The sequence below is a fragment of the Nocardia lasii genome, from assembly GCF_042658545.1.
Taxonomy (GTDB): Bacteria; Actinomycetota; Actinomycetes; order Mycobacteriales; family Mycobacteriaceae; genus Nocardia; species Nocardia lasii.
Genome location: NZ_JBHSQN010000017.1, coordinates 68138 through 125375, shown reverse-complemented (window position 1 = coordinate 125375; position 57238 = coordinate 68138). Strand labels below are relative to the sequence as shown.

53 protein-coding genes, 1 tRNA gene and 1 pseudogene (2 of these 55 cut by a window edge) are annotated in these 57238 nt (G+C 67.9%); 35 read left to right on the top strand and 20 right to left on the bottom strand.

Annotated elements, in window-relative coordinates:
- From ACFP3H_RS25805 to ACFP3H_RS25770, 8 genes are all read left to right on the top strand, one after another.
- Window positions 1–829, top strand: partial view of a PPE domain-containing protein gene (locus ACFP3H_RS25805; RefSeq protein WP_378609824.1) — the 3' portion only. Its footprint begins 545 nt before the window's first position; the window shows 829 of its 1374 coding nt (coding positions 546–1374); the start codon falls outside the window, past its left edge; it ends in the stop codon at window positions 827–829.
- A complete protein-coding gene (locus ACFP3H_RS25800) occupies window positions 826–1602 on the top strand; it encodes an ESX secretion-associated protein EspG (protein ID WP_378609823.1) in 777 nt (258 codons plus the stop codon). The genes ACFP3H_RS25805 and ACFP3H_RS25800 overlap by 4 nt, the downstream gene beginning before the upstream one ends.
- Window positions 1603–1797: 195 nt before the next feature.
- A complete protein-coding gene (gene lgt / locus ACFP3H_RS25795; RefSeq protein WP_378609822.1) occupies window positions 1798–2928 on the top strand; it encodes a prolipoprotein diacylglyceryl transferase in 1131 nt (376 codons plus the stop codon).
- Window positions 2929–3119: 191 nt separating this feature from the next.
- Entirely contained in the window at window positions 3120–3641 is a 522-nt protein-coding gene (locus tag ACFP3H_RS25790) for a TM2 domain-containing protein (RefSeq protein ID WP_378609821.1), read from the top strand.
- A gap of 162 nt (window positions 3642–3803) precedes the next feature.
- Window positions 3804–4562, top strand: a complete 759-nt coding sequence (locus ACFP3H_RS25785; RefSeq protein WP_378609820.1) for an amino acid ABC transporter substrate-binding protein — start codon at window positions 3804–3806, stop codon at window positions 4560–4562.
- Between the two features lie 3 nt (window positions 4563–4565).
- Window positions 4566–5237: an amino acid ABC transporter permease gene (locus ACFP3H_RS25780; protein WP_378609819.1), complete on the top strand. Its 672-nt coding sequence runs from the start codon at window positions 4566–4568 to the stop codon at window positions 5235–5237.
- Window positions 5238–5382: 145 nt separating this feature from the next.
- The gene (gene pyk / locus ACFP3H_RS25775) at window positions 5383–6801 is read left to right on the top strand and encodes a pyruvate kinase (RefSeq protein ID WP_378609818.1); all 1419 of its coding nucleotides are present in this window, start codon (window positions 5383–5385) and stop codon (window positions 6799–6801) included.
- A 2-nt stretch (window positions 6802–6803) separates the two neighbouring features.
- Entirely contained in the window at window positions 6804–7694 is an 891-nt protein-coding gene (locus ACFP3H_RS25770; protein WP_378609817.1) for an acyl-CoA thioesterase, read from the top strand.
- Between the two features lie 7 nt (window positions 7695–7701).
- Here the strand turns inward: ACFP3H_RS25770 and ACFP3H_RS25765 are convergent, their stop codons facing one another.
- The gene (locus ACFP3H_RS25765; RefSeq protein WP_378609816.1) at window positions 7702–8088 is read right to left on the bottom strand and encodes a hypothetical protein; all 387 of its coding nucleotides are present in this window, start codon (window positions 8086–8088) and stop codon (window positions 7702–7704) included.
- Between the two features lie 115 nt (window positions 8089–8203).
- Complete coding sequence (locus ACFP3H_RS25760) at window positions 8204–8815, bottom strand: arsenate reductase/protein-tyrosine-phosphatase family protein (protein ID WP_378609815.1); 612 nt, start codon at window positions 8813–8815, stop codon at window positions 8204–8206.
- 310 nt (window positions 8816–9125) lie between these two features.
- On the opposite strand from ACFP3H_RS25760, the gene ACFP3H_RS25755 reads away from it, so the two are divergent.
- The 7 genes and pseudogenes from ACFP3H_RS25755 to ACFP3H_RS25725 all read left to right on the top strand — a co-directional run bounded on the left by ACFP3H_RS25755 (window position 9126) and on the right by ACFP3H_RS25725 (window position 15756).
- A tRNA-Leu gene (locus ACFP3H_RS25755) sits at window positions 9126–9212 on the top strand.
- Window positions 9213–9375: 163 nt separating this feature from the next.
- Window positions 9376–9987, top strand: a complete 612-nt coding sequence (locus ACFP3H_RS25750) for an ANTAR domain-containing response regulator (RefSeq protein WP_378609814.1) — start codon at window positions 9376–9378, stop codon at window positions 9985–9987.
- A gap of 272 nt (window positions 9988–10259) precedes the next feature.
- Complete coding sequence (locus tag ACFP3H_RS25745) at window positions 10260–11417, top strand: branched-chain amino acid ABC transporter substrate-binding protein (RefSeq protein WP_378609813.1); 1158 nt, start codon at window positions 10260–10262, stop codon at window positions 11415–11417.
- Between the two features lie 72 nt (window positions 11418–11489).
- A complete protein-coding gene (locus ACFP3H_RS25740; RefSeq protein WP_378609812.1) occupies window positions 11490–12527 on the top strand; it encodes a branched-chain amino acid ABC transporter permease in 1038 nt (345 codons plus the stop codon).
- Window positions 12524–13960 (top strand): branched-chain amino acid ABC transporter permease, encoded by a 1437-nt coding sequence (locus ACFP3H_RS25735; RefSeq protein WP_378609811.1) that lies wholly within the window; start codon window positions 12524–12526, stop codon window positions 13958–13960. The genes ACFP3H_RS25740 and ACFP3H_RS25735 overlap by 4 nt, the downstream gene beginning before the upstream one ends.
- 110 nt (window positions 13961–14070) lie before the next feature.
- Window positions 14071–14964, top strand: a pseudogene (locus ACFP3H_RS25730) (ABC transporter ATP-binding protein); the annotation flags it as partial.
- A 96-nt stretch (window positions 14965–15060) separates the two neighbouring features.
- The gene (locus tag ACFP3H_RS25725; protein WP_378609928.1) at window positions 15061–15756 is read left to right on the top strand and encodes an ABC transporter ATP-binding protein; all 696 of its coding nucleotides are present in this window, start codon (window positions 15061–15063) and stop codon (window positions 15754–15756) included.
- A gap of 186 nt (window positions 15757–15942) precedes the next feature.
- Here the strand turns inward: ACFP3H_RS25725 and polA are convergent, their stop codons facing one another.
- Entirely contained in the window at window positions 15943–18675 is a 2733-nt protein-coding gene (polA, locus tag ACFP3H_RS25720) for a DNA polymerase I (protein WP_378609810.1), read from the bottom strand.
- Window positions 18676–18943: 268 nt separating this feature from the next.
- Between polA and ACFP3H_RS25715 the strand changes: the two genes are divergently transcribed.
- Window positions 18944–19447 carry a GNAT family N-acetyltransferase gene (locus tag ACFP3H_RS25715; protein WP_378609809.1) on the top strand — a complete coding sequence of 168 codons (504 nt, stop codon included), beginning with the start codon at window positions 18944–18946 and terminating at the stop codon, window positions 19445–19447.
- A 287-nt stretch (window positions 19448–19734) separates the two neighbouring features.
- Window positions 19735–20154, top strand: coding sequence for a 2-isopropylmalate synthase (locus tag ACFP3H_RS25710; RefSeq protein ID WP_378609808.1), 420 nt, complete (start codon window positions 19735–19737; stop codon window positions 20152–20154).
- 63 nt (window positions 20155–20217) lie between these two features.
- Here the strand turns inward: ACFP3H_RS25710 and trxA are convergent, their stop codons facing one another.
- A complete protein-coding gene (gene trxA, locus ACFP3H_RS25705) occupies window positions 20218–20592 on the bottom strand; it encodes a thioredoxin (RefSeq protein ID WP_378609807.1) in 375 nt (124 codons plus the stop codon).
- A 196-nt stretch (window positions 20593–20788) separates the two neighbouring features.
- Between trxA and ACFP3H_RS25700 the strand changes: the two genes are divergently transcribed.
- The 4 genes from ACFP3H_RS25700 to ACFP3H_RS25685 all read left to right on the top strand — a co-directional run bounded on the left by ACFP3H_RS25700 (window position 20789) and on the right by ACFP3H_RS25685 (window position 24619).
- Window positions 20789–21868: an isocitrate/isopropylmalate dehydrogenase family protein gene (locus ACFP3H_RS25700; RefSeq protein WP_378609806.1), complete on the top strand. Its 1080-nt coding sequence runs from the start codon at window positions 20789–20791 to the stop codon at window positions 21866–21868.
- Window positions 21869–22036: 168 nt separating this feature from the next.
- Window positions 22037–22900, top strand: a complete 864-nt coding sequence (locus tag ACFP3H_RS25695) for an ABC transporter substrate-binding protein (protein WP_378609804.1) — start codon at window positions 22037–22039, stop codon at window positions 22898–22900.
- 1 nt (window position 22901) lies between these two features.
- Window positions 22902–23840, top strand: coding sequence for an amino acid ABC transporter permease (locus ACFP3H_RS25690; protein WP_378609803.1), 939 nt, complete (start codon window positions 22902–22904; stop codon window positions 23838–23840).
- Window positions 23841–23866: 26 nt separating this feature from the next.
- Window positions 23867–24619: an amino acid ABC transporter ATP-binding protein gene (locus ACFP3H_RS25685; protein WP_378609927.1), complete on the top strand. Its 753-nt coding sequence runs from the start codon at window positions 23867–23869 to the stop codon at window positions 24617–24619.
- Window positions 24620–24679: 60 nt separating this feature from the next.
- Here ACFP3H_RS25685 and ACFP3H_RS25680 read toward each other — a convergent pair whose 3' ends face one another.
- Entirely contained in the window at window positions 24680–25327 is a 648-nt protein-coding gene (locus tag ACFP3H_RS25680) for a MerR family transcriptional regulator (protein ID WP_378609801.1), read from the bottom strand.
- Window positions 25328–25429: 102 nt separating this feature from the next.
- On the opposite strand from ACFP3H_RS25680, the gene ACFP3H_RS25675 reads away from it, so the two are divergent.
- On the top strand, window positions 25430–26377 hold the full coding sequence (locus ACFP3H_RS25675; RefSeq protein ID WP_378609800.1) for a hypothetical protein: 948 nt from the start codon (window positions 25430–25432) through the stop codon (window positions 26375–26377).
- Window positions 26374–26796 (top strand): ABA4-like family protein, encoded by a 423-nt coding sequence (locus tag ACFP3H_RS25670; protein ID WP_378609798.1) that lies wholly within the window; start codon window positions 26374–26376, stop codon window positions 26794–26796. Before ACFP3H_RS25675 ends, ACFP3H_RS25670 begins: the two co-directional genes overlap by 4 nt.
- A gap of 2 nt (window positions 26797–26798) precedes the next feature.
- Here ACFP3H_RS25670 and ACFP3H_RS25665 read toward each other — a convergent pair whose 3' ends face one another.
- Window positions 26799–28349 carry an acyl-CoA carboxylase subunit beta gene (locus tag ACFP3H_RS25665; protein WP_378609926.1) on the bottom strand — a complete coding sequence of 517 codons (1551 nt, stop codon included), beginning with the start codon at window positions 28347–28349 and terminating at the stop codon, window positions 26799–26801.
- A 113-nt stretch (window positions 28350–28462) separates the two neighbouring features.
- Window positions 28463–29371 (bottom strand): LysR family transcriptional regulator, encoded by a 909-nt coding sequence (locus ACFP3H_RS25660; RefSeq protein ID WP_378609797.1) that lies wholly within the window; start codon window positions 29369–29371, stop codon window positions 28463–28465.
- A 71-nt stretch (window positions 29372–29442) separates the two neighbouring features.
- Here ACFP3H_RS25660 and ACFP3H_RS25655 point away from each other — a divergent pair, with 71 nt between their 5' ends.
- Complete coding sequence (locus tag ACFP3H_RS25655) at window positions 29443–30786, top strand: FAD-binding oxidoreductase (RefSeq protein ID WP_378609795.1); 1344 nt, start codon at window positions 29443–29445, stop codon at window positions 30784–30786.
- A gap of 111 nt (window positions 30787–30897) precedes the next feature.
- Here ACFP3H_RS25655 and ACFP3H_RS25650 read toward each other — a convergent pair whose 3' ends face one another.
- Both ACFP3H_RS25650 and ACFP3H_RS25645 read right to left on the bottom strand, forming a co-directional pair.
- The gene (locus ACFP3H_RS25650) at window positions 30898–32409 is read right to left on the bottom strand and encodes a hypothetical protein (protein WP_378609794.1); all 1512 of its coding nucleotides are present in this window, start codon (window positions 32407–32409) and stop codon (window positions 30898–30900) included.
- Window positions 32406–32621, bottom strand: a complete 216-nt coding sequence (locus ACFP3H_RS25645) for a hypothetical protein (RefSeq protein WP_378609792.1) — start codon at window positions 32619–32621, stop codon at window positions 32406–32408. The genes ACFP3H_RS25650 and ACFP3H_RS25645 overlap by 4 nt, the downstream gene beginning before the upstream one ends.
- Before the next feature lie 204 nt (window positions 32622–32825).
- On the opposite strand from ACFP3H_RS25645, the gene ACFP3H_RS25640 reads away from it, so the two are divergent.
- From ACFP3H_RS25640 to ACFP3H_RS25630, 3 genes are all read left to right on the top strand, one after another.
- Window positions 32826–33713, top strand: coding sequence for an SPFH domain-containing protein (locus ACFP3H_RS25640; RefSeq protein ID WP_378609791.1), 888 nt, complete (start codon window positions 32826–32828; stop codon window positions 33711–33713).
- A gap of 7 nt (window positions 33714–33720) precedes the next feature.
- Window positions 33721–33891, top strand: a complete 171-nt coding sequence (locus ACFP3H_RS25635) for a type II toxin-antitoxin system antitoxin (RefSeq protein ID WP_378609789.1) — start codon at window positions 33721–33723, stop codon at window positions 33889–33891.
- A 232-nt stretch (window positions 33892–34123) separates the two neighbouring features.
- Window positions 34124–34678, top strand: a complete 555-nt coding sequence (locus ACFP3H_RS25630) for a hypothetical protein (protein ID WP_378609788.1) — start codon at window positions 34124–34126, stop codon at window positions 34676–34678.
- Here the strand turns inward: ACFP3H_RS25630 and ACFP3H_RS25625 are convergent.
- Complete coding sequence (locus ACFP3H_RS25625; protein ID WP_378609786.1) at window positions 34675–35529, bottom strand: class I SAM-dependent methyltransferase; 855 nt, start codon at window positions 35527–35529, stop codon at window positions 34675–34677. The genes ACFP3H_RS25630 and ACFP3H_RS25625 overlap by 4 nt on opposite strands.
- Before the next feature lie 249 nt (window positions 35530–35778).
- Between ACFP3H_RS25625 and rpsA the strand changes: the two genes are divergently transcribed.
- A complete protein-coding gene (gene rpsA, locus ACFP3H_RS25620; RefSeq protein WP_067457490.1) occupies window positions 35779–37257 on the top strand; it encodes a 30S ribosomal protein S1 in 1479 nt (492 codons plus the stop codon).
- Window positions 37258–37371: 114 nt separating this feature from the next.
- On the opposite strand, the gene ACFP3H_RS25615 is transcribed toward rpsA, so the two are convergent.
- Complete coding sequence (locus ACFP3H_RS25615; RefSeq protein WP_378609784.1) at window positions 37372–37584, bottom strand: hypothetical protein; 213 nt, start codon at window positions 37582–37584, stop codon at window positions 37372–37374.
- Window positions 37585–37731: 147 nt separating this feature from the next.
- Here ACFP3H_RS25615 and coaE point away from each other — a divergent pair, with 147 nt between their 5' ends.
- Complete coding sequence (gene coaE / locus ACFP3H_RS25610; protein WP_378609783.1) at window positions 37732–38934, top strand: dephospho-CoA kinase; 1203 nt, start codon at window positions 37732–37734, stop codon at window positions 38932–38934.
- Window positions 38935–39054: 120 nt separating this feature from the next.
- The gene (locus tag ACFP3H_RS25605; RefSeq protein ID WP_378609781.1) at window positions 39055–39480 is read left to right on the top strand and encodes a hypothetical protein; all 426 of its coding nucleotides are present in this window, start codon (window positions 39055–39057) and stop codon (window positions 39478–39480) included.
- Window positions 39481–39532: 52 nt separating this feature from the next.
- Here ACFP3H_RS25605 and ACFP3H_RS25600 read toward each other — a convergent pair whose 3' ends face one another.
- A complete protein-coding gene (locus ACFP3H_RS25600; RefSeq protein ID WP_378609780.1) occupies window positions 39533–40057 on the bottom strand; it encodes a ribonuclease FAU-1 family protein in 525 nt (174 codons plus the stop codon).
- A 104-nt stretch (window positions 40058–40161) separates the two neighbouring features.
- Here ACFP3H_RS25600 and uvrB point away from each other — a divergent pair, with 104 nt between their 5' ends.
- A complete protein-coding gene (gene uvrB / locus ACFP3H_RS25595) occupies window positions 40162–42342 on the top strand; it encodes an excinuclease ABC subunit UvrB (protein WP_378609778.1) in 2181 nt (726 codons plus the stop codon).
- Window positions 42343–42398: 56 nt separating this feature from the next.
- On the opposite strand, the gene ACFP3H_RS25590 is transcribed toward uvrB, so the two are convergent.
- Window positions 42399–42866: a VOC family protein gene (locus tag ACFP3H_RS25590; protein WP_378609777.1), complete on the bottom strand. Its 468-nt coding sequence runs from the start codon at window positions 42864–42866 to the stop codon at window positions 42399–42401.
- A gap of 56 nt (window positions 42867–42922) precedes the next feature.
- Between ACFP3H_RS25590 and ACFP3H_RS25585 the strand changes: the two genes are divergently transcribed.
- Window positions 42923–43798, top strand: a complete 876-nt coding sequence (locus ACFP3H_RS25585) for an AraC family transcriptional regulator (protein WP_378609775.1) — start codon at window positions 42923–42925, stop codon at window positions 43796–43798.
- 178 nt (window positions 43799–43976) lie between these two features.
- On the opposite strand, the gene ACFP3H_RS25580 is transcribed toward ACFP3H_RS25585, so the two are convergent.
- The 3 genes from ACFP3H_RS25580 to ACFP3H_RS25570 form a co-directional block, all read right to left on the bottom strand.
- The gene (locus ACFP3H_RS25580) at window positions 43977–44615 is read right to left on the bottom strand and encodes a YbaB/EbfC family nucleoid-associated protein (RefSeq protein WP_378609774.1); all 639 of its coding nucleotides are present in this window, start codon (window positions 44613–44615) and stop codon (window positions 43977–43979) included.
- An 808-nt stretch (window positions 44616–45423) separates the two neighbouring features.
- A complete protein-coding gene (locus ACFP3H_RS25575) occupies window positions 45424–47874 on the bottom strand; it encodes a TPR repeat domain-containing protein (RefSeq protein ID WP_378609772.1) in 2451 nt (816 codons plus the stop codon).
- A complete protein-coding gene (locus ACFP3H_RS25570) occupies window positions 47871–48179 on the bottom strand; it encodes a hypothetical protein (protein ID WP_378609771.1) in 309 nt (102 codons plus the stop codon). Before ACFP3H_RS25570 ends, ACFP3H_RS25575 begins: the two co-directional genes overlap by 4 nt.
- Before the next feature lie 520 nt (window positions 48180–48699).
- On the opposite strand from ACFP3H_RS25570, the gene ACFP3H_RS25565 reads away from it, so the two are divergent.
- Window positions 48700–49152 carry a universal stress protein gene (locus ACFP3H_RS25565; protein ID WP_378609769.1) on the top strand — a complete coding sequence of 151 codons (453 nt, stop codon included), beginning with the start codon at window positions 48700–48702 and terminating at the stop codon, window positions 49150–49152.
- Between the two features lie 57 nt (window positions 49153–49209).
- On the opposite strand, the gene ACFP3H_RS25560 is transcribed toward ACFP3H_RS25565, so the two are convergent.
- The 3 genes from ACFP3H_RS25560 to ACFP3H_RS25550 are packed head-to-tail and all read right to left on the bottom strand — an operon-like array spanning window position 49210 to window position 53247.
- Entirely contained in the window at window positions 49210–51516 is a 2307-nt protein-coding gene (locus tag ACFP3H_RS25560) for a HelD family protein (RefSeq protein ID WP_378609768.1), read from the bottom strand.
- A 44-nt stretch (window positions 51517–51560) separates the two neighbouring features.
- Window positions 51561–51896, bottom strand: a complete 336-nt coding sequence (locus tag ACFP3H_RS25555) for an antibiotic biosynthesis monooxygenase family protein (RefSeq protein WP_378609766.1) — start codon at window positions 51894–51896, stop codon at window positions 51561–51563.
- Window positions 51897–51909: 13 nt separating this feature from the next.
- On the bottom strand, window positions 51910–53247 hold the full coding sequence (locus ACFP3H_RS25550) for a diguanylate cyclase domain-containing protein (RefSeq protein ID WP_378609765.1): 1338 nt from the start codon (window positions 53245–53247) through the stop codon (window positions 51910–51912).
- A gap of 86 nt (window positions 53248–53333) precedes the next feature.
- Here ACFP3H_RS25550 and ACFP3H_RS25545 point away from each other — a divergent pair, with 86 nt between their 5' ends.
- The gene (locus tag ACFP3H_RS25545) at window positions 53334–54542 is read left to right on the top strand and encodes a beta-ketoacyl synthase N-terminal-like domain-containing protein (RefSeq protein WP_378609763.1); all 1209 of its coding nucleotides are present in this window, start codon (window positions 53334–53336) and stop codon (window positions 54540–54542) included.
- A 1-nt stretch (window position 54543) separates the two neighbouring features.
- Here the strand turns inward: ACFP3H_RS25545 and ACFP3H_RS25540 are convergent, their stop codons facing one another.
- Window positions 54544–56346 (bottom strand): sensor histidine kinase, encoded by a 1803-nt coding sequence (locus tag ACFP3H_RS25540; protein WP_378609762.1) that lies wholly within the window; start codon window positions 56344–56346, stop codon window positions 54544–54546.
- A 188-nt stretch (window positions 56347–56534) separates the two neighbouring features.
- Between ACFP3H_RS25540 and ACFP3H_RS25535 the strand changes: the two genes are divergently transcribed.
- On the top strand, window positions 56535–57238 hold the 5' portion of the coding sequence (locus tag ACFP3H_RS25535) for a sigma 54 modulation/S30EA ribosomal C-terminal domain-containing protein (protein WP_378609760.1). Its footprint extends 79 nt past the window's final position; the window shows 704 of its 783 coding nt (coding positions 1–704); the start codon lies at window positions 56535–56537; the stop codon falls past the right edge of the window.

Genomic DNA, 57238 nt, shown 5'->3' with positions numbered 1-57238 from the left:
GATGGCCATTCCCGAACCCGAGGAGCTCAACACCTGGGACCACCTCGCGGCGATGATTCCGGGCAACGGGCTGCTCAAGGGCGACCGGCATCAGTACAACGAAGCCGAGGCCGCCGCCCAGCAGATCATGACCACCCTCTATTCCCCCGGTTCCGTGCAGGTCGACGGCCAGACCCCGGTCCTGCCCGTCGCCAAGAACACGTTCGGTGGGCTCGGCGACGGAGATCCCAACGGCGGCAGTCCCGGAACGAACCCGCAGGGGAACGGAGGCAGTCCCGGCGCGCCGACGAATCCGGCGACGACCACCGATCCCACCGCCACGAACCCGGCCGCCGGTGAGCCGGAATCGGTCGACCCGAGCGCGCAGAATCCGGCCGACACCGACCCCGACACCGATACCGACACCGACGACACGACACCGTCCGCGACCACCCCGGAAACGACACCGACCACTCCCGCCGGCACTCCGACCGGCGGCGCACCGGGTTCCGGGGCGCCGGGCACGGGCGGGCCCGGCTCGGGTTCGCCCTCCGGTGGCGCGCCCGGTGCGGGGGCGCCCGGTGCGGGCAGCCCGGTCGCGGGTGCGGTCCAACCGGGTACGCCCGGCGCGGGAGTCGCCGGCGGAGCGGGCAATTCGGCCGCCGCCGCCCGAGGCGCGAACTCGGGAATGCGCGGAATGCCCGGCATGATGGGTGGTGGCGGCGGGCGCGGTCAGGGCGGCGACGACGAGACCGAACGAAAAACGCCGGACTACCTCATTCACGAGCGCGAGTCCGAGCTGATCGGGAACCTTCCCCCTGTGCTGCCACCGGGCGGGGTCATCGGTTGACCGACAGCCTCGCACCCGGACTCGGCTACCAGCTCGACGGTCTCACCTTCCAGCTCGCCCTCGAGGCCAACCGTCGCGACCGGTTCCCGTACCCCTTGAGCTATCGCCGCGAGTTCACCACCTATCGCGCCGACGACGAGCGCCGCCGCGGCGAAGCGGGAACGCGTCTGCGCCGGATCTACGACGAACAGCTCCACGCCGTGTTCCAGGTGCTCCTGGAACCTCGGGTGCGTGTCGAAATCGAAGGCGTGCACGGACCACAGTCCCAGGTCCTGCGCGTTCTCGCCGGCATCGCGGGTCCGATCGCGGTGCTGGCGGTCCAGCAGCCCGGTCCCACCCCCGCCCACGGGGGCGACATCGCGTTGTCGACCCACCGCAGCACCGGCATCGCCGCCGACATCACCGCCCGGATCCCGCGGTTGCGGGCGGGCAGCCAACCCCGGTTCGAGGGCCGACGCGGAGATCTCGAGACCCCCGTCTACTCCCGCCACCCCACGCAGTTGTCCCCGACCGAACAGCTGCGACGCTTCTTCCATCGCCCGCGCGGTGGCGGCGGGGAGATCACCGTCTACCCGGGCTATCAGCTCGACTCGCGCCCGACCGACGATGGGCGGGCGTTCTGCTGGCTCGACTATCCCGACGACGGCCGCTACCTGCTGCAGAACCACGACAGCGAGAACTTCACTGTCATCCCCGGCGGGCCGGAAGAGCTCATGCGCCAGATCGGCGCCCGGATCGACGTGCTGAGTCGCCCGCAGCCAACCGCCTGGTGAACGACCGCGCCGGCCGGTCGGGCGGCGTCGACCTCGGCGCGAGTGGAGAATCCAGCCCGATCCCGGTCCGCCCGGTGGTGTTCGGCGCGCTCGGCGGGACCGCGTGGGGTGGGGGTTCGTCGGGGTTGTCGTCATGTGGGGGACCACAAGCATTCGGGTCACGGTCACCCGTTGGTGCGGGGCTGAACTAACGTGGTGGCCGTGAACTCAGTCCTGGCCTATATTCCGAGTCCGCCGCAGGGTGTCTGGCATCTCGGGCCCTTTCCGCTGCGGGCGTACGCGCTGTTCATCATTCTCGGGATCGTCGTCGCCATCTGGTGGGGTGAGCGGCGCTGGCAGGCCCGCGGTGGGCAGGCGGGCGCGGTGCTCGATGTCGCGATGTTCGCGGTGCCGTTCGGGCTGATCGGCGGGCGGGCCTACCACGTGGCCACCGACTGGCAGAAGTACTTCGGCGAGGGCAAGAATCCGGTCGAGGCGCTGTATGTGTGGCAGGGCGGGCTCGGCATCTGGGGCGCGGTGGCCTTCGGCGCGGTCGGCGCCTGGATCGGCTGCCGGATCTACAAGATCCCGCTGCCCGCGCTCGGCGACGCGATCGCGCCCGGGGTGCTGTTGGCCCAGGCCATCGGCCGCCTCGGCAACTACTTCAACCAGGAACTCTACGGTCGCCCGACCGAACTGCCGTGGGGTCTCGAGATCTACGAGCGGTTCGATCCCGAGACCGGCGCGCGCGACATGATGAACGGGGTGTCGACCGGGCGGGTGCTCGAGGTCGTGCAGCCGACGTTCCTCTACGAGCTGCTGTGGAACGTGCTGATCGTGATCGCGCTGGTGCAGATCGACAAGCGCTTCAAGATCGGCCACGGCCGCCTGTTCGCCCTCTACGTGGCCGGATACAGCTTCGGGCGCTTCTTCGTGGAGTTGCTGCGCAGCGACGAGGCGACCCACATTCTCGGCATCAGGATCAACTCCTTCACCGCCGCGCTCGTCTTCCTCGGGGCCATGGCGTATTTCGCGCTGGCGACCAAGGGTCGGGAGAATCCGTCGATGTTGCAGCCCGCGCTGGTCGAGGGGTTGCGGCCGTGGCCGTGGCAGATCGCCGAGCTTCGTGCGCTCGGGGCCGCCGAGAACGCGGTCGCCGACGGTGGTGTCGACATCAGCAAGAAGTCGGATTCGGTTGCGGCCGAGGATGATTCGGCGAAGGAAGGCACCGCCGAGACACAGTCCGAGATCGCCGCGGTGGCCGCGGCGGAAACCGAGCCCGCCGCCGCGAAGGATTCGGTCGACGAGGACGCGGAATCGACGAAATCGGGTGCGAAGAAGTCCTGAGGCAACATCGCCGCTGTCCACCGCGATAACAGTGGACAGCGGTGCGCGTTCGATCGGGTGGTACCCGAGAAGACAACTGTGGGCAGTACCGGCGAGAATGTGCCGTGATCGTCGCGGGCGCACCGCCGTTCGGCCGATCGCCACTGGCCGGGGGCCACAACGGGTACCCGCACGAATGAGGAGGACATTTAGTGACAGACCCCTACAATCCCAATCCGCAGTACGGTCCTGACCTGAGCAAGCAGCCCGACTCCGGCTCGCAGCCGCAGTACGGCCAGCCCGCCTACGGTCAGCCCTCGGATCCGTACGCCCAGCAGCCCGGCTACGGCCAGCCGCAGCAGCCCGCCTACGGGCAGCCGCAGTACGGCCAGCCCGCTGACCCGTACGCGCAGCCGCAGCCCGGCTACGGCCAGCCGCAGTACGGCGGGATGCCACAGGGGTACAACCCGAACGATCCCGAAGCCCCCTACGGCCGGGACATGTACGGCGTGCCGTTCTCGGACAAGCAGAAGCTGATGGCGGGTCTGCTGCAGATCTTCCTCGGCGGCTTCGGCGTCGGCCGCTTCTACCTGGGCTACACCGGCATCGGTATCGCCCAGATCGCCGTCACCTGGCTGACCTGCGGCATCGGCGCCATCTGGCCGCTGATCGACGGCATCATGATGATCACCGGCAAGGTCCCCGACGTCCAGGGCCGCCCCCTGCGCGACTGATCACTTCCGCCGAACGAACGGGTGTCCCGCATGCGCGGGGCACCCGTTTCGCGTCGGGGGGACCGAGTTCGGATCACGGTGAGTGAAACTGTGGGGTGCTTCGCGGGCAGGCCGTAGCGTCGCTTGGCCTGCGCGTGCTCTGAACGCGCAGCGGAGAAAGGGATGTTCGTGCGCAAATTCATTGCCGCCGCCGTGCTCGCTGTCGTCGCCGCGACGGGTCTGTCGGCCTGCTCGTCCTCGTCGGACCCGAATGTGCTCAAGATCGGGACCGAGGGGACCTACGCGCCGTTCAGTTACCAGGAGAACGGCACGCTCACCGGGTACGACGTCGAGGTCGCGCGGGCGATCGGCGAGAAGCTCGGCAAGCAGGTCGAATTCGTGCAGACCCCGTGGGACTCGATCTTCGCGGGCCTCGAGTCGAAGCGGTTCGATCTGGTCGCCAACCAGGTGACGGTGAACCCGGAGCGCACCGCCAAATACGCGCTGTCGCAGCCGTATACGACCTCCGAGGGCGTGGTCGTGACCAAGGCCGACAACACCGACATCACCTCGCTGGCGAGCCTGGCGGGCAAGACCACCGCGCAGTCGGCCACCAGCAACTGGAGCAAGGTCGCCGCAGGCGCCGGCGCGAAGGTCGAGGCGGTCGAGGGTTTCGTGCAGGCCGTGCAGCTGCTCAAGGCCGGGCGCGTGGACGCGACCGTCAACGACACGCTCGCCGTGGGTGAGTACACCAAGAAGACCGGCGACACCAGCATCAAGGTCGCCGCGCAGACCGGCGAGACCAGCAAGCAGGCCTTCGCCGCCCGCAAGGACGACGCCGCGCTGATCGCCGAGGTCGACAAGGCACTGGCCGAGCTGGCCGCCGACGGCACCCTGGCCCGGTTGTCGGAGAAGTACTTCGGCACCGACGTCAGCAAATAGCGGATGGATCCGGCTACCTGGGAGCTGATCCGGCACAACCTGGTGCCGATGCTGAAGGCCACGGTGACGATGACGTTGCCGCTCACGGCCGTCAGCTTCGTTCTGGGCCTGGCCATCGCGGTGGGTGTCGCGCTGGCCAGGATGTCGTCGCGGCGGGCGCTCTCGGCGCCCGCCCGCTTCTACATCTCGATCATCCGCGGCACCCCGCTGCTGGTGCAGCTGTTCATCGTGTTCTACGCGCTGCCGCAGTTCGGGATCGTGATCGAGCCGTTCCCGGCGGCGGTGATCGCGTTCAGCCTCAATGTCGGCGGGTACGCCGCGGAGGTGGTGCGCTCGGCGATCATGAGCGTGGCGCCGGGGCAGTGGGAGGCCGCGCAATCGCTGGGCATGACCTACCCGCAGACCCTGGTCCACATCGTGTTCCCGCAGGCCGCGCGGATCGCGGTGCCGCCGCTGTCGAACACGTTGATCTCGCTGGTCAAGGACACCTCGCTGGCCTCGACCATCCTGGTCACCGAACTGCTGCGCACCGCGCAACTCGCGGCCGCGCCGACCTTCGACTTCTTCGCGCTCTACGGTGTGGCGGCGCTGTACTACTGGGTGATCTGCCTGTTCCTCGGCTTCGGCCAATCCCGCTTGGAAACAAGACTTTCCAGACATGTCGCACTTCGGTGACAACTGATTTCGTGAACACATGGGTAACTCGTCGGGAACGCTCGGCCCCCGACTCCTCGAAAACCGCCGGTCCGGCCGATAAGTTCTTCGCAGCCTTCGACCGGCAAAATTCGCGGAGAGGCGGATGAGCACTAGGCTGGTCCCCGTGATGCGACGGACGAAGATTGTGTGCACCCTGGGCCCGGCCACTGCCACCCAGGATCGTATTCGTGAGCTCGTCGAAAGCGGCATGGACGTGGCTCGCCTGAACTTCAGCCACGGCGACCACGCCGACCACGCCGACAACTACAAGATGGTCCGCGCGGCCTCCGACGAGACCGGCCGCGCGGTCGGCATCCTCGCCGACCTGCAGGGCCCCAAGATCCGCCTCGGCCGCTTCGCCGACGGCAAGACCGTGTGGGCCAACGGCGAGCAGGTGCGGATCACCGTCGACGACGTGGACGGCACCCACGACCGCGTCTCGACCACCTACAAGGAACTCGCCCAGGACGCCAGGGCCGGCGACCGCCTGCTCGTCGACGACGGCAAGGTCGGCCTGACTGTGGAAGCCGTCGAGGGCAACGACGTGGTCTGCCGGGTCACCGAGGGCGGCCCGGTGAGCAACAACAAGGGCCTGTCGCTGCCCGGCATGAACGTGTCGGTGCCCGCGCTGTCCGACAAGGATGTCGCCGACCTGGAATTCGCGCTCGAGCTCGGCGTGGACTTCATCGCGCTGTCGTTCGTGCGTTCGCCGTCCGACATCGAACTCGTGCACGACATCATGGACCGGGTCGGTCGTCGCGTGCCCGTGATCGCCAAGCTGGAGAAGCCCGAGGCGATCGAGAACCTCGAGGCCATCGTGCTGGCCTTCGACGCGGTGATGGTCGCGCGCGGTGACCTGGGCGTGGAACTGCCGCTCGAGCAGGTGCCGCTGGTGCAGAAGCGCGCGATCCAGATGGCGCGCGAGAACGCCAAGCCGGTCATCGTCGCCACCCAGATGCTCGAATCGATGATCGAGAACTCGCGCCCCACCCGCGCGGAAGCCTCCGATGTCGCCAACGCGGTGCTCGACGGCGCCGACGCGGTGATGCTCTCGGGCGAGACCTCGGTCGGTGCCTGGCCGATCGACGCGGTGCGCACCATGGCCCGCATCGTCACCGCCGTGGAATCGGAAACGTCGCGGGTGCCACCGCTGACCCACGTGCCGCGCACCAAGCGCGGCGTGATCTCCTACGCCGCCCGCGACATCGGCGAGCGCCTCAACGCCAAGGCCCTCGTCGCGTTCACCCAGTCCGGCGACACCGTGCGCCGCCTGGCGCGCCTGCACACCCCGCTGCCGCTGCTGGCGTTCACCCCGATGCCGGAGGTGCGCAGCCAGCTCACCCTGACCTGGGGCACCGAGACCTTCATCGTGCCGATGGTGGACACCACCGACGCGATGATCCACCAGGTCGATATGGCGCTGCTCTCGCTCGAGCGCTACCGCAAGGGCGATCTGGTCGTGATCGTGGCCGGTTCGCCGCCGGGTACGGTCGGTTCCACCAACCTGATCCACGTGCACCGCATCGGCGAAGAGGACCACTAGTAGTGAACAGCTCGATCGAACTCGAAACCAGCGAGCCGACCCCCGATCTGCGGGTGTTGCTCGACCTGCTCGACCTCGAGTCGATCGGGGAGGACACCTTCCTCGGCAACCATCCGGAGAAGGTGTGGAGCCGGACCTTCGGCGGCCAGCTGGTCTCGCAGGCGATCATCGCGGCCGGCCGCACGGCGGGCGAGCGGCCGCTGCACGCGATCAACGCGCATTTCGTGCGCGGCGGCGATGTGAAGAAGCCGATCGAGTATCACGTGCAGCGCCACCGCGACGGCCGCGCGCTGGCCAACCGGACCGTCACCGCCAGCCAGGACGGCCAGGAACTGTTCGTGATGCTGGCCGCGTTCCAGGACTGGGGCAAGGGCCTCGAGCACTCCCACGACGCGCCGATCGTGCCCGACCCGGAGTCGCTGCCGCGGATCGAGGAGAGCTTCGTCGGGTTCGAGGACAAGCTCGAGATGTTCATCAACGCTCCGCACCCGATCGACATGCGCTACACCAACGATCCGGCCTGGATCCTCAAGGGCACCGGCGAGCGGCTCAACCACAATCGGGTGTGGATGCGCACCGACGGCGCGCTGTCGGACGATCCGCTGCTGCACGTGGCCGCGCTGGGCTATTCCTCCGACACCACGGTGCTCGATTCGATCATCACCACGCACGGTCTGTCGTGGGGGCTGGACCGAATCCTCGCGGCGACGGTGAATCACTCGATCTGGTTCCATCGCCCGTTCCGGTTCGACGACTGGGTGCTCTACAGCACCGAGTCGCCGGTGGCGGCGGGCTCGCGCGGCCTGGCGACGGGCCGATTCTATTCGCGCGCAGGCGAATTGATCGCCACCACGGTGCAGGAAGGCGTGATCCGGCACTTCCCGGCCCGCTGAGATCCGCTCAGCGCAGTTCGTGGTCGAGTTCGGGGACCACGACATCGGTGCGCTGGTGCGCGCGCAACGTGAAGGGCACGTCGGTGTCGGCCGCGTAGACGGCCAGCGCGATCCCGTGTTCGAGGTCGGCGATATCGGTGTCGGTGAGTTCGGCCGGATCGCCGACCAGGCTCAACGCGACCTCGTAGGCGCGCTCTGCTCCCGGCGCGCGCTCGGGGCGCCGCTCGCGCCACTGCGCCGCCAGATCGCGATGGACCACATCCTCGGCGTCGACGGGCAGGGTGAATCGCCAGGCGTAGATATCGCGGTCGTGTAGGTGATCGTCGAGGACGTCGCGGATCCCGGCGACGATGCGGTCGAGGATCTCCGGTGTCGCGTACACATGGAGCGACACGTCCGAAATGCGTTTCGGCAAGTCTGTAGTCCCGTCGTGTGTCGAACGAGCAAGGGGCGCCACCACGTCCGCGCCGAAGTGTAATCGCCGGATGGCGCGGCGAACAGCCCCCGCCTCAGCGTGCGCGCTGCGCGGCCGCGAAGGCCGCCGACGGCGCGGCGCGGGCGGGCCCGATGACCAGCCCGCGCGCGCCGTCGGGTACGCGTTGCTCGTGCGGGGCGAGCGCGCCGAGCACCGGGAACAGCAATTCGGCGATGTGGTCGCCCACCTCGAGGAATCGCTCGGGCGACAGGCCGATCGGATCGGCGATGTTGTCTCGACCCACATAGGCCAGATTGTTGCGCGCGCGATGCAGCGCGGCGACGGACTTCGCGCCGGTGACTTTCGCGATGCGATGGACTTCGGCCAGGGTGAAGGTGCGCGCGGCGGCGCCGAACGCCAGTTCGCTCACCTGATCGCGCAGCGATTCGGTCATCGTGACGATCAGATCGGCGCGGTCCATCATTTCCGGCGCGAGTTTTCTGGCTTTGAATCCGGTGGTGTCGCCGCCGAGGCCGGCGATCGTTTCCGCGGCCAGCGGTTCGGGCGGAAAGCCGACCAGGGCCCTGGTTCCGGCGCTCTCGGCGGTGAGGCCGGGTAGTTCGTGCTCGACCGCGAATGCCCGGGTGAGTCGCTCGGCGATCACCGAACGGCAGACATTGGAGTTGCAGACGAAGAGCACGTGCATGTGATTACCGTAATGCGGACGATCGTCACCAAGGCCGCCGGAATTGTAACCATCACAGGGGCGGTACTACCTATTCACCTTTCGGTTGAATGCCGTACATCATTCACGATGCGCGAATACGTTGTGTGCCACCGTATCTGTGTCCGCCGTCACTGATTCCGAATATGATAATTCGATTCGGTAATAATTCGACGTGGGGTCGGCGGGGCTCGCGGCGGGCCCGCGCGGCGGTGGGCGGTCGGGGGCGACCGGGCCGCTGGGCAGGCGGTTCGCTTCTCGGCGTGTCGAGAGGTTATAGTGACCGCGGTGCGCCGGGTTGGCGGAACTGGCAGACGCGACGGTCTCAAAAACCGTTGTCCGAAAGGACGTGTGGGTTCGAGTCCCACACTCGGCACCACGGCGGAAGCGCGGCCTCGGCCGCGCTCCGCGGGGGAGTATCCGGCGCAGGGTGTGCGTGATCTCATCGCAGGCGCGTTCTCAGCGCGGCGGTGGCAGGTACTCTTTACATCGCCGGTCGTGGAGTGATCGACGGGCATCTCCAATCCAGAGGGGTCGAACCTATGAGCACGAATGCAGCCGGCGCCACGCGTGAGGCCGCGGCCAAGCGGGTCGTCGTCGCCGAGGACGAGGCCCTGATCCGGATGGATCTGGTGGAGATGCTCAAGGAAGAGGGCTACGACGTCGTCGGTGAAGCGGGCGACGGGCAGCGCGCCGTCGAGCTCGCCGAGGAACTGCGCCCCGATCTGGTGATCATGGACGTGAAGATGCCGCGTCGCGACGGCATCGACGCCGCCGCCGAGATCGCCTCCAAACGTGTTGCGCCCGTGGTGATCCTGACCGCTTTCAGTCAGCGCGACCTCGTCGAGCGAGCGCGCGACGCCGGCGCGATGGCCTATCTGGTCAAGCCGTTCACCAAATCCGATCTGGTCCCCGCGATCGAACTCGCGGCGAGCCGTTTTCACGAAATCACCGCGCTGGAAACAGAAGTCGCGAATCTGTCGGATCGTTTGGAGACGCGCAAACTGGTCGAGCGCGCCAAGGGCGTGCTCATGCAGACCCAGGGTCTGTCGGAACCGCAGGCGTTCAAATGGATTCAGCGCACCGCGATGGATCGGCGCACCACCATGAAGGCGGTCGCCGAAGTCGTGTTGGAGAACCTCACTCCCCAGTGACGCGTTTCCGCTCTTACCGTCGAGCGGGTCGGAAGCAGGAAATGTTTACGTAAGCGAAACAATAACGTGAACTATTGCTGGACACGAAGCGTCCGACATGATCCGAATGACATGCGGATCTAACAAAGCGGCGCTATGTTCTCTGCGGGCTGAACGTGGTCGGCCCCCCCGGTGAACCCGGGGAGCACAGGACATAGAGGTGAGACGTGCTCAGTTCGACATGGCGCAGTCGTTCGACGCGAGGGGTTCTGGTACTCGGAGCCGCCGCGTCGTTGGTGTTGTCCGGATGCAGTGACAAGTCCTCCGATGGCGGCGGTGGCGGCGACACCGATCTCTCCATCCAGTCGGTTGTCCAGCTCGACACCGAAGGAAAGGCTGTCGGCACCACCGACGCCGGCGAGGCCGCGGATCCCGCGGGCGACGGCAAGGCCAAGTGCGCACCGGTGACCCTCGGGATGGCGGGCCCGCTGACCGGCGGCAACGCCGCGCTCGGCATCAACATCATCATGGGCGTGAAGCTCGCGCTCGACAAGCACAACAAGGCCAATCCGGACTGTCAGGTCTCGGTGAAGCAGTTCGACACCGAGGGCAAGCCCCAGGTCGCGACCAACGTGATCCCCACGATCGTCGCCGACCCCAACATCGTCGGCCTGATCGGCCCGACCTTCTCGGGCGAGACCAAGGCGACCGGCCAGATCCTCAGCGAGGCGGGCATGCCCACGCTGACCGCGTCGGCCACCAACCCCACGCTGACCGAGAACGGCTGGAAGACCTTCTTCCGCGGCCTCGGCAACGACAACTCGCAGGGCCCGGCCATCGCCAGCTACCTGACCGGCGAGAAGGGCTTCAAGAAGATCTGCGTCGTGCAGGACAACACCGACTACGGTGCCGGTCTGGCGCAGGCGTTCATCACCGCGGCCGGTACCTCGGCCGACCCCTCCTGCGCGGTGAACGTCAAGGAAGGTGACAAGGACTTCTCGGCGGCTGTCTCCAAGCTGTCCGCGGCCAAGCCCGACGCCATCTTCTACGCCGGGTACTACGCCGAGGCCGCGCCGTTCGTGCAGCAGCTGCGTTCCGGTGGCGTGACGGCGGCCTTCGCCTCCGCCGACGGCACCAACGATCCCGAGTTCGTCCGCCAGGCCGGTTCCTCGGCCAAGGACGCGCTGCTGTCGTGCCCGTGCAGCCCCGCGCCGGAGAAGTTCGCCGCGGAATACAAGGCGCTCAACGGTCAGGCGCCCGGCGTCTACTCCGTCGAGGGCTACGACCTGACCACGATCCTGCTCAAGGGAATCGACTCCGGTAAGGTCACCCGCGCCGAGCTCGTCGACTACGTCCGTAACTACAACGGCACCGGTGTCGCCCGCCAGTACAAGTGGGGCGAGACCGGCGAGCTGGCCAACATCCAGATCTGGATGTACCAGGTCAAGTAGTTCACATGACGTGTGCAGCGGTGCGCGTGGCAGTGATGCCACGCGCACCGCGCGCCTGACGCGAGAGTAACCATGACATCAGCGGCTTCGCTCGGTGTGACCCTGTTGGCCGAGGGGTCCATCGATTTCAACGTGACCGGGGTGATCGACCAGTTCTGGCGATTGACCGTCGACGGTCTCACCTACGGCTCGATCTACGCTCTGGTCGCGGTCGGCTACACGCTGGTCTACGGCGTGCTGCGACTGATCAACTTCGCCCATTCCGAGATCTTCATGCTCGGCATGTTCGGCACCTACGTGGGCCTGGAACTGCTCGGCTTCGCGCCCAGCGGCAACGTGTACTCCCAGGGTGTGCTGCTCACGGTGCTCTACCTGGGTGTGGCGATGCTGTTCGGCATGATGGTCTCGGGCATCGCCGCGGTGGGACTGGAACGGATCGCCTATCGGCCGCTGCGCAGGCGCGGCGCGAAACCGCTGGCCTTCTTGATCACCGCGATCGGTATGTCGTTCGTGATCCAGGAATTCGTGCACTACATCCTGCCCAAGATCAAGCCCGGCCTCGGCGGTTCCAACGCCCAGACCGGCATCCGGCTGGTGGAGCCGAAGGTGCAGTTCACCTTCCTCGGCGCGCAGGTCACCAACGTGGCGCTGGTGATCTTCGGCGCGGCCGTGGTGCTCGCCATCACTACCGAGATCCTGATCAACCGCACCAAGTTCGGTCGCGCCATCCGCGCCGTGGCCCAGGACCCCGACACCGCGACCCTGATGGGCGTCTCGCGGGAGAAGGTCATCGTGTTGACCTTCCTCATCGGCGGTCTGCTGGCCGGTGCGGCCGCGATGCTCTACACCCTCTACATTCCCACCGGCATCATCTTCTCCGGCGGTTTCATCCTCGGCATCAAGGCGTTCAGCGCCGCGGTGCTCGGCGGTATCGGCAACCTGCGCGGCGCGCTGCTGGGCGGGCTGCTGCTCGGTGTGGCCGAGCAGTACGGGCAGATCCTGTTCGGCACCGAATGGCGTGACGTGGTCGCGTTCGTTCTGCTGGTGACCGTGTTGATGTTCCGACCGACCGGCATCCTCGGCGAGAGCCTGGGGAGGGCACGCGCATGACAGACCTGACGAAGACTCCGCAAGCACCCGTGGCGCCCAAGCAGCGTCACGGCGTCGGCGACGCGATCCGCACCTGGTGGGACGGGCTCTCCCGGCCCGCGCAGTGGGCGGTCGGCGTGCCGATCATCGCGCTGCTCGCGCTGATGCCGCTGTTCCCGCCGCCGCTGCTGGACACCCCAGGGGTGAGTTTCGGTGGCGTGATGGCGCAGTTCGCCATGTACGCGCTGATCGCGATCGGCCTGAACGTGGTGGTCGGCCAGGCGGGCCTGCTCGACCTCGGCTACGTCGGCTTCTACGCCGTCGGCGCCTACACCGTCGGCCTGCTGACCAGCCCGAACAGTCCGTGGAACCAGACCGACGGCGGCTGGCTCGACTCCGGCTGGGCCTGGGTGGCCTGCCTGCCGATCGCGGTCGCGCTGACCGCGCTGGCCGGCCTGATCCTCGGCTCGCCGACCCTGCGCCTGCGCGGTGACTACCTCGCGATCGTGACACTGGGCTTCGGCGAGATCGTGCGCCTGATGGCCGACAACCTGAGCGGGCTGACCAACGGCAGCCTCGGGCTGTCCAAGATCGCCTACCCCGAGGTCGGCAAATCCGAGTCGCATCCGGGCGGTTTCTTCTCCCCGGGCAACCTCGGCGACTCGAGCAGCTGGAACCCGTTCAACCGGGCCAGCAGCGGGACCTGGTGGTTCTGGCTCGGCATGATCCTGGTGATCATCGTGCTGCTGATCATCGGCAACCTCGAGCGCAGCCGCGTCGGCCGCTCCTGGGTCGCCATCCGCGAGGACGAGGACGCCGCCGAGATCATGGGCGTGCCGACCTTCAAGTTCAAGCTGTGGGCGTTCGTGATCGGCGCCTCGGTCGGCGGTCTGTCCGGCGCGATGTACGCCGGTCAGGTCACCTACGTCAACCCCAAGCAGTTCGACATCATCTTGTCGATGCTGTTCCTGTGCGCGGTGGTGCTCGGCGGTTCGGGCAACAAGCTCGGCGTGATCGTCGGCGCGTTCCTCATCGCCTACCTGCCGATGCGGTTGCAGTCGGTGCAGCTGGTGTCCAACGAGTCGACCGGCTACCTGCTGCTCGGCCTCACCGTCGCGGTGCTGATCGGCCTGTGGCTGGTGTGGCGTTGGCGCGGTGATCAACTGGCCGGGTGGGTCCGGCGGGTGATGGTCACCGTGGCGATCTTCGCGGTGATCGCCGGACTGCTGCTGTTCGGCAGTGTGCTGCTGTTCCGTCCGGGCGGCGCGCAGAACCTCGGTGACCTGAAGTACCTCTACTTCGGCATCGCGCTCGTGGTGATGATGATTCTGCGGCCACAGGGTCTGTTCCCGGTGCGGCAGAAGCTGCTCGCCTACGGCAGACAGGTGTACCAGGCCGTTTCGCGCACACCGGTGCGCAAGCAGACGACCGAATCGATCGGAGCGGGTCAATGACGGGGCCGGGCGCGGGAGACGCGCTGTACGACAACGAAGACATGAAGGCCGGCTATCGGCAGCCGCCGTCGGAGGTCGAGCCCGCGGGCGAGGTCGACGTCACCGCGGTGATGCCCGAACTGGCCGACGCCGAGACTGTCGCCGAGGTGGTCGCGCCGCATCGCGCGATCGAGACCGCGGTGGGCGAGCCCCTGTTGCGCACCGACGGTCTGACGGTGAAGTTCGGCGGTCTGACCGCGCTGGACGGGGTCAGTTTCGAGATCCGCCGCGGCGAAATCCTCGGCCTGATCGGCCCCAACGGCGCGGGCAAGACCACCTGCTTCAACGCCATCACCGGCGTGTACAAGCCCGCGTCGGGCAGCGTGCACTTCGACGGCAAGCCGCTGGCCAAGACCAAGCGCAACGAGATCACCCGCATGGGTATCGCGCGCACGTTCCAGAACGTGCGGCTGTTCGGTGAGATGACCGCGCTCGAGAACGTCGTCGTCGGCACCGACGCGCGCCACACCACCTCGGTGCCCGGCGCGGTGTTCCGCACGCCGAAGTTCAAGCGCGAGGAGCGTGATGCCATCGAACGCGGCATGGCGCTGCTCGAGTTCGTCGGCATCGCCCCGCGCGCGGTGGAGAAGGCACGCAACCTGTCCTACGGCGATCAGCGCAGGCTCGAGATCGCGCGTGCGCTGGCCACCGAGCCCAAACTGCTGTGCCTGGACGAACCGGCCGCCGGGTTCAACCCCAGCGAGAAGTCGGCGCTGATGGATCTGATCCGCAAGATCCGCGACGACGGCTACACCGTGCTGCTCATCGAGCACGACATGCGCCTGGTCATGGGCGTGACCGACCGGATCGTGGTGCTCGAGTTCGGGCGCAAGATCGCCGACGGCCTGCCCACCGAGGTGCGCGAGGATCCCGCGGTGATCGCGGCCTACCTCGGTGTGCCCGACGCGGACACGGTCGAGGAGGTGCGCGAGGAATCCGTCGCGGCCGCCGAGGAGGGGGCGACTCCGCCGCCGCTTCCGGCGACCGTGGAGGTGACCGAACGCACCGGCAAGCACGCGGCTGTCGTCGAACCGGCGGTTCCGCTGCTCGAGGTGCGCGACATGGTCGTGAACTACGGCCGCATCGAAGCGCTGCACGGCATTTCGCTCTCGGTCGCCGAGGGCGAGCTGGTGACGTTGCTCGGTGCCAACGGCGCGGGCAAGACCACCACCATGCGCGCGCTGTCGGGTCTGCTGCCGCTCACCTCGGGGCAGATCCTGTTCGAGGGCAAGGACATCTCCACGGTGAAGGCGCACGACCGCGTGGTCGGCGGCCTGATCCAGGCGCCGGAGGGTCGCGGGGTGTTCCCCGGCATGACGGTGGCCGAGAATCTCGACATGGGTTGCTACGGCAGGCCTTTCGAGAAGAAGTCCGAGTACCAGCAGACCCTGGACTGGGTGTTCGAACTGTTCCCGCGCCTGGCCGAACGGCGCAAGCAGGTCGGCGGCACCATGTCCGGCGGCGAACAGCAGATGCTCGCGATCGGCCGCGCCCTGATGGCGCGTCCGAAGCTACTGCTGCTCGACGAACCCTCGATGGGCTTGGCGCCCATGGTGATCCAGCAGATCTTCCGGATCATCAGCGAGATCAACCGCCAGGGCACCACGGTCCTGCTCGTGGAACAGAACGCCCAGCAGGCCCTGACCCGCAGCGACCGCGCCTACATCCTGGAAACCGGCGAGGTCACCAAGTCCGGCCCCGGCGCGGCACTCCTGACCGACCCCGCGGTCAAGTCGGCCTACCTCGGCGTCGACTGACCCTCCACGCACACCCACCGCGGCCCCGCACCACTCGCCTGTCGAGTGATGCGGGGCCGCTCGGCTTCGGGTGCGACGCTGATCGATGTCACGCCGGATTCCGTACCGGCCCCCGACAGCGTCGGTACGCGAGTCGATTGACGGCGAGGCGGCCGACCCGGTGGTGCGGGTCGGCCGTTCGTCGGCTCAGTGGGCGGCTGCGTCCCAGCTGCGGCCGGTGCCGACGGAGACTGTCAGGGGGACCGACAGGTCGATTGCGGCGGACATCTGTTCGCGGGCGAGGGCTTCCAGGGTTTCGCGTTCGCCTTCGGCTACCTCGAAGACCAGTTCGTCGTGGATCTGGAGCAGCATTCGCGAGCGCAGGCCGGCCTCGCGGATGGCGTTGTGGACATTGATCATGGCGACCTTGATGATGTCGGCGGCCGTGCCCTGGATGGGGGCGTTCAGTGCCATGCGTTCGGCGGATTCGCGGCGTTGGCGGTTGCTCGAGTCCAGGTCGGGCAGGTAGCGGCGGCGACCGAACAGGGTTTGGGTGTAGCCGACCTTGCGGGCCTGGTCCACGACATCGGCGAGGTAGTCGCGGATGCCGCCGAAACGGTCGAAGTAGATGTCCATCTGCTCCTTGGCCTCGGCCGTGCTGATCTTGAGCTGGGCGCTGAGCCCGTAGGAACTCAGCCCGTAGGCCAACCCGTAGGACATGGCCTTGATCCGGCGGCGCATCTCCGGGTTCACCTCCGACAGCGGAATGTCGAAGGCCTTGGACGCGACGAACGTGTGCAGGTCCTCGCCGGAATTGAACGCCTCGATCAGGCCCGCGTCGCCGGACAGATGCGCCATGATGCGCATCTCGATCTGGCTGTAGTCGGCGGTCATGAGCTCGGTGAAACCGTCCCCGACCACGAAGGTGTCGCGGATCTGGCGACCGGTGTCGGTGCGGATCGGAATGTTCTGCAGGTTCGGCTCGGTCGAGGACAGGCGACCGGTGGCGGCGATGGTCTGATTGAAGGTGGTGTGCACGCGACCGTCGTCGGAGACCGACTTGAGCAGGCCGTCGACGGTCACCTTCAACCGGGTCGCGTCCCGGTGGGCCAGCAGGTGTTCGAGGAACGCGTGGCCGGTCTTCTCGAACAGCGACTCGAGCGCGTCGGCGTCGGTGGTGTAGCCGGTCTTGGTGCGCTTGGTCTTCGGCATGTCGAGCTCGTCGAACAGCACCACCTGCAACTGCTTGGGCGAGCCCAGGTTGATCTGCTTGCCGATCACGTCGTAGGCCGCGTTGGCGGCCTCGGCGACCCGGTCGGCGAACTGCTGCTGCAGGTTCTCCAGCTGGGCGATGTCGACCGCGATCCCGGCCTCCTCGAGCTGACCGAGTACGCCCAGCAGCGGCAACTCCATCTCCTCGAGCAGCGGCGTCGACTCGATGGCGGCCAATTCGGTGTCGAGGGCATCGGCCAGATCGGCCACCGCGCGAGCGCGCAGCATCTCCTCGCGGGCCACATCGGCGGCGTGGGTGTCCTCGTCGTCGAGCAGTGAGAGCTGAGCGGAGGTCTCGGTGTCGACCCGCAGGGCTCGCTTGAGATAGCGCCGCGACAGATCGTCGAGGTCGAAACTGCGCTGACCGGGCCGAACCAGGTAGGCCGACAGCGCGGTGTCGGTGGCGAGCCCGCCGAGGGTGAAGCCGCGTCCGCGCAGGGCGTGACCCGCCGCCTTGGCCTCGTGTAGCGCCTTGGGCACCTCGGGATCGGCCAGCCAGGCGGCCAGCGCGGTCTCGTCCTCGGGGCTCAGCGCGGTCAGGTCGATGTAGCCGCCCTCGCCGTCGGCGGCCGCGATGGCCAGCGCGCGCGCGTCACCGTGGACCGGGGTGCCGGTGCCGACGATCGAGAGACCATGGCGCACACCGGCTTTGGCGTGTTCGGCCAGCCAGTCGGCGACCTCGCCCTGCTCCAGCGAGGCGCCGCTGATCTCGAAACCGGTCTCGACCTCCGGTTCGGGCGAACCGAGGGTGTCGAAGAGCCGGTCGCGCAGCACCCGGAACTCGAGATCGTCGAACAGCTGATGGATCTTGTTGCGATCCCACGGGGCCTTGGCCAGCTGATCGGGGGTGTAGGGCAGCGGCACCTCGCGCACCATCTCGGTGAGCTGACGGTTGAGCACCACGCTCGACAGGTTCGCGCGCAGCGAATCGCCGACCTTGCCCTTCACCTGATCGACCCGGTCCACCAGGGTGGCCAGGTCGCCGTATTCGCGGATCCACTTGGCGGCGGTCTTCTCGCCGACCCCGGGGATGCCGGGCAGGTTGTCGCTCGGGTCGCCGCGCAGGGCCGCGTAATCGGGGTACTGGGTGGGGGTGAGCCCGTACTTGGTCTCCACCTCGGCCGGGGTGAACCGGGTCAGATCCGAGACGCCCTTCTTCGGGTAGAGCACGGTGACGTCGTCGTTGACCAGCTGGATCGCGTCCCGGTCGCCGGTGACGATGAGCACGCGGTACCCCTGCGCCATCGCCTGGGTGGTGAGCGTGGCGATCACATCGTCGGCCTCGTACCCGTCGATCGCCATCACCGGAATGCCCATCGCGCCGAGCACGTCCTTGGTGAGCTCGACCTGGCCACGGAACTCGTCGGGCGTGGCGCTGCGATTGGCCTTGTACTCCGGGTACGCCTCGGTGCGGAAGGTCTTGCGCGAGACATCGAACGCCGCCGCCACATGGCTGGGCTTCTCGTCACGCAGCAGATTGATCAGCATCGAGGTGAACCCGTACACGGCATTGGTGGTCTGCCCGGTGACGGTCTTGAAGTTCTCCGCCGGTAGCGCGAAGAACGCGCGATAGGCGATCGAATGCCCATCGATGAGCAGCAGCGTGGGCCGCTCGCCCTCGGGAGCAGTGGTCGTTGTCGATGCCTGCGCAGTCGTCGGTGAACTCACGTCGATGAGTCTAGGGACAACCACCGACAGTATTTAGTGGCGGCTGGCGCCGCGTGGGTTCTCGGCCCGGTGGGCCTCGATCTTCCCTCCCTCCGGGTACTCCTTCGTCGCACCCTCCACTCAGTCCAGATCGAGGCGGCCGAGAACCCGGCGCCTGCGGCGCGGGTGCGCGGGGAAAACCGTGTGACAGGAGGGGTGTTGGCGAGAAACTATGGGGCTCATGTTGATTCGAGCCGGAGGCGCTGCCGACGCGGCTGCCGTTGCTGCCTTGCACACTGCCAGCTGGCGCACTGCTTACGCCGGGATTCTGCCCGCGGACTATCTCGCCGGGCAGGTCGAGGCCGATCACGCGAACAGTTGGCGTGCGCTTCTCGCCGATCGGGTGACGGCGGGGATGTTCGTCGCGGAGGCGGACGCGCGTGTGGTCGGGTTCGCGTATCTGCGCCCGGTCGGCGCGCGGATTCTGCTCGACAACCTGCACGCCCACCCCGGGGCCCGTGGGCAGGGCATCGGTTCCCGGCTGGTCGAGGCGGGGCTGGGGTGGGCGGGGGAGAGCTTTCCGGATCGGGAGGTCTATCTCGAGGTGCTCACCGCCAACACGGCGGCGATCGGGTTCTACGAGAGTCGCGGCTGGCAGCGCACCGCCTCGGGCACGGTGCGGTTCCCCGACGGGACCACCGTCGCGGAGTTCGAATACACCTGGCGCGGTGTTGCCCCGCGCACCCTCATCGCCGCCCCCGACACGAACGTTACCGATCCTGAGCTGCGGTGATCGTACTCACCGGTAGACACCCCGCCCGGTGAACGAGGTTGCGGTTTCGCGACGATCGACCTATTGTCGACTGCGTGCCGAATCCCGCCCGTTGTGCCGCGCTGCCAGTCGCTGACCGCGACCGCGCGGACGCTGCTGCGCAGACCGCGCACGCACGGTGGATTCTCGTAGTACCTCGCCGTAGCGGGGTCTGATTCGGACCAGCCCCCACGCTGCGGGCTGAATTTCCATTGTTCTGCTGGTCCCCACCTGCCAACGAAGACATCTTCGGGAAGACCTCACCTGCAATGACCCTGACACTGGACCATGCCCTGCTCGCCGCCGCCCCCAAGGGCCTGCGCGCCGAGCTCACCGACCTCGACCCCGCCGCTTTCCTCGACCGGTACACCCGCGCCGACGGACCCCTCGCCCTGGGCGAATGGTCTTGTTCCGGAACGGATTTCACCGCCACCCTGGAACTGGCCGACCACCTGCGCACCGTCATCGCCACCGGAAGCCCGGTCGCGGCGATGACCTCGGCGCTCTACGACGAGGGCTACCCCCTCGAGATCCTGCACTTCCACCAGCGCCCCACCGCCGACGGCACCGCCACCTTCATGCAGTGCGAGTTCAACGGCAGGCGCGGCTGGGCGGTCGCCACCGCGGCCGGCAGCGCGGAATCGACCGTGCGCGCCATGATCGCCGGCGTCAACCTGCTCGCGCGCTAGACCCCGACGCACGAAGGGCCCGTTCACCTACCGAAGGTGAACGGGCCCTTGACGTTTCGTGGGTTACTCGGCGGCGGAGGACTGCTGCTCGGCGAGCTGCTTGCGGACCTCGTCCATGTCGAGTCCCTTGACCTGGGTCACCAGGTCCTCCAGCGCGGCCGGCGGCAGCGCGCCCGGCTGGGCGAACACGAGCACGCCCTCGCGGAAGGCCATGATGGTCGGGATCGACTGGATGTTGGCGGCCGCGGCGAGCCCCTGCTCGGCCTCGGTGTCGACCTTGCCGTAGACGACGTCGGCGTGCTTCTCCGACGAGGTCTCGAAGGTGGGTGCGAAACTCTTACACGGTCCGCACCAGGAAGCCCAGAAATCGACGAGGACCACGTCGTTTCCGGTGATGACTTCGTCGAAGTTCTGCTGGGTCAGCGTCTGGGTGGCCATGACGTCCTCTCCTTGTCGGTGTCCTCGGCTGTAACGCCGCGGGATGCCTCTATCTTCCCCCGATCCGGGGATGCGCACGCTGTCCCCGGCCGCCGAGGCGGCGAATGCCCACTACAACGCGGGAAAATTCGGTCGATACCGCGTGTCCGGCGGCCCACGGTCCCCGCGGGTGGTCCGCGGGCGCGAAGATGGGGGCGTGAACGCGACGAAGGCGGGCCTGCGGCTCGGAGTGATCGACGGTGACGGCATCGGCCCGGAGGTGGTCGCGGCCACCCGCGCGGTGGTCGACGAGGCGATCGGCGCGGCCGGGTCGGCCCCGGTCGAATGGGTGCCGTTGCTGATCGGCCACGACGCCATCGCCGCCTACGGCAACCCGCTGCCCGAACAGACCCTGGTCGCGCTCGAGGACCTCGACGCCTGGATCCTCGGCCCGCACGACAACGCCTCCTACCCCTCCGACATGCGGGTGGCCCCGGGCGGCACGATCCGCAAGCGGCTCGAGCTCTACGCCAATATCCGCCCGGCCGCCGCGTTCACGGGCGTGCGCGCGATGGCGCCCGAGATCGACCTGGTGATCGTGCGGGAGAACAGCGAGGGCTTCTACGCCGACCGCAACATGTTCGCCGGCTCGGGGGAGTTCCGCCCGACCGAGGATGTGGCGATGGCGGTCGCGGTGATCACCCGCCAGGCCTGCGAACGCATCGCCCATCAGGCCCTGCGGTTGGCGCGCGGGCGGCGCAAGCACGTGACCGTGGTGCACAAGGCCAACGTCCTGCCGATGACGACCGGGCTGTTCCGCGATGTCTGCTACGAGGTGGCCGCGCAGTACCCGGACGTGACCGTCGACGACGAGCACGTCGACGCGATGGCCGCGCTGCTGGTCCGCGCACCGGAGCGCTTCGATGTGATCGTCACCGAGAACCTGTTCGGCGACATCCTCTCGGATCTGGCCGGGGAGCTGAGCGGTTCCCTCGGGCTGGCGGCCTCGCTCAACTGCTCCGACACCCGCGCGATGGCCCAGGCCGTGCACGGCGCGGCGCCAGGCCTGGCCGGGCACAATCGCGCCAATCCCGCCGCGCTGCAATTGTCGTCGGCAATGTTGTTGCGCTGGTTGGCAGTTCGCGACAACGACCGAATTCTGCACGATGCCGCCGACCGCGTCACCCGTGCGGTGACCGCCACTCTCGCCGCCGGAATCGCGACCGCGGATCTGGGCGGGCTGGCTTCGACGAGTGAATTCACCGAGCAGGTCAGAGCTCGCGTCCACCGCAGGTGAACAGACCCCTTTCACATTCGCTGATTAATCTTCGGTTACTGTCGCAGCACGCTGTGTCCGGTTCGCATACATTGCCAAACAGGCGCTGACACGTGGCCGGCGTCGTCGTGAAATGTGGAGGCTTCTTTGTCTGTTCGTACTGTCCTCGGCCGTAGCGCCGTGCGACTGATGTGTACCGTCGCCGGCGGTGCCCTGCTGCTGTCCGCCTGTGCCGAGAACACCGAAGGTGACGGCACCACCGTGGAGACGGTGTCGGTGGAGAAGGTCGACGCGATCGCGGCGACCCTGCCCGACAAGGTCAAGCAGGCAGGCAAGTTGGTCGTCGGCGTGAACGTGCCGTACCAGCCGAACGAGTACAAGGACGCCAGCGGCAAGATCGTCGGCTTCGACGTGGACCTGCTCAACGCGGTCGCCGCGACCCTCGGTCTGACGGTCGACTACGTCGAATCCAACTTCGAGAAGATCATTCCCGCGGTGCAGGCGGGCACCTACGACGTGGGTATGTCCTCGATCACTGATTCGGTCGAACGCGAGAAAGAGGTCGATTTCACAACCTATTTCTCCGCGGGTATCCAGTGGGCCCAGCAAACCGGTAAACCGGTCGATCCGAACAATGCGTGTGGCAAAAAGGTCGCCGTACAGGCCACTACGGTCGAGCACACCGACGAGATTCCCGCCAAGAGCGCCAAGTGCGTCGCCGAGGGCAAGCCCGCCATCGATATGAAGGCATTCGACGAGCAGAGCGCCGCGACCAACGCGCTGGTTCTCGGCCAGGTCGACGCGATGTCGGCGGATTCGCCGGTGACCGCGTACGCGGTCAAGCAGAGCGAGGGCAAGATCGAGTCCGCGGGCCCGCTGTTCGACTCCGCGCCCTACGGCTGGGCCGTGCAGAAGACCTCGCCGCTGGCGGTGTCGCTGCAGAAGGCGCTGCAGCACCTGATCGACAACGGCAAGTACGGCGAGATCACCACCAACTGGGGTGTGCAGGACGGTCAGATCAAGACCTCGGTGATCAACGGTGCAGTGAGCTGACGTGACCGACGAGAAAGGCACGGTGGAGGTGCCCAAACCGGGCACCGAACCCGAACCGATCAAAGCGGTCCCGCTGCGCAGGCCGGGCCGCTGGATCGCGGCGGCAATCATCCTGATCCTGGTCGGATTGTTCGTCTACGGTGCGGCCACGAATCCCGCCTACCGGTGGGACACCTACGGCAAGTACCTGTTCGACAGCCGCATCACCGAGGGCGCGATCGTCACCCTCGAACTCACCGTGCTCGCGATGGCGATCGCGGTGGGTCTGGGCACGGTGCTCGCGGTGATGCGCCTGTCGCCCAACCCGGTGTTGCGCACGGCGGCCTGGGTGTACCTGTGGATCTTCCGCGGTACCCCGGTCTACGTGCAGTTGGTGTTCTGGGGCCTGGTGCCCTCGCTGTACCGCCAGATCGACCTCGGCGTGCCGTTCGGGCCGCAGTTCTTCCATCTCGATGTGCAGAACCTGCAGGCCGCGTTCCTGTTCGCGGTGATCGGTCTGGGTCTCAACGAGGCCGCCTACATGGCCGAGATCGTGCGCGCGGGCATCAACTCCGTCGGCGAGGGTCAGCGCGAGGCGTCGGTGGCGCTGGGCATGTCGTGGACGCAGACCATGCGCCGCACGGTGTTGCCCCAGGCCATGCGGGTGATCATCCCGCCGACCGGCAACGAGCTGATCGGCATGCTCAAGACCACCTCGCTGGTCACCGCGATTCCACTCAGTACCGACCTGTTCGGTCGCGCCCGTGACATCTACGGCGTGAACTTCCAGCCGATCCCGCTGCTGCTCGTCTGTGCCACCTGGTACCTGGCGATCACCAGTATCCTGATGGTCGGCCAGTACTACTTGGAACGCCATTACTCGCGCGGTGCCACCCGGCAGCTCACCGGCAAGCAGCTGCAGGAACTGGCCACGGCGCAGGCGGCGGTGAAGGCGAAATGAGCGAACCAGACGTGACGGTCGCGCCGATGGTGTTGGCGGACCGGGTGTGCAAGAGCTTCGGGGCGCTGCAGGTCCTCAAGGGCATCTCCCTGGAGGTGCAGCGCGGCAAGGTGCTCACGCTGGTCGGCCCGTCGGGGTCGGGCAAGTCGACGTTCCTGCGGTGCATCAACCACCTCGAGCAGGTCAACGCCGGTCGGCTCTATGTCGACGGTGACCTGGTCGGCTACCGGGAGAAGAACGGCAAGCTCTACGAGATGCACGAGCGCGATGCCGCGATCCAGCGTCGCGACATCGGCATGGTGTTCCAGCATTTCAATCTGTTCCCGCACCGCACGGCGTTGGAGAACGTGATCGAGGCGCCCATCCAGGTGCGTGGCATCCGCAAGTCCGAGGCGATCGCGCGGGCCGAGGAACTGCTCGACCGCGTCGGCCTCTCGGCCAAGCGCAATGCCTACCCGGCGCAGCTCTCGGGTGGTCAGCAACAGCGGGTGGCCATCGCGCGAGCACTGGCGATGGACCCGAAGCTGATGCTGTTCGACGAGCCCACCTCGGCGCTGGACCCGGAACTGGTCGGTGAGGTCCTCGCGGTGATGCGCGAACTCGCCGATTCGGGTATGACCATGCTGGTGGTGACCCACGAGATGGGCTTCGCCCGCGAGGTCGCCGACGAGCTGGTGTTCATGGACGCCGGTGTGGTGGTGGAGTCGGGTCCGCCGCGCGAGCTGCTGTCCAATCCCCAGCAGGAGCGGACGAAGGCCTTCCTGTCCAGGCTGTTGTAGGGCCCCCGGGCCTCGAGTGCGCCGCCGGTTGCTGATGCGACCGGCGGCGTTGTCGTCTTGTCAGTCCGTCGGCCTGGTGCCGGTTTCGAGGCGTTCCAGGGAGACCTGGGCCTGGGCTATGCGGCGGATGGCGGACAGGGCGGTGTCGCCGAGGACGGTGATGACCACGACCCGGTCGATGATGTCGTCGCGGCTGTCGGCGGCCAGGGCGGTGGCCACGTCGTTCTCGGCGACCAGGCGGGCGGCGTCGAAGTAGGCGGGCAGGGCCTCGGTGCCCCAGTCGGGGTAGCCGAGTTGGGCGGCGCGGACGAGGACGCCGGTGAGAGTGTCGATGGCCTGGGGGCTGGGTTTCATGTCCCAGCCGCGCCGGTCCATCTCCGCGCGCACGGTGGCGTGGGCGCGCTCCCATTCGGCGTCGGGGGCGGCCGGGACGGGGGTGCCGAGGCTGCCCTGGACCACGCCGAGTACATGGAACAGCGGCATCTCGGGGGAGTCGACCGCCGCGAGGACCTCCGCGACGGTGGCGACCGGGATCCCGCCCACCTCGATCATGGCGCGGACGAGCCGCAGCCTGCGCAGGTGTTGTTCGTCGTAGCTGGCCTGGTTGGGGCTGGTGCGCACGCCCGGCGGAAGCAGTCCTTCGCGCAGGTAGTACTTGATGGTGGCCACCGCGATGCCGCTGCGTTCGCTGAGCTCCGAAATCCGCACTGCTACCTCCGCTTTCGTTCGCACCCCTTGCCGATATCCCCCGAGGCGGATAGTCTAACTATCCATAACGGATAGTGCAGCTATCTACCTCTGGAGAGTCGTATGTCAGTCTCGTCCGCCCCCGCGATGCCCCGCCGAAACGCCCCGCTACATCGACCGCTGATGTATTTCGCCGCCGCCAACGCCGTGCTGGTGGTTCTCGCCGTGCTCGGGATGCTGGTCGACGACCGGGTGATCGCCGGGTCGACCGCCTGGTTCAAACCGACCAAGTTCGCCGTCTCGTTCGTCCTCTACAGCGTGGCGCTGGCCTGGCTGATCTCCTTGCGGCCCAAGCCGTCTCGACTCACCTGGTGGATGGCGACGGTGATCGTGATCGCCGGGGTGATCGAGCAGGTGATCATTGTCGGGCAGGTGATCCGCGGAACGCGCAGTCACTACAACATGACCACCGCCTTCGACGGCACGCTCTGGGTGATCATGGGATCCACCATCATCATCCTGTTCCTGGCCACGCTGGTGATCGGCGTCGGGCTCATGCGCGCACCCCTCGGCGACGCCTCGATCACCTGGTCGATCCGCCTCGGCATCGCGATCACCCTGGTCGGCCTGGCGCTGGGAAACCTGATGCCGCAGCAGGAATCCGGCGTCGAGGGCATCGCGGGCGCGCACACTGTCGGAGCCCCCGACGGCACCCCGGGCATGCCGCTGACCGGGTGGAGCACCACCGCCGGTGACCTGCGCATCCCGCACTTCTTCGGCATGCACGCCCTACAGGCCCTGCCCGTGCTCGCCGCGCTGCTGGTGTTCCTCGCCCCACGGATCCCGCTGCTGCGCCCGGTGCGGGTCCGCCTCGGTCTGATCCGCACCGCCTCGGCCGGGTACGCGGCGGTGCTGGCCCTGGTGACCTGGCAGGCCCTGCGTGGGCAGCCGCTGATCCACCCCGACCGGACGACCCTCACCGCCGCGGCCGTCATCGTCGTCGGAGTTGTTGTCGGAGTAACGATCTCGGTCGCGAGCGCGGCCGAGCGCCGAAAGGTAGCCACCGCATGAGCACGCTGTTCGATCTTTCCTTTCTCGTCACCGTCCCGTTCTGGGCGCTGATGATCTTCGCCCCGACCTGGCGGTGGACCCGCACGATCATCGCCTCGCCGTGGATCGTGTTGCCGGCCTTGGTGATCTGGGCGATCGTCACGATCCCGGTGCTGGGCACCCTGGTGCGGTTGGTGCTCTCGCCGTCGCTGGACGCCATGATCACCGCCGCCGCTCACCCCGCCGTGCTCACCGCCCTGTGGGCGCAGATCATCGCGTGGGATCTGTTCCTGGGCCGCTGGGTCTACCTCGACAGCCGCGAGCGCGATATCCACCCGGTGCTGATGGGCCCGCTGCTGGTCGGCACGATCCTGTTGTCGCCCATCGTGTTTCCGGTCTACCTGCTGGTGCGCGAGGTCGCCCGCCGGTCGACGGACTAGCGCTACAGCGGCATCAGCCGGTGTTTGCACGGGGCCAGGTCGACGTGCTTGTCGGCGAGCAATCGCATGGCCTTGCGGATCTCCAGGCGGGTGGTCGAGGGTTGGATGACGGCGTCGATGTACCCGCGTTCGGCGGCGGTCCAGGGGGTGGCCACGGCGGCGTTGTAGAAGTCGACCATCTGCTGACGCACGGCCGGGCGGTCGTCGGCGGGCAGGGCGGCGAGTTGTTTGCGCTGGGTCAGGCCCACCGCGGCCTCGGCGCCCATCACCGCGATCCGCGCGGTCGGCCACGCCAGATTCAGGTCGCCGCCGAGCTGCTTGCAGCCCATCACCGCGTACCCGCCGCCGTAGGCCTTGCGCACCACCACGGTGACAATCGGGACGGTGGCCTCGACCACGGCGTAGAAGAACCGGCCGCCGCGTTTGATCACGCCGATCTTCTCCTCCTCGACCCCGGGCAGCACACCCGGTGTGTCGACGACGAAGACCAGCGGGATGTCGAAGGCGTCGCAGAGGCGGATGAAATGGGCGGCCTTGTCCGAACCGCGCGCGTCGATCGCGCCGCTGGCCACCAGCGGCTGGTTGGCGATCACGCCCACGCTGCGCCCGTCGACCCTGGCGAAACCGGTGATCAGATTGCGGGCGACACCGTCGCCGATCTCGTGGAACTCGCCGTCGTCGAAGATCCGCAGCAGCACGTCGTACATGTCGTAGCCCCTGCGGTCCGAATCCGGGATGAGCGTGTCGAGTTCGCGATCGGAATCGGTGATCTCCGGTTCCAGACCGGGATTGACCAGCGGTGGCCGTTCGAAGCAGTTCGACGGCATGAAGCTCAGATATGCGCGCGCCCACTCGAAGGCGGCCTTCTCGTCGGTCGCGACATGATGGATATTGCCGTTGTGCGCCTGGTTGAACGCGCCGCCCAGTTCCTCGAGGGTGACCTCCTCGCCGGTGGTCTCCTTGATGATCTCGGGCCCGGTCACGAACAGGTAGGCCGATTCGGTCGCGATCAGCACATCGGTGTTGATCGGCGAATACACCGCGCCCGCAGCGCATTTGCCCAACATGATCGACACCTGCGGCACCACCCCGGACAGTCGGGCCTGCCGCCTGCTCATCTCCGCGTACCAGGCCAGCGAGGTCACCGCGTCCTGCACGCGCGCGCCGCCGGAGTCGTTGATCGCGACGAACGGACAGCCGATATCGGCGGCGAGATCCATCGCCATCGCGACCTTGCGGCCGAACATCTCACCCACCGAACCGCCGTGCACGGTCTGATCGTGGGCGATCACGACCACGGGGCGACCGTCGATGCGGCCGTGCCCGGTGACCACGCCGTCGCCGTAGAGGCCGTCGGTCACGCCGGGTTGGCGGACCAGGGCGCCGATTTCGACGAAACTTCCCTTGTCGAGCAGTATCTCGATGCGCTCGCGGGGGCTGGGGATCCCTTTCGCGAGGCGTTTGGCGATGCCGGCCGCACCCGCCGGTTCCCTCGCCGCCGCCAGATTCTCGCGGAGTTGTTGCAGTTTCGCGGCAGTACCAGTCGACTCCACCACGCACGCCCTTCCCTCGTCCTGGTCGAGCACTCCTTCATCGGGTAGCCACAGAGTAGCGCCGTGGTGCGAGTGGGCCTCGGCGGCACGGCGATCCGGTGTCGGATGCGTGCTCAGTCCGGTGGGTTCGGGGCGCCGAACGCGATGCGCAGTTGGCCGAGCAGGACCTTGGCGGCCGGGCTCAGGGGGCGGTCGGTGCGCCAGGCCAGCGCCAGTCGGCCGTGGATGCGCGGCTCGACGATGTCGAGGGTGCGGACCGCGAAGGCGGCGGCTTCGGCGGGGGTCAGGGTGGGGACGATGGCGGTGCCGAGGCCGCGAGCGGCCAGCTCGAGCAGCAGGGGCGGGGCGGCCGCCTCGAAGGCGACGTTCGGGGTGAAACCGGCTGCGGTGCAGGATCGTTCGAAGACACCGCGCAGTCCGGTGCCTCGGGTGAGGCAGATCAGGCGGTGGTCGGCCAGCGCCGCCAGGGTGATGGTTGTCGCTGACAGGGGTGCGTCGAGGGCGACGGCGGCGGCCAGGGGAGTCTCGAGCAGGACGTCGATGCCGATGCCGGGTGGTAGGTCGGCGCCGGTCAGTCCGATCAGCGCGATGTCGAGGTCGCCGTGGTCGACGGCGGTGAGCATGCGTTCGGCGGTGTCCTCGGTGAGGGTGATGTTGACCCGCGGATGGTCGTGATGGAAGTCGGCGAGCACGCCCGCGACATCGAAGATGTCCGACGCGGCGCCGGAGATCATGCCCAAGCGGACGTGTCCGCGCAGCAGACCGGTGAACTCGGCGACGGTGTCGGTGATGCGGTCGGCGGCGGCCAGCGCGGCGCGCGCGTGGTCGAGGACGGCGGCGCCGATCTCGGTGACCGTGACGGTGCGCGCGCCCCGATCCAGGAGGGGGTGGCCGAGTTCGCGCTCGAGTTGCCGGATCTGGGTGCTGAGTCCGGGTTGGCTCAGGTGCAGGCGTTGCGCGGCCCGGGTGAAGCCGCCTTCGTCCACCACCGTGACGAAGTAGCGCAGCTGCCGCAGTTCCATAACTGCTGATTATAGGTAGGAGAAGAACCATCTCTTGTACTTATTCTCGCGGGCGGCGCAGAGTCGACGTCATGACCGATATCGCTACGAAGTTCGCTGGTCCCGTGTTCACCCCCGACGACGCCGGATACGACGCGGAGATCGCCGGTTTCCAGACCGCCTACACCCACCGTCCCGCACTGGTCGTCGGCGCCCGGCACGCCGAGGACGTGCGCGCGGCGGTGGAATTCGCTGCGCGGGAAGGGTTTCCGGTCGCGGTGCAGGCGACCGGGCACGGGCTGTCGGTAGCGGTCGACGGCGGGGTGCTCATCACCACCGGCCGGATGGGCGAGATCGTCGTGGACCCGCGTCGCCGGACCGCCCGGATCGGGGCCGGCGTGCGGGCCGGGGAGCTGGTCGAGGCCGCGGCCACCCACGGGCTGGCGCCGTTGACCGGGTCGTCGCCGTCGGTGGCGGTCGTCGGCTATGTGCTCGGGGGCGGGCTCGGGCTGCTGGCACGGGAATTCGGTTATGCCGCGGACCATGTGCGCTCGATCGAACTCGTCACCGCCGACGGCCGCATGCGCACCCTCACCGCCGATGACGAATTGTTCGGCGCCGTCCTGGGTTCCGGCGGGAACTTCGGCGTCGTGACCGCCCTCGAACTCGACCTGGTGCCCGTCGCCGAAATCTACGGCGGGCAAATGGTTTTCGACACCTACCTGGTCGACGCCGCGCTCGAAGCGTGGCTCACCTGGACCGCGACCGTGCCCACCGAGCTGACCTCCACCGTCGCGGTGGTCACCTACCCCGACATCCCCGCCGTGCCGGAATCGCTACGCGGCCGCCACGTCGCCTCCATCCGCGTCGCCTTCGACGGACCCGCCGAGGAGGGCGAGCGGTGGGTCGCACCGCTCCGGCAGCTCGGCCCCCGCCTGCGCGACGACCTGCGCACGATGCCCTTCGCCGAATCCCACACCATCCACAGCGATCCGCCCGTCCCGCACGCCTACGCCGCCACCAACGCCCTGCTCACCGACCTGACCCCGGCCGGGCTGCGTGCCCTGCGCGCCCTGACCGCACCCGGCGGACCCGTCGACGCGGTGATCGACATCCGCCACCTCGGTGGCGCCCTACGCCACGGCGGCCCCGCCTCGATCGACCATCGCGACGCCACCTACCTCGTGCGCGTGATCACCGCACCCGGCGACGGCGACTCGGCCCCCGAAGGTCTCGCGAAGATCCGAGAAGCGTTGGCGCCGTGGACCATCGGGCACAGCCTCGCCTTCCTCTACGGTGCGGGCGCCGCGGCGAACGAGGCCCAGACCGCCGCCGGATACTCCCCGGACACCTACCGCTGGCTGACCTCCGCGAAGGCGAAGTACGACCCGCGCAACATGTTCCGAGCCAACCGCAACATCGCCCCGGTGTCCTGAGAGCCCTTGCTGCTACCCCGACTGCTGCTCTCGCAGGAGTGCGGCGGGGATCTCCGCCCAGCCCTGCGCCTGGTCGGCGATGCGGCGACCGCGCAGACCGGCATCACCGGGTCAGGCCGCGAGGCGGTCGGCGATATCGGGTCGATCGCAGCGGGTGGCTTGGGCGGACAACAGGATTCGCACCGACGCCGGGATCTCGTCGCGGAGGTCGGCGAGGTTGTCCCAGACCGCCGGATCGTCGGTGGTGAAGCTCTCGACCAGCGCCGCCAGATCGGGCGACTTCTCGAGCAAGGCCATCGAACGTGCTCGGGCCGGGGGGGATTGGCGCAGCACGATGCGGACCAGGGTGGTGGTGGCCTCGGCGGCGGGGCCCGCGTGTACGGCGGCGAGGAACTCCTCGTCGGTGAGGTCGCCGACACTGGCGGCGAGGACGTCGTGGGTGTGGGTGGGGAGCACGTCGACCAGCGGGAGCGCCGAGGCCCAGAGGTCGTGGGCGGCGGCGGTGGCGATCGCGGCGGACAGGGTGTCGCGGCGGTGCATCACCGGCAGCGTGGCCAGGCGCAGACGTTCGGGTTCGGCCAGGGCGAGAGCGACGGGAAGCAGGGTGTTCCAGTAGTTCTCGGCGTGGGTCTGTTCGATCAGCGCGGTGAGGGCCTCGTCGGATTCGGCGGCCACGCGCGCGGCGACGGTGTGCAGTTGCGCGGGGGAGAGGTGATCGGCGAGCGGGAGCAGGTCCAGCCACAGGTCCTGGGTGAGCGCCAGATCGGCGATCGCGGTGAGGACGGCGGGCTCGGACATGATCGGGCGTTGCGCGAGCCGTCGCAGGCCGGGCGGTTGCATGCGCGCCGCGACCGGGAGCAGCGTGCGCCAGGCATCGAGTTCGACGACGGTGGCGAGCAGGCCGTCGAGCACTTCGGCGTCCTGGTCGGCCACCACGTCGCCGAGCCGGGAACGTTCGACCGGGCCGAGCAGGTCGAGCAGCGCGATCGCCTCGGGCCAGCGACGCTCGGCGTCGGTCGCGTGGATCAGGCCGGGCACCCGGTCGGTGATGGTGGCCAGCAGGCGGTCGGCGGCGGCGGTGTCCTCGAGGTGATAGCCCACGTGCAGCAGGTCGATGTCGGCGGCGTGCGGCAGCGCGACCCGCAGCACCCGCTCGGGCACCGACCCGGCCAGCCTGCCCATCGTCAGATAGTCACCGCGAGCGAGCAATTCGCGCGCGACTTCCACCGCCATCGCGTCGGGGATCTCGGCGATGACCTGCGCGGCCCGGCGCGGATCGAGCGTGACCGCGATATCGGCCAGGAACGTCGGCGACACCGCCGCCGCGATCGCGACGGCACGCTGCGGCTCCACCGACCCCGCGACCGCCGCGGCCAACACCGAGCCGATCGCGGCCTCGGCGATCCTGCCCGCCAGCGCCGCGGGCACCAGCTTGGCCGCCGCCGCCACGCGCTGCATGCGGCGGGCTTCGCGATGGTGGATCAGATCGGTGATCTGGGTGCGGAACTCACGCAGGGCGGCCGGGGGTAATTCGGCCAGGAAGTCCAGCTCGGCGGTGTCCGCGAGGCCGAGAACGGCGGTGAGACGGGCGATTTCGGCGGTGGTGTGGTGGGTGATCGTCACAGGCCGAGTACCTTGCGCACGGCGGGGCGGGCCAGTCGGGGGATCAGGCGCATGCTCGAGTCCAGGGCTTCGTCCAGGGCCGACACGCGTGCGTCCAAAGTGTGTTGGACGTGGGAATCCAAGCGGGACAGTTGCTCTCGCGTCAGGGTCGCGAATTCCGGCGGAGGTGGGGTGCCGAGCGTGGTGGCGAGTTGGTCCAGGGCATCCGGCACGGGCCGACTCCTTCGGTTCGAACTGTCAGTGCGGACGACGATACCGGCCGAAAATCGTGCCGCCGGTCGACGGTCTCGTCTCGAAAGACTAATCAGGGCAGGGAAATTCGGCGCTTCGACACCATCGACCATGCGGGGTCGACCTTGCTCGAACGCCCGCGGCCCGCTATCGTGGTGATATCACTCAGATATCGGGAGGATGTCATGGAACTGCGCTCCGCGCTCCGCGTCAACGGATTCGCCGTCCTACTGGGATGGTTCGTGCTCACCCTGGCGTTGGGGGCCGCCGCCGTGCTCGCGTTCATCAGCGCCACCAAGCACGACGGCGGGGCACTGGCCTGGACCGGCGCGGTCGCCGCCGTGGTCCTCGGGCTGATCGTGCTGTTCCTCGCCACCGGGCTGATCATCGTCAACCCCAACGAGGCCAGGGTCGTCACCTTCTTCGGCCGCTACATCGGCTCGGTCTCCGAACCCGGCTTCTTCTCGGTGGTCCCGCTCACCGACCGTAAGACGATCTCGCTGCGGGTGCGTAACTTCGAGACCCAGAAACTCAAGGTCAACGACGCCGACGGCAACCCCGTCGAGATCGCCGCCGTGGTCGTCTACAAGGTCATCGACAGCTTCAAGGCCGCCTTCGCCGTCGACGACTACGAGGAGTACGTCGAGACCCAGTCCGAGGCCGCCGTGCGCCACCTCGCCACCACCCACCCCTACGACGCCCACGACGACGCCCGCACCAGCCTGCGCGACGGCGCCGAGGTGGCCGAGGAACTCACCGTCGAACTGCGCGAACGCACCCTCACCGCCGGCATCGAGGTCATCGAGGCCCGCATCACCCACCTCGCCTACGCCCCCGAGATCGCCCAGGCCATGCTCGTGCGCCAGCAGGCCTCCCAGGTCGTGGCCGCGCGCACCCAGATCGTCGAGGGCGCCGTCGGCATGGTCGGCCTCGCGCTGGACCGCCTCGCCGAACAGGGCACCGTCGAACTCGACCAGGAACGCAAGGCCGCCATGGTCTCGAACCTGCTCGTGGTCCTGTGCAGCGACCGCGCCGTCCAGCCGGTCGTCAACACCGGATCCCTCTACTCCTGACGGTCCCATGACCACGCCGAAGAAGGAACCCAAGAAAGTCCTGCTACGGCTCGACCCGGCCGTCCACGAGGCCCTGGCCAAGTGGGCGGCCGACGACCTGCGCAGCATCAACTCCCAGATCGAATACGCGCTCCGCCTGGCCCTCGAACAGGTGGGCCGAAAACCCAAGCGGGAGTAGCGCTATCGACGATGGTCTGCGTCGCGCCGCCCGCGTCCCCGCGCACCACCGATCGCCGGGCACCGTGATCGAAGCGGCCCGGATTCTCGTGATCGGGCACGAACGAGCGCCCCGCTGGTTGGTGGAAGCGGACCTTTTTCCCCGATCAGCGCCCGGAAAACGGTACGGAGCAACGAAAATCGGGTGGCGCCGGTAAATTGGATCGGTGCCCATCTCGTTCGACATTCCTGGAATGCAACAGTTGGACGACACGACCTGGGGGAATCCGGCCACTCGTGACGTCGTCGCGTTGAACTATGTCAACGGCGTGCCCGACCTGCCCGCGCGACTCGACGACGTCAAGCGGTTGCGTCGGCGACTCGCCGAGCATCACGCGCGCACCGGGTGCCTGATCGAGGCGTTCGTGGTGTGGGTCGATCAGCTGCCCGCGCTGTTGCGGGTGGAGAAGACGCAGCTGCCGGGGCCGCGCGGGCAGTTGGTCTTCGCGGCCTCGATCGTGGTGCCCAAGGATCGGTGCTCGGCGGTGTTCCAGATCATCTGCCCCGAGACGGGGCTGCCGGGGGCGCGCGAGACCGCGATCGGGCAGCAGGTGCGGCGCAGCGAGATGTGCCCGCCGCACCCGTACGCGCCGGGACTGCGCGGGCGGTTGCCGTACCTGCTCTCCGACGACGTCCGCTTCGACGCCGAGTTCCCGCGCCACGCCCTCACCAGGGCGCGGCGCTGGGTCGCCGAGACGGTGCCGACGGTGCAGGTGGACCCGTCCTTCGCCGCGCTGCCCGAGTTCTAGCGCGGGGGCTTCTCGGCGATGAAGATCGCGGTGCCGGGGAAGATCTGCCCGCGCAGCGGCGACCACTGACCCCACTCCCGGTCCAGCCACTCCGGCCAGTCCGGTTCGACGATGTCGACCAGGTGCAGGCCGGCGCCGACGATCTCGCGGACCCGGTCGCCGATCGTGCGATGGTGCTCGACATAGGTCGGCACGCCGTCGCCGTCGACCTCCACATAGGGCGTGCGGTCGAAGTAGGGGATCGTGGCGGTGAGCCCGGCCTGGCCCGGATCGTCGGGGAAGATCCAGCGCATCGGATGGTTCACCGAGAACACCCAGCGCCCACCCGGCCGCAACACGCGCGCCACCTCGCGCATCACCAGCGCCGAATCGGCCACGAACGGCACCCCGCCGAACGCCGAACAGGCCAGGTCGAACGACGCGTCCGCGAACGGCAGCGCCTCGGCGCCCGCCTGCACCAGCGGCACCCGAGGTCCGCCCTGGTCCATCGCGGCGACCCCGCGCTCGAGCATCCCCATCGACACGTCCAGCCCCACCGGAAACGCGCCGTGACCGGCCAGCCACCGCGAACACGGCGCCGAACCGCAGCCGATCTCCAGGATCGTCTTCCCGCTCACGTCACCGAGAAAGCCCATGTCACCCTCGTGCAGCCCCTCCGGGCACCACACGAACTCACCACCGGGTGAATCCACGCCGAGGAAATCGGCATGGGTCTGGTGGTACTGCTCGGCGTCGGCGTCCCACCAGCGCCGATTGGCCCGCTCACTGTCGCGTGAGTCGATCCTGGTTCGAGTGGTCGCTGCGGTACCGAGCAGCGCGTTGGCCTGCGCGTGGCGTTGGTCGTCGGACACGCCGCACAGGGTATCGACCCGCCGCGATCACCGACGACGGCGGCATGGGGGGTGGTTTGCCCGGCTCTGTGACGGTCGCGTAGGCTGAGGCACGCTCAACAGGCGCGCTGAGATTGATCAGCGGCAACTGCGACGGTCCATGCCATACTTTACCGGTATCCCTTCGTCGCGTCGTCGCGGTGATCTCGCAGCGTACCGAAAGTTCCAATGTCCGCAACCGACCACAATCCGTCCGGAGCAAACCCACATATGCCCACCACCGTCACCTCACCGCAGGTAGCCATTAACGATATTGGCTCCGCAGAGGATTTCCTGGCCGCCATCGACGCGACGATCAAGTACTTCAACGATGGTGACATCGTCGAAGGCACCATCGTCAAGGTCGATCGTGACGAGGTCCTGCTCGACATCGGTTACAAGACCGAAGGCGTCATCCCCTCCCGCGAACTCTCCATCAAGCACGATGTCGACCCGAACGAGGTCGTTTCCGTGGGCGACGCGGTCGAGGCGCTTGTTCTCACCAAGGAGGACAAAGAAGGCCGCCTGATCCTGTCGAAGAAGCGGGCGCAGTACGAGCGCGCGTGGGGCACGATCGAGGAGCTCAAGGAGAAGGACGAGGCCGTCAAGGGCACCGTCATCGAGGTCGTCAAGGGCGGCCTGATCCTCGACATCGGTCTCCGTGGCTTCCTGCCCGCCTCGCTCGTCGAGATGCGTCGTGTCCGCGACCTCCAGCCCTACGTGGGCAAGGAGATCGAGGCCAAGATCATCGAGCTCGACAAGAACCGCAACAACGTGGTCCTGTCGCGTCGCGCCTGGCTCGAGCAGACCCAGTCCGAGGTCCGCAGCGAGTTCCTGCACCAGCTCCAGAAGGGCCAGGTCCGCAAGGGCGTCGTGTCCTCCATCGTCAACTTCGGTGCCTTCGTGGACCTGGGTGGCGTCGACGGCCTGGTGCACGTGTCCGAGCTGTCCTGGAAGCACATCGACCACCCGTCCGAGGTTGTCGAGGTCGGCAACGAGGTCACCGTCGAGGTTCTCGACGTCGATCTCGACCGCGAGCGCGTCTCCCTGTCGCTCAAGGCGACCCAGGAAGACCCGTGGCGTCAGTTCGCCCGGACCCACGCCATCGGCCAGATCGTGCCCGGCAAGGTCACCAAGCTGGTTCCCTTCGGTGCCTTCGTGCGCGTCGAAGAGGGCATCGAGGGCCTGGTGCACATCTCGGAGCTGGCCGAGCGCCACGTCGAGGTCCCGGACCAGGTTGTGGCCGTCGGCGACGACGCCATGGTCAAGGTCATCGACATCGACCTCGAGCGTCGTCGGATCTCGCTGTCGCTGAAGCAGGCGAACGAGGACTACAACGCCGAGTTCGACCCGTCGAAGTACGGCATGGCCGACAGCTACGACGATGCGGGCAACTACATCTTCCCCGAAGGCTTCGACCCCGACACCAACGAGTGGCTCGACGGGTTCGACAAGCAGCGTGAAGAGTGGGAAGGCCGCTACGCCGAGGCCGAGCGTCGCCACAAGATGCACACCGCCCAGATGGAGAAGATGGCAGCCGACGCTGCCGCCGAGGCCGCCGCTGGTGGTCCCGTCGCGGGCAACTACTCCTCCGAGACCGGTGGCAGCGCGGCTGCGTCCACCTCCGGTCCGGCCGAGTCCACGGGCGGCTCGCTGGCCAGCGATGCCCAGCTCGCGGCTCTGCGGGAGAAGCTCAGCGGCAACGCCTGAGTGAGCGGCAACGCCTGATAGGCAGTGAACGAAGGCCCCGGTCCTCACGGACCGGGGCCTTCGGGCTTTTCGGGGAAAGTATTCGGCGCCCGGCAGAAAACCGGGCGCGGCCGATCAGTTGGCGACGGCAGGCGACCAGTAGCCGGTGGACATACTGGGACGCTTACGCATCGCGGCGAAACTATGTCGGGCGGGCAGGCGGAGGGCAGCGAACCAGGACCGCCGATACTCGGCGAGAGTCGTTGCCACAGCGGGGAATTCGATGCAGTGCACACCGCCCGGCATGCCGAGGCGGTGGCGAGCCGCCCGGTGATTCCTGGTACTCATGATGATCCTCCGGTAGTTGTGCGGCCGATTCGCCTAGGGCCGAAGATTAATCGACGCGACGCGCCGAGCCGGGGACCTCACGCCGTGGTGGGTGAGCGTGTCGCGGGTGGTGTCCCGGCGCGGCGGTCGAAGTGCGAGACTGGGCCCATGTTGCGGATCGGCCTCACCGGAGGCATGGGAGCGGGTAAATCCACAGTGGCGCGCGAACTGGTCGAGTCGGGGGCGGTTCTCATCGACTCCGACGCGATCGCCCGCGAGGTCGTCGCACCGGGCACGCCCGGATTGGCGGCGCTGGTCGAGGAATTCGGCGAAGGGATCCTGGCCGAGGACGGCAGCCTGAACCGGCCCGCCCTAGCCGCGGTGGCCTTCGCCGACGATGTCTCGCGCGGCAAACTCAACGCCATCACCCACCCGCTCGTCGGCGCCCGCACCGCGGAGCTGATCGGCGACGCGGCCGCCGATGCCATTGTGGTGCAGGACATTCCGCTGCTCGTCGAGAACGGGCTCGCCCCGCTGATGCAGCTGGTCGTCGTGGTCGGCGCCGACGAGGCGACCCGGCTGCGCAGGCTGGTCGAACAGCGCGGCGTGGACGAGGCCGACGCGCGCGCCCGCATCGCCGCGCAGGCCACCGACGATCAGCGCCGCGCGGTCGCCGACGTGTGGCTCGACAACAACGGCGCACCGGACGCGATCCGCGCGCGGGTGCGCGAGCTGTGGGAACAGCGGTTGGTGCCGTTCGAGCGCAATCAGCGCGCGGGCGTTCGAGCGCGCGCGGCCTACCGGCTCGTCACCGATCCCGAGTGGGATGTGCAGGCGCGCAGGATCATCGCCCGCCTGCACCTGGCCTGCGGTGCCTCGGCGGTGCGCATCGACCATGTCGGGTCGACCGCGGTGCACGGGCTGCCCGCCAAGGACATCATCGACATCCAGATCACCGTGGCGGACATGACCACCGCCGAATCGCTGTCGGATGCGTTGGCCGGGGCCGGTTTTCCGCTCGCGGCGCACGTGACCCACGACAATCCCAAGCCGAGTCCGCACGATCCCGACGGCACCGACCTGTCGCGGTGGGGAAAACGCCTGCACGGCAACGCCGATCCCGGCCGCCCCGCCAATATCCACCTGCGCGTGCGGGATTCGCTCGGCCAGCGGTTCGCGCTCGATCTGCGCGACTGGTTGCGCGCCGACGAGCACGGCCGCGCGGAGTACCTGGCGGTCAAGCGTGGCGCCGAACTCGCCGCCGCCGACCTCGTCGGTGACGAGGCGGGCGAGGCGTACTACCGGGTGAAGGAGCCGTGGTTCGACGCGGTCTACCCGGTGGTCACCGAATGGGCCCGCGCCCGCGCCTGACCTGCGAAGCAGTCAGTTAAACGGCAATGTTTCGGAAATCGCGAACACCATGGCGCGCTCTGTGTAGATTGTGCGATGTCACTACACGGTGACTCGATTCACAGGGAAGTTGTAGCGCGTATGACAACACAGCAGCGTCAGTTCGGCCGTGCGGGCTTCGGTATCACCGCGCTCGGCGCCGTCGCCGCCAGCCTCGTGCTGGCCGCTCCGCAGGCCTCGGCGTGGGTCGGCAACCTCGGTGTAGCCGGCACCGACCACAAGGTCGGTTGCACCTACAAGCTGACCGCCGCCGTCGAGGTGGACCGCCTGACCTCGGTGAAGTTCACCGACAACGGCGTGGACATCCCCGGCAGCCCGGTGTCGCCCTCGGTCCTGTCGGGCACGGTGAGCATCGACTGGAAGCCGACCACCGCGGGCAAGCACAAGCTCGAGGCGCGTCAGCTGCTGATCAGCGACTCGATCACGGTCACCGTGGCCGAGGCGGGCAACACCGGCAGCGCGTCGTGCGGCGGCGGACTGGGCGACCTGTTCGGCAGCCTGAGCTGAGACCGGCTCCGCGAACCGCCCGGACCCTGTGGGGTTCGGGCGGTTCGTCGTTTCAGCGCCAGGTCAGGTCCATGCCCAGCGTGCTCAACCAGGCCTCGAGGGAGTAGCCGTGCGCCGCGATCCCGTCGACGGCGGCTGTTGCGTTCTCGATCGCGGACTGGCACTGGGCCGCGTCGAGCAGGCCGGTGCTGTGCGCGGCCAGCAGCTCGTCGACGTCGACGAGCCGCACGTCCCGGGCCGTGCGGACCAGCAGGTCCAGGTAGTGATCGACCCCGAGCCACCGGGTGGGGGTCTCCCGGGTGAAGGCGCCGACGTCGATGTAGACGTCCTGCCACTTCTCGACGCCGGGGTTGTAGTGCAGTTTCGACGCGCGCAACGACAACTCGGGCAGCAACCACGACTCGAGGTAGTGGAAGCTCGCGTGATCGGAGTGGCGACCCATGTACAGGCCCCACGGCTCCTCGCGGTAGATCTCCACCGGTCGCACGAACCCCTTGGGGTCGGTGTTGGTCCGCGCCGCGGTATCGAAGTACTCGATCTTGGGCGGATGCACGTGCACGGGTGATGCCTGCGTCATGAGCGCCGAATCTACCGGCTCACGGCGGTGCCCGCGCCCGCTGACCTCGTCGGACCGGCGTCGAGGATCGAAACGTGTCAGTGGGCGCGCCTAAGCTTGGTTTCATGGCATTCGCAACCGAGATCCCGACGGAAGGGTACGAAGACCGGGGACACCCGATCGCCCATTCCGAACACCGCCCGGTCGGCGCGATCGAGCGCTCGGGTGCCCGCTTCGAGGTGGTCAGCGAGTACTCGCCTGCCGGTGATCAGCCCGCGGCCATCGCCGAGCTGGAGCGCCGGATCACCGCGGGGGAGAAGGACGTCGTCCTGCTCGGCGCCACCGGTACCGGTAAGTCGGCCACCACCGCGTGGCTGATCGAGAAGTTGCAGCGGCCCACCCTGGTCATGGCGCCGAACAAGACCCTCGCCGCCCAGCTGGCCAACGAGCTGCGCGAGATGCTGCCCAACAACGCGGTCGAGTACTTCGTCTCGTACTACGACTACTACCAACCCGAGGCCTACATCGCCCAGACCGACACCTACATCGAGAAGGACAGCTCGATCAACGACGACGTCGAGCGGTTGCGCCACTCGGCCACGTCGAGTCTGCTGTCGCGGCGCGATGTGGTGGTGGTCGCCTCGGTGTCGTGCATCTACGGTCTGGGCACGCCGCAGTCGTACCTGGACCGTTCGGTGCAGCTGGAGGTGGGCGGCGAGATCGACCGCGACGCGCTGCTGCGCCTGCTCGTCGACGTGCAGTACACGCGCAACGACATGTCGTTCACCCGTGGTTCGTTCCGGGTGCGCGGCGACACCGTCGAGATCATCCCCTCCTACGAGGAGCTGGCGATCCGCATCGAGTTCTTCGGTGACGAGATCGAGGCGCTGTACTACCTGCACCCCCTCACCGGTGATGTTGTGCGCCAGGTGGATTCGGCCCGCATCTTCCCGGCCACCCACTATGTGGCGGGCCCGGAGCGGATGGAGCGCGCGGTCGCCGATATCGAAGCCGAACTGGCGGCGCGGCTCGCGGAACTCGAACGCCAGGGCAAGCTGCTCGAGGCGCAGCGGTTGCGGATGCGCACCGAGTACGACCTGGAGATGATCCGCCAGGTCGGCTTCTGCTCGGGCATCGAGAACTACTCGCGCCACATCGACGGCCGCCCGGCCGGCTCGGCGCCCGCGACCCTGCTCGACTACTTCCCCGACGACTTCCTGCTGGTGATCGACGAATCCCACGTCACCGTCCCGCAGATCGGCGGCATGTTCGAAGGCGACATGTCGCGCAAGCGCAACCTGGTCGACTTCGGCTTCCGCCTGCCCTCGGCGGTCGACAACCGCCCGCTGACCTGGGAGGAATTCGCCGGGCGCATCGGGCAGGCGGTGTATCTGTCGGCCACTCCCGGCCCCTACGAGCTGGGCCAGGTCGGCGGCGAGGTGGTCGAACAGGTCATCCGCCCCACCGGGCTGGTCGACCCGAAGGTCGTGGTCAAGCCGACCAAGGGCCAGATCGACGACCTGGTGCACGAGATCCGCGAGCGCGCCGAGCGCGACGAACGCGTGCTGGTCACCACGCTCACCAAGAAGATGTCGGAGGACCTCACCGACTATCTGCTCGGCCTCGGGGTGAAGGTGCGCTACCTGCACTCCGAGATCGACACCCTGCGCCGCGTCGAGCTACTGCGCCAGCTGCGCCTGGGCGAGTACGACGTGCTCGTGGGTATCAACCTGCTGCGCGAGGGCCTCGACCTGCCGGAGGTGTCGCTGGTGGCGATCCTCGACGCCGACAAGGAAGGTTTCCTGCGGTCGAGCACCAGCCTCATCCAGACCATCGGCCGCGCGGCGCGCAACGTCTCCGGTGAGGTCCACATGTACGCGGACAAGATCACCGACTCGATGCGCCACGCCATCGACGAGACCGACCGGCGCCGCGCCAAACAGGTCGCCTACAACACCGAGCACGGCCTCGACCCGCAGCCGCTGCGCAAGAAGATCGCCGACATCCTCGATCAGGTCTATCTCGAGGCCGAGGACGAGGTGGCGGTCGGCGGCTCGGGTCGCAACGCCAGCCGCGGCAGGCGCGCCCAAGGCGAGCCGGGGCGCGCGGTCAGCGCGGGCATCTACGCCGAGCGCGATGTGAAGTCGATGCCACGCGCCGAATTGGCCGATCTGGTCAAGGAACTCACCGCGCAGATGATGAACGCGGCCCGCGAACTCCAGTTCGAGCTGGCGGGTCGACTGCGCGACGAGATCGCCGACCTGAAGAAGGAGCTGCGCGGCATGGACGCCGCGGGGTTGTCCTAGCGATGCGCGGGTCCCGGCCACCGCGCCGATGTCCGACGCGGCGGCCGAGCGCGGTCTCAGCCCTGCTCGGCCAACCACGCGGCGACGCGCCGGTCGGCCTCTTCCCGCGACACGTCCTGCACCCGGGTCAGCACGGCCCACCGGTGGCCGAAGGGGTCGATCACCACGCCGAAGCGGTCGCCGGTGACGAAGGTCTGCGGCTCCTCGGCGGTGCGGGCCCCGTGGGTGAGAGCGCGCGCGATCACCGCGTCCACGTCGGGGCAGTAGTGCACCACGGAGGTGTGCACCCAGTCCTCGGGCGCGCGAACGTTGTTCTCCGGGATCGGCATTCCCAGTTGCAGGGTGGAATCGCCGATGAGCAGTTCGGCGTGGGCGGGTTGTCCGTCGGGCAGATCCGCCCGGCTGAGCACCTTCGCGTCGAAGACCGCGGTGTAGAAGTCGATGGCCGCGTTGGCGTCGGGCACGGCGAGGAAACAGGTGATGGAGTGGTAGCCCTGCGGAATGGGGGCGACGGGAGTGGTCATGACTACGATCCTGCTGCGCCGCGCCGAGCCGGTCTTGTAAGAACGCGACAGATCCGATGAGTACCGAACCCGGTGACGTGCGCGGGATCCTGCATCCGGCCGAACAGGCCAGGCACCGCTCGCTGCGTCGGCTCACCGTCGGACCCGCGCTGGCCGCGTTCGCCGATCGGTACTGGGTGGTGCGCTGGGACCTGCGGGGCAAGCCCGCCTACACCGCGCAGGTGCTGTCGTATCCGTGCGTGAACGTCACCTTCGAGCGCAGCACCACCCGCACCGGCGGCTTCGTCAACGGCGTGTGCACCACCCGCTACGATCGCGAACTCGCCGAGGAGGGCGAGACTTTCGGCATCCGGTTCACCCCCGGCGGCTTCGGCGCCTTCACCGGCCTGGATGTCGGTGCGCTGCGCGATGATTCGGCCCCGCTCACCGAGGTCCTGCCCGAAGCCGCCGGGCTGGCCGACCGCGTGCTGGCCGAGCCCACCGACGAACACCGGCGCACCCTCGTCGAGGAGTTCTTCACCGGTCGCGGACGCCCCGAGGACCCGCACTACGCGCTGGTGACCCGCATCGTGACGGCCATGGCCCAGGATCAGGACCTGACCAGGGTCGACCAGGTCACCGACCGCTTCGCGATCCCCGTCCGCACCCTGCAACGCCTGTTCCGCCGCTATGTCGGGGCACCACCGAAATGGGTGCTGCGCCGCTTCCGCCTACAGGACGCCGCCGACCACCTGGCCCACGGCCGCGATCGCGACCTGGCCGTCCTGGCCGGCGACCTCGGCTATTTCGACCAGGCCCATTTCAGCCGCGAATTCACCGCCGAGATCGGGATGGCGCCACTGGAATACGCGCGTAGCGCCCGGGGCGACGCCCTCACGCGCCTGCGCGACCAACAACACTCCCATCCGGCACCACGGGGCACCGTGGTCTGATCATTGGTTTTGTGTTCGACCAGGTCATATCGGTCTTGGTGAAGTCGTCGCCGACGCACAGCAGCGGGTCGCCCGCCGCCCGAGCGGCGGCGTATGTCAGGCAGCCGCCGAAGTTCAATGCCGCCTGCTACCCGCCCTTGCCGAATAGTGGGAGGCCCTGCCGATGAGGAAGGTGCCGCTACTGCCAATAGTTGCGGTTGCGACCGTGATTGTCCTCGTCGTCCCACTGGCGGGCCTGCTCGCGCAAGGCCGCCCGCTCGGCTTCCTCACGGGCGGCCTTGGCCCTGGCAACAGTGTTGCTCAATCCTCCGCCCGGCACTGCGCGATTGGTCGGTGCGGAGCCGACCGGACCGGCGGCCCTCGGTGAGAGTAGGTCTGGCGCGGGGTCCTGATATCTGGGAGGCGCGGCGTGTGGCTGGGCAGTGTAGCGCGGCTGGTACGTGGTTGACGGTGCCAGCTCAGTTCGGCTGGGTACCGGCGCGGGAGCACCTGCTGTGGGAGTGCGGTCGGCCGCGAGATCGGAATCGGTCATCCTGGCGATCCGGTTCACCGCCGGGTCATCGTAGAGTTCGGTCATGAGGTCGTTCGCGCGAGCGGTCGCTTCCTCCCTGACCTGCCCATACGCCCGCAAGACAACATCGGCGAGCACCTCTGGGCCCATCGCGCACGCGGCCGTCGAGAACGTCAACGCGGTGAGCTTGCCGTCCCCGTCGGCCTCGACATCGACACCCTGCGTTTGCGCACGCACCCGAATCTCGTTGACGGCGTGCCGAATACGGCTGAACTTGGCGGCGAGTTCTTCGTTCGGTAGGGTCATCGCGAATCTCCAGGTCAGCGGGGTGCGGTCGAGGTTTCGGGTGCGGGGTTCGGGGTGGGCGGGTCGACCGGCCATCCGGGATACACCGGTTGGATCGGTGGAGGTGTTGGGCTTTCGAACCGCTCGCTGGTCTCGGGTATATTCGGATCGATGCTGTGAAGCCACGGATCACATCGAGGCTCTCGGGGGCCTGAGGGGTTGGAGCTGAAATCTACGGTCCATCCGCGGAAGACATCAGCGGGCGGCGCTTGCCAATGCATTCGATCCGGACCAGGCGCGGGGGTGGTCACCGGCCATATCGGATTGTCGGCTACAGACTTCACGATCACCTGCCACGCGCTGTACTGAGCGCCTCGGTTCCCGACATATACATCACCTTGGCGATTGGCCAGACCCGACGTCATCAAACATATGTCCGCAACGAAGTCGGTATCCGTCCCCCGCACCTGCTGGATGTGAACCCGCATAGTCCCCGTTGCATATCCGCGCCGCCAGGTCTCTTCCAGCTCGGAAATCCGCCAGGGAGATATCGCCTTGTCGAATCCGGGGTATGTCCGATGTAATCCCGCCTTCTGGCCGACGTAACGAGCCTCGTAACCTGCGCGAACCAGGGCCGCCTGGCCGGAAAACAGGTCCACCCCGGAGTCGGCGGACCACACCATGGTGGCATCCCGAACCTCATCGGGAGGTTGATAGACCGATACGACAGGTTTCTGCGCCGGAGGCTGGTCACTCGTGCACCCACCTGCTATAACGGCGATACTGGCAGCCGCGAGGGCGGTCGACAGGAATGCCCTCGTCGGTGCCATTACCGTACCCATCTGTTGTGCACGCTGGTCTGGCTCTCCTTCATGGCGAGCCTTTCTGAAATACGTTGTTGCTGATCCGAATCCGGAGGTCGCAGGGATGACTGGAGTTCGATTGCCTCGCCGTTGTTTGCCCGGGCGATGTAGCTGTCGAGCCTCTCGCCATTGACCCCGGAAGCGATCAGTATCTCCTTCAACTTCACAGAATTATCGTAACCGGGATTTCCTTGGGTAGTCGCCGAGTAGTCGGAATATGTTTTCAGGCGGTCGCCGTCCTTGAATTCGGGCGGCAACGAGTTGAAGTCGACCTGTCCATTCTCGACAAGAGTTTGGACCATCCGATAGCTGCGATCATTCGCTGATCCGAAGTTCGGGGCATCGTAATTTCCGGTATCGATCTTCAATGGTGTGTATGGGCCGACCTTTTCCGGGTCGACGGTGAGGAAGGATTTTCCTGGTTCGGCGAGGGCGGCGATAGCGGCGGGACCGGGTCCTAAACCGCCGACCATGATCTGGCCTGCGGTGTAGGCCTGATTGAGTTTGGTGGTTTTGTCTTCGGCCGCGGTCTCGTTGGCGGCGACTTGCTGGTCGTAGTCGACACCGATGCCCTGGTTCACCAGCCATTCGAGCCGGTTCGCGTAGTTGCCGTTCTCGGTGTTTCCGTTGGCGAGAAACGCACTGTCCATGCGCTGGGACTCGGCCAGCGCGGCCCCGTTGATCGTGGCGCTGGACAGCGGATCCCCGGACAGCACACTGAAAACCTGAACTGACTCGACGGGTGTGAGATCGCTGAACCCCTTGGTATCGGTCATCGCTTCGGGCATGTCGACCATCCGTCCGACATAGGGTGCTAGTGCTTCGGCGACTTCCTGGGACGTCCCAGCGGTCATCCCGCCGGTCTGTCCCGGTCCGGTCCCGGCGAGTAGCCCTTCGTAGTTGTCGGTGGCCGAGATGATCTGCGTGAGCCCGTGCGCTGACTTGCCCGCGAGCTCGGACTCGGGTGACGTGGCCCCAGCGTTCTCGGAAATCCAGTTGGTGATCGGTGTGATCGCGGGTTGGTCACCCGGTTGACCCTCATGGGTGAGTAGCGGCAGTACTGCCTTTTCCGGGTCGTATCCGGTACCGAGGATATCGGGACCACCCTCACCGGTGAGGATCGCTGTCACGCCGTCCGCATTGCGAGCACCGAGCTCGATCGACCGGTTGATGACATCGTCGGCCGGGATGTTCGCGTCCGCGAAGTTGGAGTTGTTCTGGTCGAGCCAGGCCATGTGTGCACCCTGGCGTTGCAGTTCGGTTGACATTTTGACGCCGGGATCATTTCCGGTCTCCGCCATTCCGAGCGCAGCCAGCAACTCGCTCTGCCTGTTCACGAACTCGCCGGTCTTGGTCGCGCCGGTCGCTTCGATCGGATAGTCGGAGGCGTTCGCATCCGGTGCGCCGCCACCTGCGCTCACCCGGGTGGAGATGAGGTCTCGCATGTCCTGGGGCAGGTTTTCGTAGCTGCCCGCTCCGGTGAGCTTGCCGTTCGAGTCTCGACCTGTCCCAACCTTCTCGTTACTGAGCAGCAAGGCGCCATTGGCCAGTGACCGGGCAGCTTGTTCACCGGCTGGGCCCTGCTGCTGGAGCTGCTGGCTGGCCTGTGTGAAGCCATCGGCGCCCGCGGCGTTCATGAGGTTCTGTAAGTAGGCCTTCGACGCGGCGGGCATAGTGACGTCTTCGCCACGCAGGTACGCGGCCTGTTGCTCAGGGGAAACACCGGCGGCCTTGAGGTCGTCGGCGAGCTGGTCGAGCACCTCGTCAGGGATCTGCTTACCGTTGTTCGTGGCGTCGCTGATCTGTTGGCCGATCTTTGTTCCCTGGTCACCGCTGAGCCCGCTGGGCCCACTCATCGCGCCCCCGGGACCGCCGTGTTGGTCCAGGTCGGTGAGCCCGAGCGCGGCCGCGAACTTCAGCGAGGCGCAGGCGGACGCGATATTGGACAGGTGCTCTTTGAGCGTGATGGTGTAGTCGGCGGCCGCGTTGACCAGTTTCTGGTTCAACACCACCAACGTTAGATTGGCTGCCTGATCCCCGGACAGCGCCGGCGCGGTCACGGTGCCGTCGTCGGCGATGTTCAGACTCGGGTACCCCCCGGCGATGATCTCGACGGCACTGATCAGCGCGCTGCGGTGACCATCGATCACCCCGCCCTGGGTTTTGAAGGTCTCCCCGATCGACACCGCCGCGCGGCGGGTTTGCGAGGAGGACAGCAGCTCCGACACCGCACGCATCGACGCGGTGGACGCGGCCTCGCCCTGCCATCCGACGGCGGTCTGATCGACGGCGAGATCGACGGCAGCCATCCGATCGTTGAGTGCCTCGCCGCCGGTGACAATCGCGGTGCCCGCCGCGATCACCGTGGCGGGCTGCCAGCTCCTGACCTGAGAGATTGTCGGCGGCACCGGGCTCATTCGATGCCTCCCGTCAAACTGTCGAGCTGGGCTTTGAATGTTGCGTCGGCATCTTCATACGTGTTCGCCGCAGTCGCCGCGCCGGTACTGAGGTTCCGCACATTCGTCGCGTGCTCTGCCAGGTTGGTACCGAGCTTCGTTTTGATGTTGCCGATCAACCCCTCGAGGTCTGCTCCCGGCATCACAATGGCCTCGAGCCCAGCCCAGATCGGCGGTGTGATGGTGTCGATACCGGCGGCCTCGGTCGTGGGCTTGCCCGCCAACAGACGCAACGCGTCCAGATCGGCCTGAATCAAATCCCCCACCAGAACTCCCCTTCTGAACCGGGAACTACTTGTCCAACTGTGCTTGTCAAGCGTACCCGCGAGGGAACCTCGATCAAGACGGCAGCCACCGAACCGTCGCCGTCGCTCCGGACGTCGACGCGGGGGTGCGACTGTCCGTGCCCGTCCCGGCAGATACTCCGCCAGGTGCGGGCTCGGCAGGTGGCAGACCCGGAGCGTCCGCGCTGCCGATGTCTTCGGTGACCCGAGTTCCGCTGGCGACTTCGTGGTCGATGTGATCGAAATCCCAGTCGCCCTGGGATGTTGAGCATGTTGTGATCGGACACAGTTTTCTCGGCGTGTGGTCTTGTCAGCGCTGGTGGACGTTATCGACTGTCGCGAATGCCACCGTGATTTCTGGTGTGGCCACCAACACTCCTGATGTGATCTATTGCGAATTGCCGATGGATCAGCCTGATTTGCCGTTAGGGTCAGTCCAATTGCCGCGCTGACGCTCGATTCCCGGGTGATCGGTGCTGGCACCGACCAAGTTGGAGGAGAGATGACCGCCTACAGGACCATTGTCGTCGGTACTGATGGCTCGGATTCGTCGTACGTCGCTGTGGAGAAGGCCGCGGCCCTCGCCGGCGACGCGGACGCGACTCTCGTGCTGGCCTGCGCCTACTTCCCGACTGACGATCGCGACGTCGCCGCGGCGGCCGACGTGCTCAAGGACGAGGCCTACCAGGTTCGTGGTTCGGCCCCGACCAACGAGATCCTGCTCGTCGCGCGGGAGAAGGCGATCGCCGCCGGTGCGAAGAACATCGTCGACCGCGCCATCGTCGGCGAGCCCGTCGATTCGCTGCTCGAGCTCGTGATCGAGGTCGAGGCCGATCTGCTCGTCGTCGGTAACCGGGGCCTGAACACCCTCACCGGCCGCCTGCTGGGCTCGGTGCCCTCGGATGTGGCCCGCAAGTCCCGCTCGGACGTGCTGATCGTGCACACCGTTCGGTAGTCGGACGAACCACGCAGGGCCCCTGATCACCACCGATCAGGGGCCCTCCGTGCTGTGTCAGGCGGTGTCGAGAGCGGACAGGACCGTGGGTAGTTCCTCGGTGTGCACGACCGCCAACCGCTGGGTCGCGCGGGTGAGCGCCACGTACAGGTCGTTGAGGCCACGGGGGGACTCGTCCAGGATCGCCTGCGGCTCCACCAGGTAGACCCGGTCGAACTCGAGGCCCTTCGCGTCGTGGACGGTGAGCACCTGCACGGATTCGCCTGCCAGCGAGGACAATTCGGGGATCAGGGCGGCGGGGGCGAGCACGGCGGCGGTGCCGGGCGCGTGCTCGGCCTCGAGCAGCCGGGCCACCTCGCCCGCGACCTCCGGCGGCGAAACCCGGTGGGCGCGTGGGGGATTGCCGGTCTCGCGTACCGAGCGCGGGGCCGTGGCGCCGGGGTCGATCGCCGCGAGCACGTCCGCCGCGACCGTCATGATCTCGGCGGGGGTGCGGTAGTTGACCGTGAGCTCGGTGAGCTTCCAGCGTCGGGCCACATAGGGTTCCAGCACCCGCTGCCACGACGACGCCCCCGCCGGGTCACCGGTCTGGGCCACATCGCCCACGACGGTGATCCAGCGATTCGGGATGCGCCGCATCACCATGCGCCACGCCATCTCCGAAAGCTCTTGCGCCTCATCGACGATGACGTGCCCGTAGGTCCAGGTGCGGTCGCCCGCGGCGCGTTCGGCGGTGGTCTGCCGGTTGCCGAACTGCTGGCGCTGGGCCAGCTGGGAGGCGTCGATCAGGTCGTAGGCCATCAGGATCTCGGGATCGAGTTCGTCCTCGATGTCCTGGGGGGCGGAGCCGGTGAGGATGTCGAGGGCGTCCTGGGCCTCGGCGAGCTGGGCGCGCCAGCGGCGCCGGGCGCGTTCGCGTTCCTCGGTGTCGTCCACGCCGAGCAGTTCGGCCAGCTCGTCGAGCAGCGGCGCGTCGGCCGCGCCGAAGGTGCCGTCGTCGGCGCGCACCAGTTCGGCGCGATCCTCGGGGCTCAGCGACTTGGCCGCCCGGTCCAGCCGCGCCGGATCGGCCAGCAGATCCGCGAGCACGTCCTGGGGTGAGAGCACCGGCCACAGCGCGCCGATCGCGGCCTGCACCTGCGGGTCGGCGCGCATCTCGTCGCCGATCTCGCTCAGATCGGCCGAACTGAGCAGACTCGTCCCGCCGGACAGATCCGCGCCCATGGTCGCGGCGAGCTGATCGGTGAGCGCGTCGATCACCGCCGAGGCGAAGATCGGCCGGGCCAGGTTGTGCGGGCGTCGCGAGGACCGGGCCCGCCCGCGCGCCCGGGTCGCGATCTTGCGATCGAGCACCACCGGGTAGCCGTCGAACGCGAGCTGAATCGGCGTCGACGGCACCTCCTGCCGATCGCGCACCGCCTGCTTGAGCACCTCGAGCATGTCGAGCGAGCCCTTGATCTCCCCGGCGCGCAACGAATCCTCGCGCACCGCCTTCACGCCCGGATACAGGTCGCCGATGGTGGACAGCAGCACGCCGGTCTCGCCGAGGGAGGGCAGCACCTGGCCGATGTAGTCGAGGAAGGTGGCGTTGGGGCCGATGATCAGCACGCCGGCCTTGGCCAACTGCTGGCGGTAGGTGTAGAGCAAGAACGCCGCCCGGTGCAGCGCGACCGCGGTCTTGCCGGTGCCAGGACCGCCCTGCACCACGAGCACGCTCTTGTGCTCGGAGCGGATGATGGCGTCCTGTTCGCTCTGGATGGTCTCGACGATGTCGTTCATGTGCCCGGTGCGCGCGGCGTTGAGCGCCGCCAGCAGCGCGCTCTCCCCGCCGACGCCGTCGTCGGTGCCGACCACGCCGTCGCGTTCGGCGGTGTTGAGATCGAGGTACTCGTCGTTGATCGCGGTCACCGCGCGGTTGCGCGAGCGGATGTGCCTGCGCCGGGTGACGTCCTCGGGGTTGGCGGTGGTGGCCAGGTAGAACGGGCGCGCCAGCGGGGCGCGCCAATCCAGCAGCAGCGGCTCGTAGTCGTTGTCCTCGTCGAGAATGCCGAGGCGGCCGATGTAGCGCGGGGTGTCGTCGTCGGTGCCGTCGAGGTCGATGCGGCCGAAGCACAGGCCGTGTTCGGCGGCGTCGTACTTGGCCAGGTCCTCGCTGTAGAGCTGGGTGAACGACTCGCGTTCACTGCGCGCCTGCGGGGTGCCGTCGGCTTCCAAGAGCACGGTCTTGAGCCGGTTCTGCGCGTAGTCGCGCATGCCGTCGAGCCGGTCGTAGAGCACCGAGAGGTACTGCTGCTCCTGTTCGATCTCGCGGGTGTGCGCCGCCGTGGAGGCGGCGGCGCGGTCTTCGGCGAGGCGGTCGGGCAAAACAGGACTCCTTTGTCACCGCGTTGAGAACAGAGTTGTCGAGTCTACTTGTCCGCGATCGCGGCCGCGGCGGCGCCGAACAGATCGGTGCCGAGGACCGGCGTGAAATGTTCGACCACGGGAAAAGGCTCGTAGAAGTGATGCAACAGCGCCCGCCAGCGCTGGTATTCCGGCGCCTGGCGAAATCCCACGGTGTGGTCGGTCAACCGCTCCCAGCGCACCAGCAGCAGATAGCACTGCGGCCGTTCGACACAGCGGGTCAGCGACAGTCCGCCGAAACCGGGCATCGCCGCGATGATCGGATATGCCTGGGCGAAGGCGGTTTCGAACGCGGCGGTGGCGTCGGGGCGAACGGGGAGCAGCGCGTGTTCGACGATCACGCCGACCAGTCTGTCAGGACGCGTGGGTGTTGTTCGAGCGACGATTCTGACCGAGACCGAGCTCACGATGGGCCGACGGCTTGTCGCGGTACATCGCCAGGTCGGCGTCGTGCAGCACCGCCTCCGGGGTGCGGGACTCGTGCGGGCCCAGTTCGGTGATGCCGATCGAGGCGCTCACCTCCAGCCGGTGCCCGCTGGCGATGATCGGCTCGGCCATCGTGATCCGCAGCCGTTCGACCAGGGCGGGCAGGTCGGCGCGCTGCGGATGACCGGCCAGCAGCACCAGGAACTCGTCGCCGCCGAGTCGACCGACCACGTCCTCACTGCGCAGGGCCTGCTGGAGGCGCTGGGCCACGATCTGCAGCACCGTGTCGCCGATCGCGTGGCCGAGGGTGTCGTTGATCGCCTTGAACCCGTCGAGGTCGATGAACAGCACCGTGGTGACCAGGGTGCCGCCCTCATCGGCCAGTGCCGTCGACAACTGCGACAGGATCAGCGACCGATTGGCCAGCCCGGTGAGCGCGTCGTGGGTGGCCTGGTACTCGAGCTGGCGCCTGCTGGCCCGGTAGGCGGTGATATCGGCGAAGGAGGACACGCCCGCCGAATCGGGGCTGTCGGGGTTGAGCAGTCGGCAATTGCACGACAGCCACACCTGCTGCCCGTCGGCGCGCTCGATTCCGAACACGTACTGGGTGATCACCTCGCCGGTGGCGAGGGTGTGCGCCATGGGATGGCGACCTGATTTCAGCGGGGCGCCGTCGCGGTCGATCATCGTCAACGGGACCTCGTCGATGTGCAGGCCCAGCACCGGGTCGGCCTCGTCGATGCCGAGGATGCGCCTGCCCGCCGGGTTCAGCGATTCGACTCGACCCTGCCGGTCGACGACGAGCACCCCTTCTTCCAGCTGGGACACCACGGTGGTGAAGTAGGCCTCCGCGCGCCGGGCCGACGCCTCGGCGGCGCGCTGGGCGCTCAGGTCGTGCACGACCACCTGGAAGGCCAGTTTGTCCTGCCAGACGGTGAGCACCGAGACGGTCTCCACCGGCACCGTGCGGCCGTCGACCCGCACCAGATCCATCGCGGTGCGCGGGGAGGCCGAACCCTCGGCGGTCAGGTGTTGGATGCGTTCGAGCATCGGACCGACGGAATCGGGATGGACGAACACGGTGATCGACAAGCCGAGAAGTTGCTCGGGCGAGCGCGCGCCCAGCAATCGGACCATCGCGGGATTGACGTACACGATCGTGCCGGACTCGTGTACGCAGATGGCATCGGGAGTGTGTTCCACCAGCGACCGGTACCGCTGCGCGAGTTGCTCGGCGCTCGCCGCGTCGGTGTTACCTTCTCCCACTGCGAAAACCCCCGATCTCGGCCTGGTCTGCGGACGACATACCGGACTATTCTGGTGATCCTTCACGATTTCCGCGAGGAGCAGATGTGACACCGGATGCTGTGAACCCGGCAGTGCTCTCGGGCGGCAAGACCCACCGGCTCGATTCTATGTCGATCGCGGGAGTCGGTGTCGTCTCCGGTTACGGCTGGGGCCGCGAATCTTTGTGGCAGGGCCTCATGGGTTGCAAACCGGCTGCCCGTTTGTACCCCGGTTACGGGCGGGGACGTGACGAGCAGGCGTGGGTGGGACGGATCCGCGACGAAGGCGACACGCAGGACGGAACAACGCTGTTCGGGCGCGCCGTGCGCGCGGCGGCCACCGAGGCGATCGTCGACGCGCGCGCCCGCGGCTGGCGCCCCGACGGCCGCACCGTCGGCCTCGTCCACGCCTTCACCTTGGGGGATGTCGCGGACTGGCGCGTTTTCTACCTCGCCGACGGCGGCCATCGCCGCTCCCGCGACTATCTGCGGCTGCTGCCCTCGACGCCGATCTCGACGGTGATGCAGGAATTCGGCTTCCACGGCCCCGCGATGAACGTCTCGGCGGCGTGCAGTTCGGGTAATGTCGCCCTGCTGACCGCCCAGCTGTGGCGTTCGGCGGGTCTGGTCGACGATGTGTTGTGCGTCACGACCGACATCTCGGCCACCCCCGACATGCTCGAACACTTCGTCGCGATGGGCGCCGCCGTGGCCGACGCGGACCCGTTCACCGCGTGCCGTCCCTTCCAGCCCGACACCCTCGGTTTCACCATGGCCGAAGCCTCGGTGGGGCTGCTGCTCACCGACGCGGTCGAGGCGCCCTACGCGCGACTGCTCGGCGGCGCGATGAACAACGACGCCTTCCACGTCGTCTCCCTCGAACCCACCCACACCCACATCGTCGACTGCGTTCGGGGCGCGCTCACCGCCGCCGGCGTCACCGCGCGGGACGTGGCCTATTACAACGCGCACGGCACCGGCACCCGCCAGTGCGACGCCGCCGAACGCGACGTGCTCACCACCGTGTTCGGCGATCGTCCGGCGATCTCCTCGCTCAAACCGCTGGTCGGACACTGCCAGGGGGCCTCGGCCGCGATCGAGGTCGCCGCGATCGCGCTGTCCTACGAGACCGGCGTCGTCGCCTCCGCGCCGATCACGGGCCCCGCGCATCCGCGCCTGCTCAACGGCCCGACCCCGCTGGTCGACGGGCTCACCGTGAGTCTGTCGATGGGGATGGGCGGCAACAACGCCGCGATCGTGCTCGCCGGCGCCTGACTCAGTCCTCGCCCGCCTCGGGGCCCGCCGCGAGCGCGAACCCGCCGGTCGCGGCGTCCTGGGGGAGCGGGACCGCCCAGCGCAACTGGGTGCCCGTCATCTCCGGGTGTTCGCCGTCGGCGTCGGGGCGCAGGGCGGGCCCGACCTCGAAGGCGCCGCCCGCCTCCTGCGCGCGCTGCTCGAGATTGCGCAGGCCGCTGCGGATGACGTGGTTGGGAATGCCCCAGCCGTTGTCGGAGACCCGGATCACCAGATCGTCGGCCACCTCGATCACGATCGCGACGGTGTCGGCCCCGGAATGGCGCACCGCGTTGCTCACCGCCTCGCGCACCACCGCCTCGGCGTGGTCGGCCAGTTGCGCGTCGAGCACCGACAGCGGGCCCGACACCTGGATCGTGGCGCGCAGGGCGATATCGGCGGTCTGGCGTCGGATCGCCATCTCGAGCCGCTGCTGCAACCCCTCGCTGTGGCCGGGGCCGCTGGCGTGCAGGTCGAAGATGGAGGTGCGGATCTCCTGCACCACCTCCTGCAGGTCCATGATCACCGTCGAAAGCTTCTGTCGCACTTCGGGAACCACCGCTTTGGGCATGGTCGCCTGCAGGGTCAGCCCGATCGCGAACAGGCGCTGGATGACGTGATCGTGCAGGTCGCGCGCGATGCGGTCGCGGTCGGCGACGATGTCGAGTTCGCGCATCCGCCGTTGCGCGTCGGCCAGGCGCACCGCCACCGCGGCCTGATCGCAGAACGCCGAGGTGAGTTCCAACATCTCGTCGGTATAGGGGGCGAAGCCCGGCGGCCGGACGGTGACCAGCACGCCGAGGGTGGCGTCCGAAGTACACAGCGGAAGCACCAGAACCGGTCCGGCGCCGGGCAATTCGGTGCCGAGGAAGTCCACGCCCAGGGTGATCGCGGAGGCGTCGTCGTAGCGCAGCGGCGTGCGCCTGCTGAACGCCTCACCCATCGCCGTGCCCGCGATCGGCACCGTCTGCCAGTCCTGCCCGGCATCGGGACCCGCCCACTGGGTGACCACCAATTCGGCGATCTCGCCGGGCAATTCGTCGGGCACCGGCACCGACGCCAGGAACGCCTGCTGCGAACCGGTCAGCTTGCGCGCGTGATCGACCACGTGCGCGAGCACCCGATCGGATTCGGTGCCGGCCAGGAACTCGGTCGCGATATCGCGGGTCGCCTCGATCCAGGCCTGCCGGGTGCGGGCCTGCTCGTAGAGCTGGGCGTTGTCCACCGCGACACCGGCCGCCGCGGCCAGGGCGAGGACGAGGACCTCGTCCTCCTCGGTGAACGGCTGCCCGTCGGCCTTCTCGGTGAGATAGAGAATGCCGAACACCTTGTCCCGAATGCGCACGGGCACACCGAGAAACGTGCGAATCCGCGGCCGACCGTCGGGGCCGGTGTGGTGGGTGGTGACATCGTCGAGGCGCAGCGGCGCGTTCTCGGCGAACACCGCGTCGAGCCCGACCGGCAGTTCCTTGATCTGTTCGCGCAGGTTCTCCGGCAGGCCCTCGCCGATGAACTGCTCGATGTGCTGATCGTGGCCGCGCACGGCCAGACCGCCGAAACGCGCGTCGACCAGGTCCATCGCGGTGCGCACGATCGCGTGCAGGGTTTCGTCCAGATCCAGGCCCGCGGTGACGGTGAGCATGGCCTCGACGAGGCCGTCCATCCGATCGTGCGAGCCGATCATCACCTCGACGCGATCGGCCACTTCCCCCAGCAGCGTGCGTAATCGCTGTTCCGAGACCGTGCGGCCGACCGAATTCCGGCCACTACGACCGTCATTCGTCATCGCCATGTCCCGTCGCCGCGTCCACCCGTTGTCACGTCACCGCGAAGTCTAGTCCGCCAGGCGTTCGCGCACCCGCAGTGTGCGAAGGTGCGAAGGCCCAGCGGCGTTCAGTGACTTTCGGCCCTTCACTGCGACACACGGTAGTGGTGGCATAGGTCACCGGGAAATGGGATCGAGAAGTGGGGCACATGATGAATGCGTTGTCGAGCACCCAGCACTGGACGACCGCCGCGGACCCGGAGCTCGCCGTCACCACGCGCGGCGAGGTCCCCGCGCAGGACGTCACGCGCGCTGTGCGTGCCATCACCCGGGTGATGCGTCGCCATCACCTCGACAGTCCGGCCAGGGTCCGCGTCACCGCGCCGCAGGGCTACGACGAACCGACGCTGGTGCAGGCCAACATCCGCACCAACGACACCCTCACCCGCGTGCAGGTCACCGGTCCCGGCGGCTTCGCGGTGACCTTCGCCGCCGAACGGCTCGACCGCCAGCTCGCTCGCCGCGCGGGCAAGGAAGCGCGCGGCGCGTGGCCGGACCCGGCTCGCCGCCCGCTGGCCCAGATCACCGAGACCCGCGCGATCATCCGCCGCAAGGACTGCGCGCTGATGACCGGAACGCCGCTCGAGGCCAGCACCGTGCTCGACGCCATGGACTACGACGCCTACCTGTTCACCGACGCCGATTCCGGCGAGGACGCCATCGTCACCTGGGCCGACCCGCACGGCGTCGCCCTGGCCCGCCAGCGCCTGACCGCCGCCGCCGACCCGGCCGTGGAGCTACCGCTGACCGCCAGCGCGATGCCGGTGCGCGTGGTGCAGGACGCCGCGCCCGTCTACGCCGAGGACGAGGCTTCCGACGCGCTGTGCGCGGCCGGGCTGCCGTACCTGTTCTT

Bases quoted from the DNA above. Each gene is read 5' to 3' on its own strand.
- ACFP3H_RS25760 (WP_378609815.1), bottom strand. From the start codon at position 8,815: ATGCACGTGCTCTTCGTCTGCAACTCCAATGTCTGCCGTTCGGTGATC.
- ACFP3H_RS25750 (WP_378609814.1), top strand. From the start codon at position 9,376: ATGAGCACGAATGCAGCCGGCGCCACGCGTGAGGCCGCGGCCAAGCGG.
- ACFP3H_RS25580 (WP_378609774.1), bottom strand. From the start codon at position 44,615: ATGACCCTACCGAACGAAGAACTCGCCGCCAAGTTCAGCCGTATTCGG.
- ACFP3H_RS25785 (WP_378609820.1), top strand. From the start codon at position 3,804: ATGTTCGTGCGCAAATTCATTGCCGCCGCCGTGCTCGCTGTCGTCGCC.
- ACFP3H_RS25590 (WP_378609777.1), bottom strand. From the start codon at position 42,866: ATGACCACTCCCGTCGCCCCCATTCCGCAGGGCTACCACTCCATCACC.
- ACFP3H_RS25710 (WP_378609808.1), top strand. From the start codon at position 19,735: ATGACCCTGACACTGGACCATGCCCTGCTCGCCGCCGCCCCCAAGGGC.
- ACFP3H_RS25605 (WP_378609781.1), top strand. From the start codon at position 39,055: ATGACAACACAGCAGCGTCAGTTCGGCCGTGCGGGCTTCGGTATCACC.
- ACFP3H_RS25725 (WP_378609928.1), top strand. From the start codon at position 15,061: ATGGTCGTGAACTACGGCCGCATCGAAGCGCTGCACGGCATTTCGCTC.
- ACFP3H_RS25655 (WP_378609795.1), top strand. From the start codon at position 29,443: ATGACCGATATCGCTACGAAGTTCGCTGGTCCCGTGTTCACCCCCGAC.
- ACFP3H_RS25695 (WP_378609804.1), top strand. From the start codon at position 22,037: ATGTGTACCGTCGCCGGCGGTGCCCTGCTGCTGTCCGCCTGTGCCGAG.
- ACFP3H_RS25660 (WP_378609797.1), bottom strand. From the start codon at position 29,371: ATGGAACTGCGGCAGCTGCGCTACTTCGTCACGGTGGTGGACGAAGGC.
- coaE (WP_378609783.1), top strand. From the start codon at position 37,732: ATGTTGCGGATCGGCCTCACCGGAGGCATGGGAGCGGGTAAATCCACA.
- ACFP3H_RS25685 (WP_378609927.1), top strand. From the start codon at position 23,867: ATGGTGTTGGCGGACCGGGTGTGCAAGAGCTTCGGGGCGCTGCAGGTC.
- trxA (WP_378609807.1), bottom strand. From the start codon at position 20,592: ATGGCCACCCAGACGCTGACCCAGCAGAACTTCGACGAAGTCATCACC.
- ACFP3H_RS25585 (WP_378609775.1), top strand. From the start codon at position 42,923: ATGAGTACCGAACCCGGTGACGTGCGCGGGATCCTGCATCCGGCCGAA.
- ACFP3H_RS25575 (WP_378609772.1), bottom strand. From the start codon at position 47,874: ATGAGCCCGGTGCCGCCGACAATCTCTCAGGTCAGGAGCTGGCAGCCC.
- ACFP3H_RS25635 (WP_378609789.1), top strand. From the start codon at position 33,721: ATGACCACGCCGAAGAAGGAACCCAAGAAAGTCCTGCTACGGCTCGAC.
- ACFP3H_RS25670 (WP_378609798.1), top strand. From the start codon at position 26,374: ATGAGCACGCTGTTCGATCTTTCCTTTCTCGTCACCGTCCCGTTCTGG.
- ACFP3H_RS25740 (WP_378609812.1), top strand. From the start codon at position 11,490: ATGACATCAGCGGCTTCGCTCGGTGTGACCCTGTTGGCCGAGGGGTCC.
- ACFP3H_RS25600 (WP_378609780.1), bottom strand. From the start codon at position 40,057: ATGACGCAGGCATCACCCGTGCACGTGCATCCGCCCAAGATCGAGTAC.
- ACFP3H_RS25565 (WP_378609769.1), top strand. From the start codon at position 48,700: ATGACCGCCTACAGGACCATTGTCGTCGGTACTGATGGCTCGGATTCG.
- uvrB (WP_378609778.1), top strand. From the start codon at position 40,162: ATGGCATTCGCAACCGAGATCCCGACGGAAGGGTACGAAGACCGGGGA.
- rpsA (WP_067457490.1), top strand. From the start codon at position 35,779: ATGCCCACCACCGTCACCTCACCGCAGGTAGCCATTAACGATATTGGC.
- ACFP3H_RS25735 (WP_378609811.1), top strand. From the start codon at position 12,524: ATGACAGACCTGACGAAGACTCCGCAAGCACCCGTGGCGCCCAAGCAG.
- ACFP3H_RS25675 (WP_378609800.1), top strand. From the start codon at position 25,430: ATGTCAGTCTCGTCCGCCCCCGCGATGCCCCGCCGAAACGCCCCGCTA.
- ACFP3H_RS25630 (WP_378609788.1), top strand. From the start codon at position 34,124: ATGCAACAGTTGGACGACACGACCTGGGGGAATCCGGCCACTCGTGAC.
- ACFP3H_RS25615 (WP_378609784.1), bottom strand. From the start codon at position 37,584: ATGAGTACCAGGAATCACCGGGCGGCTCGCCACCGCCTCGGCATGCCG.
- ACFP3H_RS25640 (WP_378609791.1), top strand. From the start codon at position 32,826: ATGGAACTGCGCTCCGCGCTCCGCGTCAACGGATTCGCCGTCCTACTG.
- ACFP3H_RS25780 (WP_378609819.1), top strand. From the start codon at position 4,566: ATGGATCCGGCTACCTGGGAGCTGATCCGGCACAACCTGGTGCCGATG.
- ACFP3H_RS25540 (WP_378609762.1), bottom strand. From the start codon at position 56,346: ATGACGAATGACGGTCGTAGTGGCCGGAATTCGGTCGGCCGCACGGTC.